The following is a 50,067-nucleotide window of genomic DNA, read 5'->3' as shown; positions in this document are numbered from 1 at the left end:
ATCAATAAAGAGTTTGCGGTTGTTTTATCCTATAGACCTACGGATTTAAGGTGCAAATCCGCGCTATCGGGATTCTAATTGGTTTAATAATAGTGGAGTACAAAAAATAAAAGATTATAAGAGGTCAATAAATGACATAGAAAGCTCTATCTATGATTTTATAAAAGTAAAATAGTGATGTATAAATTTTTTGATAAAGTTAAAAACATTGACGATTTCTTTCTGATCAAGAGTTTGGTTATAGTTTTTTCAAAGGATGATATAAATAATTTCAAGGATTTAGTAAGAATTCCTTTGAAAGAAGGAAAAAGAAGAATAAATCCAATATGTATTGTTTCTGATGATGAAATTTACTTTAGTGATTATGAAAGTAAACCTTATGTGTTTTCGTTAAAAGAAAATAATTTAAAGAACTTTAAAGAGTTTGATTTTGAAAATTCGTTTTATAATTTGTGTCTAGGTAGTGTTTATGATACTAACGAAAATGCTAATTCAATTTTATTAGATTTAAGAACTGAGGATGTGATTTATGAATCTGAATATGATTTAAAAAAATCATTCATAAGTAATGAATATGTTTTAGGTGTTGTAGGCTTAAATGCGACACAATTCTTTTTCAAAAAATTGAAGGAACCTATAGAGTGGGTTATAGATCTGAAAGTATTACATGTTATTGGAGTTTTTGATGAACAAATCATACTACATCTACCTAATTTTATAATTGTAGGAATAGATATATATTCTGGAAAAGAATTATGGCGTGTAAATAATATATTTGGTAATTTATCTTTAGATGAATATGAAGGATGCAGTTTAAATAAATTACGAAGTCTTAGTTGGAATTTTGATGGAAGAAGAGGTTGTGTATTTCTTTTTTTTAATAATTATTTGTTGAGATTAGATTTAAAGAAAAAAGAAATTTCAGTTGTCAGAGATTTTAATGATTATGAAAATAAAGAAGAATGGTACTTTAGAGAAAGTAATTTATATTATAACAAGTTAACATTTATAGCTTCTAAGCGATTGGGAGCTTTTTCTAATTATTTTGGAGTTATAGATTTAGATACAATGGAAATAATTTGTTGTCAAAGGTCTCAATCTACTGCGTTTTATACAAAAGCACCTCAATTGAAGGAAGATAAATTATATATATTAGATAATAATAAGACTTTATATATTTTTAAAAAAGAAGTTTTACAGTAATGAATTTGTCTGAGCGAAATATATTTTCATTGTTTTTATTGCTTTCTACTTTTGTTGGTATACCCATTTTATTTGGTTGTATTGGTATTTATAACCATTTAGTAAATGAAACCCAATCTTTTTCGGGTTTGCCTAAATATATGTTTTTAAAAAAAAGCTGTGGAAAAGAAATAATACAAACTAATTGCTTGCAATTAGTTTTGGAAAAAGATACGCTTAAAGCATTATTGTCAGATACTGAAGCATTATTTTATACAAAAAATGAAAAAGAACTTTTAAATATAAAAGTTAAGTATACAAACAATAACATTAAAGAACTTATTATAGATAATAATAAAATTATATCACGAAAAAATTCATTATTTACAGGCATTATTTCTCTTTTAATCGGTGTATTCTTTTTGTTATTTTTTAAGTGGATTTGGTCAAGGAAATAATATCTTAATGACGAGGTTTTAAGATGTGGACTGTCTAGCATCTCTTCGAGTGATTTGCGTAATGAAATGAAGCAAATAGTATCGATAATTGTTTTCCGATTCCGATAAACGAGTTCTCGATACATTTTTCCTCCGCTATGCTACGATAAAATACTCAAACTAGTCAGGGTGTTTATTTAAGTCAGATAGTTGGCTTATAGCTCTATGTCAAAAACGGATGCTGATTTAACCCTGTAAATAGAAAAGTGTTATCCCTTACGATAAAAGAGATCTCAATTTAGTATATTTGTACCATTAATGGTACATTTTTGCAATTATGGAAATAATATCTAGTCGTGAATTTAGGGACAATCAAAAGAAATATTTTGATATGGTCGATGATAAAAAACAAGTTATAGTAAAACGTTCTAAAAATAGGGCTTATAAGTTAGTGCCTGTCACAGAAGATGATATGCTTGTTGAAATTCCTTTAGAATACAGGTGTGATCCTTATGAGTTTAGCCCTAGTGGCGATCCATTTTGGGCAGATAAACGTAATGTAGAAATCGTAAAAAAAGCTATGGAGCATAAAGATCAAATTAGCGATAAAATAAGTTCAGCAAAAGATCTTAAAAACTTTTTAGAGAATCTTTGATGTACACCTTAGATATTACGGTTCAAGCCAAAAAAGATATTGCTTTTTTAAAGAAAACTGGCGGTAAAACTAGTATCAATAAAATAGAGCAACTCTTACTAGAACTTATGCAGCATCCTAGAGAAGGAACAGGTCGTGTAGAACAACTCAAAGGTGATCGCCATGGGCAATGGTCTAGACGTATTGACAGAAAGCATCGCTTAATTTATACTATTGATGATGATATAGTTACTGTTACTATTATCGCTGCACGAGGACATTACGACGATAAATAACCAAGTGATACGCCTATCGGCGAGTGTTATTACTAATTCACTTGTTCCTTACAGTCACAGCGGGGCTTATAGTGTTTTCCGATTCCGATAGACGAGTTCTCGATACATTTTCTCACCGCTATGGCTACGATAAAATACTCGAACTAGTCAGCATAATTTTTATTAGTTCCACTATTGGACTTTCTGCACAATCGTATGAATCAAATCAAGGCTGTTATTTAGACTTTTGCCTATTTTGATCTTACCAAAAGCCTATTTTAGTACCTGTAAGCTTCTTTTTAATGCCATTAATCGAAAAGCAGCATGGAAAAAAACACAGCTGTGTTTTGTAATTAGTTTTGTTCGCATTAACAAAACCGAACAAACCACATAATAAATGAAGTACAAACAAATTATTTTCAACACATTTTTTGTTTCCTTGGCTGTAACAACCGGCCTGAAAGCTCAAAATCCCAAAAAAGTAACTATTGATTTAGAGAATAAACGATTTATCGGGAATATTTCGAACTTAGATAGGACACGCTATTTTAATATGCATGAGTCTTATTTCAGTAATGAATTTAACTCTAATAACATTAGTAAAGAAATTTTAGACAACCTCGATGTAGGTAGAGCAAGGGCAGCAAGCGGTCCAGGGAGAAAAACAATACGTAAAAATGGAAAAGTTTCGAGCTATCCTAATGCTTCCGTAGGAAAAACAGGAGGGCAAAGTATTCGAAATGCTTGGATGAATAGGGTAGGAATTGCCGAGTTCAATAAAAGAAAAACTTCAGACGTAATTTTAGTTGATGCTCCAAAAGAGATATTTCTACCTAATGGAGATTATAAAAAAGCGGCAAAGTTTGCTGAAAATTATATAAAGTCAGCTTTTAACGGCGTGATTCCAAAGTATTACGAAATCATGAATGAACCTTTTGTTCATGCAAGAGATTTTGGAAAAAACACCAGTCAGGTAGTTGCCCAAATGTCAGAACTTCACAAAGCAATGGCCGATCATTTGCATAAGGTGTTACCAGAAACATTAGTTGGTGGGTATTCTTCAGCTTTTCCGCAAATGGAAGCAGGTAATCCCATGTTCAGGCACTGGAATGTGAATCAGAAAAAATTTATGGATATTACAAATAATAGCATGGATTTTTACGCAACTCATATTTATGATGGCGCCAATATTGTAGGGAGTGATCAACGTAGGCAAGGGAGTAATATGGAAGCTATACTTGATTTAATTGAAGCCTATAGTCAAGATAAATTTGGTGAAGTAAAACCACATTTAATATCTGAATTTGGTAGAACAGAAAGGCCTTGGATACGAAATAGTCAAGGTGTGGTTTCTCCGTATACGGAATCTAGAGATGGTGAAATTATACAATCCATTAACGCCATGTTAATGCAATTATTCGAAAAACCAGATAGATTGTTAAAAGCAGTACCTTTTATAGTATCCAAATCAAATTGGTTTTATGATGTAAATAATAATCCTAATAATCACCCTTATCCTTGGGCGTTGTTACCAAGACTAAAAAATGGAAATTACACGTATACGCATCTTCGAAAGTTTTATGAATTATGGAAAGATGTTACAGGGCATAGGGTAATTGCAGAAACCAATGATCCAGATATTTTAGCTCAAGTTTTTGTGGATAAATCAAAGGCTTATGTAGCGATTCATAATATGGATGGAGCTAACAGAAGTATTCAATTAGATTTTTTACAAAATACTAATGTATCTTCTGTAACCACTCGATCTTTTTTTACAGATAACAATGGTATTCCAAAATTAAATATCACTAAAGCTAATAGTTTACCTAATAAAATTTCGGTACGAAAGGATGGAACTACGCTTTTGGTATTAAATTTAAATAAAGCGCCTAATAGTAAGTATACTACACGTGAAAATGTATATTATCCTACCAGAAATAAAAATAAATCTAATGTTTTAAGGACAATTAAGGCTAATGAGGAATATACCTATCGTTTTGATAATATATTGACCGATAATGGGAAAGGAATTTCTAAATTAAGAGTTAGTTTTGGAAGAGAAAATAAAGCTTCTAAAAAACCGAAAGTAGTCATCAATGGAACACTTATTGAAACACCTCAGGATTGGAAAGGAGATGATCAAAAAGAAAGAGATCGTTGGTTTGGTATGGTCGAAATACCGTTTAAAAGTGCATTGTTAACTAAAAATAAGAATACCATAAAAGTTTCATTTCCCGATGGAGGAGGAAATATTAGTTCGGTGGTATTGATAGGGCAAAGATCTACAAAAAAAGGAAAAGTAGCAGCCCCTAGTAATGCTTCGCCAGTTGCTAAAGTACCTACACCTGCTGTGTCCAAAAATAATTTAATTATTGAGGCGGAAAACTTTGCAAAAACAACAGGTACATACAATGATACTCCAACAGGAGGTGCTGGTTTTGGAGTGAATAAGACAAAAAATGGAATTAATTACGTAAACGCTGGTGATGCTGCAACGTATAGGCTTTCGGTAGCAGATGCGGGTGTTTATGAAATTACTTATGTGATAGCATCACCATCGAATAATGCCCAAATAAAATTATTTTTAAATAATCGTTTAGTAACTACCGATAATGTTAAAAATAATGGGTCTTGGAGCAAGTTTGTAACGTTGAAATCCAAAGCTAACATTAACTTGACTAAAGGGAATCATGAAATAAAAGTGTTGGCTTCGGGAACAAATTTATGGCAATGGAATTTAGATAAAATTATTTTAAAGAAAGTAGGAGAACTTTCAAACGTTTCAAAAACGGTAAATTTAGCTCCAATTCACGATGCTTATTTACAAGGAGGTACACGATACAATACAGCATCCCTAAGAACTGAATCGAATCGACGTATTACTTATTTAAAGTTTGATTTAAGAAAAGTTAAAGGGAACATTAAAAATGGAAATCTTGAACTTACAGTTCATGGTGATACAGGTAACGGCGTAATCGATGTGTATCAAGGAACAGATAAAGGCTGGATGGAAAATGACCTTAGCAATACTAATGTGCCTAATAACATAAAAAAAGTAGGGAGTGTTAAAGGGAATTTTGGTATAGGTAAAAAAGTGAATATCAAATTATCGGGGATTAATAAAAAGGATTATGTTACTTTTATTCTAAGACAAAATTCTGGTAATGATGTTTCTTTTGCATCCAAAGAAAATACTTTAGCAAATGGACCAAAGTTAAAACTTACGTACACAACAGGAACAACTGGGAATAAAAGTATAATAGAAGGAGAGGATGCTACTAATGCTTTAGTTGTTTATCCTAACCCAGTTACAGATAATTTATTCCTTTTAGGAAATCATTTGGGTAAAGAAATTAAAATAGTTGATTTTTATGGGAAAGTTGTAACGCAAATTGATGCTTATGAAAATACCCCGATTAATGTGAGTAACTTAAGTCAAGGGAGTTATATTATATGTGTTTATGACTTAAATAATAGTAAAATGTTTAAAAGTGAAGTTTTTGTAAAAGAATAGAAACTATAAACAATTAATAAAAGTAAAAAAAGCGATCTAGAATTAATTAGATCGCTTTTTTGTTTGTAAATATTACAAATGCTCTAATAGAAAATTAGTCATTTTAGTATATAAATGTAAACGTGTATTTCCTCCATAAATCCCATGATTTTTATCGGGATAAATTGCCATATCAAATGCCTTATTAGCTTTAGTTAATTCACTAGCCATTTGCAAGGTGTTTTGTAAATGCACATTATCATCTGCAGATCCATGAACAAGTAGCAAATTACCTTTTAATTTGTCGGCATGGCTTAGTGGGGAATTATCATTGTAGCCAGAACTGTTTTCTTGTGGCGTTGTTAAAAAACGTTCGGTGTAAATGGTATCATAATATTTCCAATGCGTTACAGGAGCTACCGAAATGGCAGTTTTAAAAATAGTATTCCCTTTAAGAATCGCATTTAGTGCTGTAAAACCACCAAAACTCCATCCCCAAATACCAATTCTGGAAGCATCAACATAAGGCTGTTTAGCTAAGTGTTTGGCAAAATCAATTTGGTCTTGGGCTTCTAGTTTTCCTAATTGTAATTGGGTAGATTTTTTAAATTTACCACCTTTAAAGCCAGTACCTCTTCCGTCAATACAAGCTACAATATATCCTTTTTGAGTAAGTAGGTGGTGCCATAGATCATTGTAACTATTCCATGAGTTTTTAACCATTTGCGAACCCGGACCCGAATATTGAAATAGTAATACAGGATACTTTTTAGAAGCATCAAAATCTTTGGGTTTGAGTATCCATGAATTTAAGTCTTCTCCATTAAGGGAGATAGTGTTAAATTCCTTTTTGGTAAAATGATAGTCAGTAACAGTGGTGCTTAGTTTTTTGTTGTTCTTTAGAGAAATACTTTTTTTTGAGTCAGTAGTATTTACAACCGAAAATTGATAAGGCGTAGTAGTATTGGAAAAAGTATCAATAAACAACGAATAATCAGCACTAAAATCGGCATTATGTACACCGTTGGAACTGGTAAGCTGTTTTTTATTAGTTCCTTTTTTATTTACAGAAAATATTTGGCGTTCAATGTTATTGTTTTCGGTGCTTTGATAGAAAATCCTTTTTTCAGTACGATCTATGCCATAAAAATGAGTCACATCCCAATTTCCATTGGTAACTTGTTGAATAAGTTTTCCTTTGTTATTGTAATGAAATATATGATTGTAACTTTCCTTTTCACTAGTTAGTAGAAAGCTATTGTCTTTTAAAAAAGTTAAGTTGTTAGTAATATCCACATAAGCCTTATCTGTTTCTGTATAAAGGGTTTTTACTTTTTTGTTTTTTGTGTTTACACTAAGTATTGAAAATTTATTTTGATGCCTATTCAACGTTTGGATACATAGTTGAGTCGGATCATTCGTCCATTGTAATCTTGGGAGGTAATAGGATTCAAAATTAGAAAGATCAATTTTTGCTGTTTTAGTGGTAATACTATTGTAAACATGCGCGCTTAGTTGACTATTGGTTTCACCTGCTTTGGGGTATTTAAAAGTTTCAGTTTCGGGATAGTTATCATTTTTGTAAAGCATCATGCTATATTGTGGTACCTTAGATTCGTCGAATTTAAAATAAGCAAGTTGGTCACTAGTACTATTCCAAGCAAATGCAGTGACTAATTCGAATTCCTCTTCGTACACCCAATCGGACAAACCATTAATAATAGTGTTTTTTTTACCATCTGTGGTCACCTGAATAAGCTTGCCAGAGGCTAGGTGTTTAATGAATAGGTTATTATTAAAAACATAAGCTATTTTATTTCCGTCTGGCGAAAAAACAGGTGAAATAATAGCGTTATCCGAAATGGCTTTTAATGTTTTAGCTTGAAAGTCATAAACATAAAATATCCCCGAACTAGAATAGCGGTAGCGTCTTTTAATTTTGGTGCCAAGAAGTACTTTAGTTTCATTGGGGCTAAATTCATAGCTGTCAAAATCAGAAATTTCAAGCGTTTCGGAAGAAAGAAGCGTATGATGTTGCGTTGGATTTAGGTAATTATAAGCTTCTATTTTTGTTTCGTTGTTGGCACGATCAAAAGTTAAGGTGCTATATTCTTTTCCGTTTTTTAAATGATGTATTTCTTCTAAGTACTCAGCTCTAAACTTACCACCCCATATAGCTTCTAGCGTAAGCTGTTTTTGAGAATGCGCATTAAAAAAAATACTAGATAGTATAAGTACAAAAAGGCGGAGTTTTAACATAAGCTTAAATTATACTTCTAAAGTAATTAAAAAGGATTTTTTAGCCAATTAATAAATAATAACTTATCCATTAGGAATTAATTCTATTTAGAAATAGTAATTTTTTTTAAGCTTAATTTCGGGAGAATAATAGAAGCTAATTAAATGAATGTTAGATTTTATAGCTTTTTTCAGGGGTAATTTTAGAAATTTATTTCACGGAAAATGGGGGTTTTAAAAAAGAGATGTGTTGCTAAATTGCTGATTATTAATTTTTAACATTTTAATTAAGATTATTTATTATGAAAACACACACAAAATTTATGTTTTTAAAAAGGGGCTTTTTAAAATCTTTTCTTTTAGTGATGGGGCTTACACTAGTTGTAGCCTGTACCAAAGAAGATGAAGATATAGAGGTTCCTAAAGTTGAAAGTCAGCAAGAGGTGTTCTTTAATTTTATAGGAAAAACATCAAAAAGTTCGGCTAGAGTGGCTGCTTTTACTGGCGGGGAATGGTTGTCAGTTTTAAACAACTCGGTGGAGTATTTGTATCTTGATGATGGGACAAGTAGCGTGGCTAATAAAAATGCAAGCGGGCGAACCTTGTGTGTTTACGATGTGATTTTTGTAGATACAGATTATGCGTATCTTAATCCAGCTACAACTAATGGGTGTGCAGGTCAAATTATTGCATTACCTATAAAAACTCCAGGCAAAGTGTCTTTTGCAAAAAGATTTGATGCCATTAAAGGAGAACTAGTTCCATGGAAACCTTTGAGGTATAACAATGGAACAACAAATGACCCATGTAGTAGTGATACGGTAGCACCAGAAATCAAATGCGGTATCAGCGGTGCTCGTGTGTTATCGTCGGGATCAGCATTGCCAGACTACAGAAGCTCTTTTAGTGCTACAGATAACTGTACAGAAAGGCTAACATTAAGTCAATCACCTGCCGCAAGAAGTAGTGTTAGAAGTGGGAATCAAGTAATAACAATTACAGCAAAAGATGCAGCAGGAAACACCTCTAAATGCTCGTTTACGGTTATTGGTAATGGATGTTCTGGATCCATAGCCACACCTAAGTTAACTAAAGAAGATAGAAATGGTGGATTTATGGTTTTTGTAAGTGTGCAAACTACTGCAGTGGCTGATGAGTACGAATGGACTTTTTCGGGAAGTGGTAATATAGGTACTTTTACCGCAGGTCCAAATGGACAAGGACTTGATCAGAGAAAAGTAGTTCGATCAAAAGAGAATTCTATTTTAGTAGTTCCAGATTTTGGAAACACGCCAAGTCGACCACAGCGAGCTTCAGGGAGTATTTCGTTAAGAGTGCGACAAGGAGGTTGTTGGTCAAAAAGTACATTATTATCCATATAAGCTTTTACACTAGCTAAACAAAAAACACCTTTAATGCTTTTCAGTCGTTAAAGGTGTTTTGATTGTTACTGTACTGAGATAAAAATTAAACTAATTTTTACTTTTTAAAATGATATTTGATGATCTCAGTTGTATTTTCATTTGAAACTTCTTGTTGATTCCCATTTTCATCAATTGTGATAGTAGAATTACTAGTGGTTTCTTCAAGAACAAAGATCAATTCATTTCCAGAGACACTTACTACGTTTAATTCATCAGTTTCAGGACCTTCATCATCATCATTTGTTTGTTCTTCTAACTCACCATTTATGAAATTTTCGTCTTCAAAGGTTACTAATATAAAATTCTTTTCTTCTTCATCATAAGCCCAGTTTCCTTTGCCTTTATAAGTGAAATTGTCAGTTTTAAAAACTTCGTTACATTGCTCTTTAGATGATTTGTAATCTAGGCTTTTTTCAATTCCATCATTTAGGAAAGATGCAGTTCCATCACTGTTAATAGTAAATTCTAATTTACTTGTTATATCACAATATTGGTTGTTAATAGTAATAGTTTCACCATTGTCACAAGTAATGTTAGAGTTGCTAGAATTTATATCACAATCCTCTTCTCCTAGTAAGACTGTTTTTTTAGTTTCTCCAGTTTCATTTTCATAAACTATTTTTTCTAAATTCCACTTTCCAACTAGTTCATTACTGCCTCCCCAAGCTTCAACTTCAACACAGACTTCTTGAAGTTGGCTAATATTATTATCGGCGTCATAAATGCAAATGGTGTAACAAAATTTACCAGGAGGTATGGTTTCGTTAAAAACAACATCAATTTCTTCGGTGCTGTTGTTGTTCGTAGATTTTTGAGTAACTATTTTTAATCCCTTATTAGAATTATTTAATTGTTTAAAGCCAGACCCAAAAGATTCTTTAGGAATATCAAAGTAGCTTGAAGATTTCTCATTTCCATCTGCGGTTTGGAATTGAATGTAAGCTCCGGCATAATTATCAGGGACATTTATTTCAAAAGAAAATCCATTATTTAAAGTAGCAGATTGGGTGTTTTCAACATTAAAATTAATATTTCCTGTAGGAGTAGGTAAACTTTCTGTGATTTTTTTTGCTCTTGAAATAGAAATGCCTTCGTCTAAATTCTGAAGACTAATACTGTTTTCCTCCTGTGAATTATTGTTAACAGCATTTGGAGTATTTCCATCATCGTTTTTTGAGCAACTAGCCAAAAGTGCAAAAAGACTCAGGCAAGTAATTAAAATAGGTTTTTTCATAATTATTTAGATTTTAGTTGCTTGTAAATTAAGGATTTTAGTGTTATCTAAATGTTAAGTTTGTTAGTAGTGAATAAGTTAGTTTCTTGTTTTGTGTATTAAGAAATGGAAGTGCTAAGGTTGGGATACCACATGGCTATTTAATCAACATACCTTTTAAGGAATGTATCTTAAAAGGTATGTTGATTATTATATAATTAACGAATCAATTAATAATTTGGATTTTGTATAAGAGTTGGATTCAATAAAATTTCTTTTTCGGGTATTGGCCATATTGATTCATGAGTATCAAAGTCTCTTTTTTCTGTTTTTTGTAGGTTTACTTTTTCAATAACAGAAGCTAAAAGATTAGTCCTAATAAGGTCGTCTCTTCGATGACCTTCATAGCATAATTCTTTTCTACGCTCTTCAATAACTTCTAAAAGAAATTCATCTTTAGTTATAGTATTACTAATATTATTACTTGAATCTCCATAAGCTCGGGTTCGAACTTCATTAATTGCATCTTTTGCAATTTGAGTAGGACCATTAATTGCATTTTCAGCTTCGGCAATCATTAATAGAACATCGGCATACCTTAAGTAAGGAAAATCAACCCCTTTGGCTAAATTACCGTTTTCTGCTAAAGTTTGAGGTAAATATTTATTAGGTCTCCAATCTCTAATAAAACTGGATTCTTTTATACCATTTGAGTAGGTATACGTAGCAATATTTTGTGCAAAACGGGAATCCTTTATTGTTATTGGAGTAGTAATTTCGGAATCTATTGAGACTTCTATGTTTAAAAATGAACTAATAAATGAAGGTTCAGTAAAAGTAATATTTATATCAACTAAGCCTTTCGGTCCTATGAATTTATTGCCAAAAAAGCTTTCCGTAGTACCGGTTGATTTATCATAACTTATAGAAAAAATAGTTTCTGTATTAGATTGTTCATTGGTAGGGGCAAATACATCGGCATAATTTTTTTCTAAATTATATTTACCTTTTAGTTTGTTTAATTCATTTAACGCAAGTTGATAGTTTTCCGATTTGTTTAAAGGGAATCCAGCACTCTGTAAATATACTTTACCCAGTATAGCGGTTGCGGCATCAATACTTAGATTAGGCTTGCGAGTACTTGGTGCTATGTTTTTTTGTGCAAATATTAAATCTTCAATAATTAATTCGTAAACGTCACTAGTGCTGCTATTGGTTTTAGGCTTCTCAAGTTCATCTATTGTTGTAATATTATTAGTTATAAGTATTGGATTGCCATATAGCTTGACCAAGTTAAAATGAGCAATGGCCCTTAAAGCATGTAATTCACCAAGAATATTATTTTTTTCATCTGTTTCAGTAGTTTCAACTTTATTAGCTAATTCAATGTAATGTTGAGTAGTCCATAATGATTTATAATGTAAATCCCAAATATCTTCAATAGTGGTATTTTTTGAAGTCATTTTGTAATTATCAATATCGGATTGGCTATTTTGTAGAAAACCATAGTGTATAATATCTGAGCCTACATCGTTTAATATAGGAAGGTAATGTGTGTTATAAATTTCTTCAAATGTGGAGTAAGCGAATTTGTAATTTTTTTTTAACCGTTCAAGCGTATTAGCTATTGGAGAAATAGGGTTCTCTTTAGGCGCACTGTCATATGTTACACTACTTTTTTCGTCTTTTTTTACTAAAACCTCTATGGTTTTAAATATCTCATTATTTAAATCTAATAGATTTAAAGTGTATTTACCTATTGGAATATTATCAAATAGAGCAATTCCCTCTTCGTTTGTTTTTAATTTTAGATCTGTAGGTGTTAATAATACCGATTGATCAGGTATGGGGATTATTGTTTCTATGTTTTTGAAGAAAGTATAAAATTCTATGGATCCTGTTTCTTTTAAAGATGTTTCAGATTCGTCATCAGTACACTGAGTAAACAAAACTAAAATTAAAAATGGTAAAAGGGCTTTTTTGAAAAGACAACTAAAATTCATTGGTAAAGTGCTATAATTGAAAGGAGCAAATATAGATTATTACCTAAATTTTTCTAGTGTTGAGTTGATTATTTTGTGTTAAACTCTCAGTTAAGGAAATAATAGTCTTAATGGAAACTATATTCTTATAAACGCTGCCTCACTGCTTCGTACAAAAATACACCGGCAGCAACAGATACATTTAAGGAGCTAATTTCGCCAAACATAGGTAATTTTGCCTTGTGGTCTACTAATTTTAAAATTCCCGGGGATACGCCTTTGCCTTCGGATCCCATAATAATAGCCGTAGGAATTTTAAAATCAACTTGATAAATACTATCCTGGGTTTTTTCGGTTGCTGCTACGGTTTGAATTCCGCTTGCTTGAAGTAGAAAAAGAGCGTCTTTTAAATGATCCACTTTACAAATGGGCATATTAAAAACAGCACCTGCCGAGGTTTTAACCGTATCGGCAGAAACGGGAGCAGCTCCTGTTTTGGCAATAACAATTCCATGGGCTCCAACACATTCCGCGGTTCTTATAATGGCACCAAAATTTCTGGCATCGGTAAGCTGATCCAATAGGATAAGTAATGGGGTTTCTCCAGCTTCTTGTGTGCTAATAATAACTTCTTCCAAATCATGGAAATCTACAGGAGCTACAAAAGCAACCACACCTTGATGATTTTTATGAGTAAGCTTGTTTAATTTTTCAACGGGAACTGTATTTGGAGTGATTTTGTGTTCACGTAAAAGCAGAATTAATTCCTTGGATAAACTACCCTGTAGTCCTTTCTGTAAAAAGATTTTATCAATAGTTTTTCCAGATTTAATCGCTTCCATGACCGCATGGATACCAAAAAGTTGTGATTCGTTACTCATGCCGCAAAGGTAATGTGTTAATTGTGAATTAGGAATTTTATTTTTAGTTGAGAGTTGTCTATTGTCAGTTGAGGGCTTGGTTAAAGGTAGAAGCAAAAAAGCCTTAAAAAAAAGCAGTTAAACTGAGATGTATTTTTGAGTTTCCAAATTCAAAAGGAATATCATCACTGGTGCCATTGGCATAGTTTAATTTAAATAAACCTGCTTTAGTGAGCATTCCAAGTCCAACTCCAAAACTAGTGAGTTGATTTTGACCTATCGGTTCGGGGTTAGCGCTTGACTGTGCCGATTGATTGTCAATAAAAGCAAAGTCAATGATGCTGTGTGCGTAAATAGTTTCATTAAGTTGAAAGCGATATTCGGTATTAAGGACATTAAAAATAGAGGCTCTTAAACTATTTTCTTCAAAACCACGGATGGATAAAATTCCGCCCAAGCGATACAGTTCATTATTAAGATAGGTGTCCGAATTAAAAAATTGAGCATTATTCGCTATGTAAATACTATTCCGTTTATTCAATTGAAAAATATGACTTAATTGCAGGCCTAATTTTAATTGTTGAGTATTCTTGTCTTTTTGGGAACGCGAACCCATTTCGGTACTTAAAATAGCACTAGTTTTTACAGGAAATAGGAGTCGATTTTGTTTTTTTATATAGCGTGCTTCAATATGTAAAAAACGGGCATCAAAATCCTCAGTAATACCTCCTGCAACAAATTCACTATCACTTAAATCAGCGGATTCATATTTTTTATAACCAAGTAGGGCTTCAATTTTTGGGGTAAACACATAATTGAGTCCTATTTTTTGTTCTGTGGTCGAAAATACTTCTTTTTGCCTAAAATTATAAAGTCCAGCCTCAAGACCCAAGGGTAATTTGAACAAATAAGGTAATTTGGCAAGTATCTTAAACTGTTGTTGTTCTTCGGAATCACTTTTGTAGGATAGGTTCAATTCCTCACCATAATTTAAATTGTTTCGTAAGCTTAAATTTAAATAGCCATCTAATACTAAATCTCCAGTTTCTTCGTCGGTCGAAAATCCTAAAAAGCCATCAAAATTATTAGCGTTTTTCTTTTTTAAATACACATATAACTGAGTGGATTTAGGATTAAAAAGAACCTCTGCAGGTTTTATGGTGTTAACAAAAGGAAGGTTATTGAGTTGTTGTGTTTTTTCTTGTATTTTCTTATTTTGGTATAGACTTCTTTTTTTTATACCAATATAATGAGTTAAAAAACCACGAGGGAATTTAGGATAGCCTTTTACAATAATACTATCTAGTTTACGCGTTTCTATACCTTCAAAATGTAAATTAGCGTAAAGCGTATCGTTGCGGTTATAAATGTTTTTTAATTGCAGGCTATTAAACGGATTACCTTCATTAGAGAGTAAAAAGTTCCAATGGGCTATTTTTTTTTGAAGTGATACAATAGGTATCACGTTGCTTTTCTTTAGACCTGCATTTTTTTTAATGATCAAAGGCAATTGTTTCCAATTTTGAATAACGACCTGTTGAATCAATTCTTTTTTGAAAAGTTTAGTTACATAGGTACTGTCGTTTTTTTTAACAGGTTTTTGGTAAAAAGCAGTTAAATAACCTTGTTGATGTAATTGGTTAGCCAAACTATCAATATGTATTTGCAATTGGTTGTAATTACCAAAGGAGAGTTGCTTTTGTATGCTATCAGCTTGCTTTATGTGTAAATGTAGTTTGTTGTCAGGTGTTTGGCTTACGCCAGAAGTATAGCATCCCAAACAGATAAATAAACATAAAAATAAAGATGATTTTAAACGAAGCATACAGCATAAAAAGCGTTAACAAAAAGTATCTAATACGATTTACTGATAATGATTTCGTATAAATATGTTGAATTATTTTTTGCTAGTCTAAGGCAAAAAAATCAGCCATAGCCTTAGCTACGGTTGCTTTTTTTAACGCTAGAATAGTGAAAAAGTAACAGCATATATGCGAAATTTTTGTTAGTAAATCGTATAATACAACATGCATTTTGTAAAACGAAATGTAACTATTTTTTATGCATTTTTAAGCTTAGATAATCAAAAAGACAAGAATTAGAGTTTTAGAGATCATTTTTTATATTCACTAAAGCAGACTTCATATATTATTTAAAGACTATGATTTATCATCGATATTAGGCGTTAGCATAAGCAATTAATGAAGCTTTTGCTAGTGAATTACCATTAAGTACAAAATTAATTAATGCCGCACTAGCATCAATGGCCACTTCAATAGGTTGTTTTAAAGCATATACGGTTATCATATAAGTATGTTGCGTATTAGGTTGGGGGCAAGGACCTAAATAACCGTCAATGCGAGCATCATTATATCCGTTAATTGCACCATGTGGGAGTTTTTTTCGGTAGCTATACCAGCCCCAGCATCTAAATGAGTACAATTTTCGGGGATGTTGTAAGCAACCCAATGCCAAAACCACCTAAATCATACATAGAAACCGCAAAAGCCTTCGTGTTTTTTGGAGCATTTTTCCAACTTAATTGGGGTGAAATATTTTGTCCATGACATCCAAAAGCATTCCCTAATTGTTTATTGGTTACCTGTCCAGGTAAGTCTGCACTAGTTAGTGTAAAATAATTGGAATTGTCCATAGGGCTATTTATGCTTTATAATGTTTGACTTTGTTTTTATAGGGGTAAAATGATCGTAAAATTAGAAAGTCTAATATACCAATTTAATTCTATTAATAGGTGTTGTTATTGATGTAACTAATTGATTATTAATTGTTTGTTAAATATTTGCTTTCATGTTGTGAGCAAGTGAAGTTCTCTTTAGCTTTAAGGTAAATTAACCAACTATAGTTATTTATGCGTCATTTAAAAAGAGTAGTGACTCATCAAACAGTATTGGAAAAAGAATATGATGTTGTGGTGGTGGGCTCAGGAATTAGTGGTTCAATTATAGCAAGTGAGTTAAGTCAAAAGGGCTATAAAATTCTCATTCTCGAGGCAGGTCCAGGTAAGGATTTAACATTAGCGGGTTATGAAAAATATCTGAATCATTTTTACACAGCGACTTCTAAAGATAACAATGCACCCTATAAACGTAATCCAAATGCGCCTATGCCGCGTAGTGTTGATGTTAAAAAAAAGGAACCCGGAAAACCCAATACGGATAGTTATTTAGTGCAAAATGGACCTTTTATAAGTGATTTTACGTATTCACGCGTAGTTGGGGGGACAACCATGCATTTTGAATCCAAGTTACCTCGAATGCTACCAGAAGATTTTAATATATTAAGTACCTATGGCCATGGACTGGATTGGCCTATACAGTATAAGGATTTGATGCCATATTACCGTAAAGCAGAGTTTGAAATGGGGGTTTCGGGAGATGTGTCTACGCAAACTTTTTCTAAACAAAAAGCATACGCTGATGATTATGTGTTTCCAATGCAAGAAATGCCTCCTTCATATTTAGATAAATGTGTAGCAAAAGATGTTGATGGCGCAGAAGTAAAATTAGCCGGTGAGACCTATGCTTTAAAAATAAGAACCTTCCCTCAAGGGAGAAATGGAATCCCTAATAAAAACTATAAAAAGTTTAACAATGGAGAATTGTTTACACCAGTTGGAGCGGTAAGTGAGCATCAAGTAGAAGAAGGTGAACGTTGTCAAGGAAATAATAATTGTACTCCAATTTGTCCGGTACAAGCCAAATATGATGGACGGAAAACTCTAGCTAAAGCCTTGGGAACAGGAAATGTTGATATTTTACCTCAAACAGTGGCATCAAGAGTGGTAATAGATCCAAATACCGGCAAAGTTGATCAAATTATTTATAAATCATATCAGGAATTAGATTCCGAGGAACATACCACTGGAACTATAAAAGCTAAATTATTTGTCTTAGCAGCAAATGCAGTTGAAAATGCAAGGCTAATGTTAGCCTCTGGTTTAAATAGTTCGAGTGACCAAATGGGAAGAAATTTAATGGATCACCCCTATATATTGACCTGGGCATTATTGCCTGAAATTGCAGGAACCACCAGAGGAACTATATGTACATCGGGAATTAGCGATTTACGGAATGGTGATTTTAGAAGTAAACAAGCGGCCTTTGCTGTTGATATCCACAATGATGGTTGGGGTTGGGCAACTGGTGGAGCCGAAACCAATCTGTTAAATATTGTAGACAATCAAAATAAGTTTGGTAAGGACTTGAGGAACGAGTTAGTGCATCAAATATCAAAACAATTACTACTAGCTAATATGGTTGAAATGATGCCGGATCCAAAAAACAGAATCACCGTAGATCCTAAATATGTGGATCGTTTAGGGAATCCAAGACCTATAGTAACTATGGAAATTCCAGAATATACCATGGAAGGAATTTCATTTGCACGTCAACTGTCAAAATCTATTTTTCAAAGGTTAGGAGCCGAAGATCATTCTAAGTATGATCCTATGGATTATGGATATCTAGAATATAAAGGAGAAGGCTATGCCATTCGAGGAGGAAATCACCTCGCAGGGACGCACATAATGGGAACCAATGCGGATAACTCGGTAGTTGATCGGAATCAAAAATCATGGGACCATAAAAACTTGTATTTAGTAGGAGCAGGTAGTATGCCTACTATTGGGACATCTAACACTACATTGACTTTAGCAGCATTGTGCTTTATGAGTGTGGACGAGATGGTCAAGGATTTAGAAGCTTAATTCATGAAAACAACAACAAAACAATAAGATGCATTTACACCCTATTGAAACAGTTAAAGATTTATATAACTATTTATACATAGCTATACAATTAGAGCATGCTACTATTCCTCCTTATTTGACAGCATTATATTCTATTCACCCAGGAACAAACTTGGATGCTTATAATTTAATTAGGGTTGTAGCAGTAGAAGAGATGTTGCATTTAACTTTAGCGGCCAATATGCTGAATGCCGTTGGAGGTACCCCAGATTTAACAGGCGAGGGTTTTGTGCCTTTGTATCCTACGTATTTGCCCGATGGAGAAACTGATTTTAAAGTTGGGCTTGAAAAGTTTTCAATAGCGGCTATAGATACTTTTTTAAATATTGAAAGACCCGCAGAAATAGATAACAGTAAAGGAAGAGCAACGGGTTTATTAAAAGTGAATAGAAAGAATACATCTATTTTACCTTCTTTTAAAACTAGCGATGGTGAGGAGCTTCATTTTCATAGTATTGGAGAGTTTTATAGTGCTATAGCCAAAGGTTTGGAAAAACTAACTAAAGAACTAGGTGAAAAAACTGTTTTTTGTGGAGATTATAACAAACAAGTTACTCCCGAATATTATTATTCTGGAGGAGGTGATATTATACCAGTTCATGATTTAGAGTCGGCGTTAGCAGCTATTCGATTAATATCTGAACAAGGCGAAGGTTATGAAGGTGGAATTTATGATTATGAAGGAGAGTTATCTCATTATTACCGATTCCAACAAATAAAATTAGGTAAATATTACCATAAGGATGATACACCGGGTAAACCTTCCGGAGAAGATTTATCCATTGATTGGAACGCAGTATATCCAATTCAAAGCAATCCGCGTTTGGAAGATTATCCTAAAGATTCCGAATTATACAAAGAAGCCTTAGTATTTAATGAGTTTTATAAAACTTTTTTAAAGCAATTAACAACAGCATTTAATGGGCAACCTAGTGTATTACTACCCGCAGTGGGAGGGATGTTTAAAATAAAGGAAATGTCCTATAAATTAATGAGAAACCCGATTCCGGATAAAGAGCATGTGAATGGAGCACCCACTTTTCAAGTAGACTCAATTTAAAAATGTAAAAGAAGATTGATTATGGATATGAATAAGGAACAATTGAATGTGTTTTTAGAAATGTCAACAGTGTTAACAGCATTTTCGGAATATGAGTTAAAAGGTACAGGTCAGTTAGAAGCCTATTTTAATACTGTCGTGGAAATTGTTGGTCAAGGAATAATGGACGAGCTTTTAAATGCTTTTGCAGAAGTTAAAAAGATAGCAAACAATAATGAAGCAATATTGAATAAACAATTAAGATTTCAATTATTAAGCAATGACAAGTTAGGGCCAATTACCAGAAACATTATTAAAATGTGGTTCATCGGTAGTTGGTATCAATTACCAAATGCGTGGAGAGAAAATTATGGCGAATCTCAAAAAGATATCACGTTTGTTGTATCTGCCAATTCGTTTATCGAAGGATTACTTTGGCCAAGCATTGATTCTCATCCGCCTGGTGCCAAAGCGCCAGGTTATGGAACCTGGACTAATAAACCACAAATTACAGAATTGTAAATTCCTAATAAAGGTATAAGGCTCCAACAATATGGGGTAAAAAATAGAAATCATGAATAATCAACCAAAAGATGTATTAAGCTATTTAAATGATGGCGAAATTAAAATCCCTTTTTTTACAAAAGTCACACTAGCAGATAAGCAGGATGATGGATATTGGATTGAAGCCGTAGACGTAAATGGAAATGGGAAGTTAGATATTGTAACCTCTGGTTTAGCAGTAGGTAAAGTAGTTTGGTATGAAAATCCAGATTGGAAAAAACGTGAGATAGCCCACTTTCCACTACCGGTGGCAATTGAAATAGGTGATGTTACAGGTAATGGAACCAATGATTTGGTAATTTCTCATAATTATGGGAATTGTATGTTTTGGTGTAGGCCCGAAGATGGGAAAATTTCATGGTTAGAAAACCCAGGAACTTATGCGGATGATAAGCATTGGAAGTCTCACTTTATAACAGATCTAATGGCTGCGCATCGCTTGCAAGTGGGACATTTTACCAAAACAGATAAGTTACAATTAATGGCATTACCAGTAGTGGGGTGTAGGCCTTATGGGGAAGGAGTTCATGAGCCTGTTTCCATGACACTTTTTGATTTTCCAGAAAATGCCACGGAACTGAAAGAATGGAGTGGTGAAATTATAAATAATGCTGATTTTAGAGTGATTCACGGGGTGGTGAAAAATAAATTTGGAGGCTATTCTGGCGATGAATTACAATCGGTACTTTTAGCAAGTGAAGAGGGTATCAATTGGTTTTATTTTGATACAGCAACAGGCGAATGGAAAATTGTACCTATAGGTGAAGGAGACCAAACAGGCCAAGCAGGACAGTTTAAAGGAAGTGGTAATGTAGCATATGGGAGAGTGGGTGATGATCCATACGCTTACATAGCTACAATTGATCCTTTTCATGGAAATTTAGTAACAGTATATACACGTAAACCAGGAACAAACTTGACAGATCATCCATGGAAACGTACTGTTTTAGATGTATTTGGTGAATTTGATTCGGAAACCCATGGGCCAGGGCATCATATTATAACTGGTGATTTTGATGGTGATGGGAATGATGAGTTTTTGGTGGCACTCAAAGGACCGTTACCACATCAGGGAGTGTATTATTATAAAGCAATAGATTTAGAATCCGGTTTGTTTGAAAGATGGCGCGTATCAACAGCTTCCGCAGCACGTATAGTTGTTGGTGATTTTAATGGTGATGGGCGTTTAGATTTTGCTACAACAGGCTATTATACTCCGGGGTATTATTTATGTGACAATTCTCAAGTAAATGTATATCATAACAGCTTTGCTTAAATCTCTTAACTATGGAAAATATACATTTTGGAAGAGAAACCACAGGAAATCTACAAATAGCAGAAAAAAAAGAATGGATCATAACCAATGGTATTGGTGGTTATGGTTCGGGGACAATAGCAGGTTCAATAACTAGGGGCTATCATGGTTTATTGGTGGCATCATTGCACCCTCCAATTGATCGTAAGATTATGTTGGTAAAGTTGGATGAAAGCTTAGTGTACAGAGGTAATGTGTATGATCTTACCACGAATAGATGGGTTTCAGGAGATGTGTCACCTAAAGGCTTTGTGAATATAGAGCGCTTTTCACTGGAGGGCACTACCCCTGTATGGCGCTATGCCTGTGCTGATGCTATTTTAGAAAAACGAATTTGGATGAAGCAAGGAGAAAATACCACTTACATATCCTATACTTTAGTTAGTGCTTCCGATACTGTTGAAATTAAAGCTAGTGCTATAGTGGATAATCGTGTTTTTCATAACACGGGTCAGGTTTCGTGGCCAGTGGACATCAAAGCAATTTCAGATGGGATTAAAATTACCGCTAATGGGGATAATATGCTGCCGTTAGTTTTAAAAATGCAGAAAGCAGATGTAGCAATTAAAAATGAGTTGTACACTAATTTTTACCTTCCAGCGGAAGCGGATCGAGGTTTAAATAGCGATGATACTCATGTACATGCAGCAGATTTTAAAGTGTCGTTAGCTGTTGGTGAAACCATTGTTTTTTTAGCAAGCAGTATTGAAGGAGCTAATTTTGTGACTAAGGCTTATCAAAAAAAGAAAGATCAAGAAGCACAATTACTTAAAACTTGGTTAAAGCAACGGAAAAATAAAAAAGAAAGTGATCATCCAAATTGGATTAAGCAGTTGGTATTAGCTGCGGATCAATTTGTGGTCAATCGAGATTCAGTAAATGGTGAGTCAGGTAAAAGTGTTATTGCAGGTTATCATTGGTTTGGCGATTGGGGACGTGATACGATGATTAGTCTTACAGGGCTTACCATTACAACTGGAAGAACGGAAGTGGCAGGGCCTATTTTAGAAACATTTTCGGAATATATTAGTGAGGGGATGCTGCCCAATAGGTTCCCTAACTCTAATGAGGAGCCAGAATATAATACGATAGATGCTACACTGTGGTTTTTTCAAGCCATTCTTTCTTATTATAAAGTAACAAATGATAAAAAATTACTGGCAAAATTATTTCCTAAACTTCAGGAAATTATTGAATGGCATATAAAAGGAACGCGGTATAATATTCACGTTGACCCATCCGATGGTTTATTGTGGGGTGGACAAGATGGTGTGCAGTTAACATGGATGGATGCAAAGGTGGGAGACAAGGTAATTACGCCTCGTATTGGTAAACCTATTGAGGTAAATGCCTTGTGGTATAATGCCTTAAAAGCAATGCTTGTATTTGCAAAAGCGCTAGGTAAAGATGCAAGCGATTATAAAACTAGAGCAGCTACTGTAAAGCAGAGTTTTGCAAAATTTTGGAATGATGAAAAAGGATATTGTTTTGATGTGTTAGATGGACCACATGGAAATGAAACTTTATTACGTCCCAATCAATTGTTTGCTATAGCACTTCCCGAAAGTCCTTTTGAGACAAGTAAGCAAAAGCAAATTATAGAAGCCTGCGCCGAAAATTTATTAACCTCACATGGGCTAAGGTCATTAGCAAAATTCGAATCAGAATATATTGGTATTTATACAGGTGATCAATATCATAGGGATAGCGCCTATCATCAAGGGACTGTTTGGGGGTGGTTAATTGGACCTTTTGTAAGTGCGCATTTAAAAGTATACAAGAATGTAGATAAGGTAAATCACTTTTTAGCGCCTTTTGCTGACCATTTAAGTGGGGTAGGCGTAGGAACAGTGAGTGAAATTTTTGACGGTGATGCGCCATTTACTCCTAAAGGCTGTATAGCGCAAGCTTGGAGTGTAGCGCAAATTTTAGAGGTATATAGTGAGATTGAGAAAAGCTAGAAAATGGGTTAAATGGACTGAATAATATTCAAATGTAAAAAAAATGAGTCAAAATAAAGAAACTATCCGAATGGGTAAATTATATTCAGAGGATTCAGATACTTATGAAGATTGGTTGTATTGGGGACCTTACCTTTCGGAAAGGCAATGGGGAACAGTCCGAGAAGATTATAGTCAGGGAGGAAATGCGTGGGATTATTTTTCTCATGACCAAGCTAGGTCAAGAGCATATCGTTGGGGAGAGGATGGTTTAGGGGGGATTTCTGATCCTGAACAAAAACTATGTTTTGCAATTGCACTTTGGAATGGGAATGATGCCATTATTAAAGAACGCTTATTTGGATTAACAAATAGTGAAGGAAATCATGGAGAGGATGTAAAAGAATACTATTACTATGTGGATAATACGCCAACGCATAGTTATATGAAATGGTTATATAAATATCCGCAAAGGGCTTTTCCATATGCAGATTTAGTGAATGAAAATGCACGCAGAAAGTCGGATCCACATTCATTTGAGTATGAGTTGATGGATACTGGTGTTTTTAATGATGATACCTATTTTGATGTCCAGGTGGAATATGCAAAATCGGCAACACACGAGATTTTAATAAAAATAAAAGTAATTAATCACGGAGCAGATACAGCAGCATTGCATGTATTGCCAACTTTGTGGTTTAGGAATACCTGGTCTTGGTTTGTTGATGCCGAAAAGCCTCAATTAAATGGAATAAAATCTAGAGGAGGGCAAAATTTTGCATGTATACGAGCAACGCCTACATCGAGTAGTAATGCTAAGGAAATGATGCTGTATTGCGAATCCCCAGAGGAATTGGTTTTTGTGGAAAATGAAACAAATAATGAAAAGTTATGGGGGAACGAAAATAATACCCCATATCCAAAAGACGGGATTAATGATTATATAATTGGAGGAAAACATTCGATAAACCCTACGTTGGTAGGGACAAAATCAAGTGCTGTTTATAAACTGAGTCTGTCTTCCAAAGAAACCAAAGAAATACGCTTAAGATTCTCCTCTAATACATCAATATTAGAGCCTTTTGCAGATGATTTTGATGCCGTATTTGATAAAAGAATCGCAGAGGCAGATGAGTTCTATGAGTCATTAGCACCTTCAACACTTAATGAAGAGCAAAAATCAATTCAAAGGCAAGCTTATGCAGGAATGTTATGGGGGAAACAATATTATAATTATGTAGTAGCCGATTGGTTGGATGGAGATCCAGTAGGGCCACCACCTCCATCGGGTCGTGGTCGTAATAACGAATGGCGGCATATGTATGCAAGTACCATTATTTCGATGCCCGATGCATGGGAATATCCATGGTTTGCGGCCTGGGATCTGTGTTTTCAAACGGTAGTGTTTGCTAGACTTGATTTACAGTTTGCTAAAAATCAGTTATTAGCATTGTCGCATGAATGGTATATGGCGCCTAATGGAGCTATACCTGCCTATGAGTGGGCATTTAGTGATGTAAATCCACCGCTGCATGCATGGGCGGCATTGCAAATTTTTGAGATTGAAAAGGAGATGGGGCTTGAGAGTGATTTTAAGTTTTTAGCTGATATTTTTCAGCATTGCTTATTAAATTTTACTTGGTGGACAAACCAACAAGATGGGGATAACACAAATTTGTTTGAAGGTGGTTTTCTTGGTTTGGATAACATATCGGTTATTAACCGCAGTAATCTTGAGGATTTTGAAAAGCAAATTGGTCATAGCGTAACCATGAAACAATCCGATGGAACAAGTTGGATGGGCATGTATTGTATTAACATGATGCAGTTGGCAATAAAGTTAACTGTTTTTGATCACAAGATTTATTCGCATTTTGTAAGTAAATTTTTTCAGCACTTTGTGTTTATAGCTGATGCTTTAAATAGTGTTGATCAGGCTTCGAATGGAGCAGTTAAACTATGGGATGATCAAGATGGGTTTTATTATGATTTCTTGGAAATTTATGCCAATCCAACGCAGTATATTTCTGTAAAGTTGAGGTCTTTAGTGGGGATTATTCCATTATTTCCTGTAGCTAAAATTAATTTAACGGAATTGGAGCCTAAAGTGTCTAAGGAGTTAAAGGAGCGTTTAGATTGGTTTTTTAATAGGCATCCAGAACTTATAGGCCAAGTGCAAACTTTAAAGTCGGGCAATAATAGATTTATGGAAGGGATGGATGACGAAATTTTATTATCCTTTGTGAAACCTGAGCGTTTGGTTACCATCTTGGAGCGAGTTTTGGATGAGAATGAATTTTTAAGTCCACACGGTATTCGAGGAATTTCTAAAGCCTATCAGAACGATCCATATCGTTTGACTGTGGATAATGTGACCTTAACTGAGCGTTATGAACCTGCGGAATCTGCCGATGGATCTTTTGGGGGAAATTCTAATTGGAGAGGACCGGTGTGGTTTCCCATAAATTTTTTGTTGATTAATACACTTCAAAGTTACAGTGAGTTTTTGGACAAATATTTTACAGTAGAATATCCTTCGCATTCTGGAAATAAAAAGTCATTAAAACAGGTGGCTAATGACTTGTCAAAGCGAATGATTCAAATTTTTGAACGTGATGCTAATGGAAATCGGCCAGTGTATGGAGGAAATGAAACTATGCAAAATGATGCAGCCTGGAAGGATCTGATTTTGTTTTTTGAATATTTTCATGGAGATAATGGTGCAGGTTTAGGCGCATCACATCAAACAGGTTGGACGGGTCTAGTAGCCGAGTTATTGTTTAGGTATAAGGATGAATAGATAAAAATAGTAAGAAGTGTTTTGCGTGAAGGATTGAAGCGGCATCCTTTTTATTTGGAGTAACGAAGTGGAGTAAAATAAAAAGATATAGCGGAAAGCCTGACCTGTAAGGGCACGCCCAAAATAAATAAAACGATTTACAGGTAAGAATTTTATATACAATATTCAATCATAAAAATCGATCACATGAGCAATAAAAAATTCAATAAGGATAAAGTGTTTTTTGGAATAACGCCAACATCATGGTGGAATGATGATTTTTTGGATATAGATATAGGTATTCCCTTTGAGCAATGTGTAAGCGAAATGGCATTGGCGGGTTTTGAAGGCTGTAGTGTCGGACACAAATACCCAACAGATATTAATACATTAAAAAAAGCATTGGATATAAGAGGTCTGCGTGTTTCTGAACCTTGGACGAGTACGTATTTTTCTATAAATAACATGTATGATAAAACGCTAGCTGATTTTAAGAAATCCTTAGCGTTTATCAAAGAAATGGGAGGCACAGATATTGTGGTGGCAGAATTAGGAGGTTCTTCGCATCAACAGCCCATTGCATTAAAAGCCAATCGTCCCATTTTTTCGGATGCAACTTGGGATAAAGTAGTTAATGGATTAACCGAATTAGGTAAAATCGCAAATAGCGAGGGTATGCGCTTATGTTATCACCATCATATGGGAACAGGTATTGAGACCAGGGCTGATGTAGATCGATTAATGGAGGCAACAGATCCTGAATTGGTGCATTTACTTTTTGATACAGGGCATTTGGCTTTTGCAGGTGATGATCCGTTACAATTGGCTAAGGATTATGCATCGCGTATTAAGCACGTGCATTTAAAAAATATCCGAAAACCAATTATGGAACTGTCAGATGCCAATCAATTATCATTTAAAGAATCCATTGAGGCAGGTATTTTTACTGTACCAGGGGATTCGGCAGGTTTTATTGACTTTGATGCTATTTTGCAAACATTAGCTAGTGCTAATTTTGAAGGCTGGTTAATTGTTGAAGCAGAGCAAAACCCGGCTAATGCGACGCCTTTGGTGTATGCAAAAATGGCTAGAGAATATTTGAAAAAAGCTACGGGATATTAATAAAGCTTAGTTTTGTTTTAGGTGCTGTAGGTCTTTGTCGATTTCCTTTATTTCCTCTGCAGTTTCGTTGATTAAAATAGCTTCGGCACCTTCTAAAATATAAACTAAAGATTTACCAATATGTACTATTCCAAGTATAATCAAGCCGTGGTGTGTTTTCAGATAGGCTTCAAAATCAGGTATAATAGTTTCTAGCAGTTCGGATACGCCTGTAATTATTAATAGAATACCGATTATTAGAGTAAAAGCATAGCTTTTAAATATTTTGGCTAGTCGGTTGATGATTTTGCTTTTCATTAATAGTAGGCTAATAACCAAATAAAAATACTGAATTATAATTTTAAAATACTTCAAATCAATAATTTAACAAAAAAAAATAATATGTATCCTTTAATTTCAACATGGACTATAGTGTCTGGTAAAAAAGATGAAGCCATATCGGTTTTAAAAAAATTAGCATTAAAAGTAGAAAAAGAAGAAGAAAACACATGGATGTATACGGTTCATGTGCCGGATTTAGAGCAAAAAAATTTACCAACACCTCCTGTAAATCAAGTTATTTTTTATGAAGTATATAAAGATGAAGCAGCATTTAAATCACATGTATCGGGAAAAATATTTACTGATTTTGTGAATGCGTATAAAGACTTGTTTTTGTGTAACGAAGGGAAACCTTATGTTACATTATTAGTAATGGATCGAAAGGCAGGTTTTATAAGAGAAGCATTAAAGTGAATGAATAAGTATTTACAATATTTTTTTTGAAAATTTAAAGTAAAAAAAACTTGCTTTTTAAAATTAATACGTTATTGTTTGAATTACTGATAATTATTCATACTTTTGCAAGCCCTTAGAATGGGGATTAAAACAAATTTAATAATTAGTGTTAAGCAATTATGCCAACAATTTCACAATTAGTACGAAAAGGTAGAGCCAAAATAACCAAGAAGAGTAAATCGGCTGCCTTAGATTCATGTCCACAAAGACGCGGCGTATGTACACGTGTTTACACAACTACACCAAAAAAACCAAACTCAGCTATGCGTAAAGTAGCTCGTGTTAGGTTGACAAATGGTAAGGAAGTGAATGCATACATAGGTGGTGAAGGACACAATCTTCAGGAGCACTCGATAGTATTGGTTAGAGGTGGAAGGGTAAAAGATTTGCCAGGAGTTAGATATCACATCGTTCGTGGAGCACTTGATACCGCAGGGGTAGCAGGTAGAACACAACGTAGATCTAAGTATGGAGCAAAACGCCCTAAAAAGTAATTAAAAAGTTAGAAGATTGAAGCATGTGTGATTTGCAGCTTCGGACGAAAAACTAAAAAACTTAAAAACAAGACATGAGAAAAAGAAAGGCAAAAAAAAGACCGATACTTCCAGATCCTCGTTTTAACGATCAGTTAGTAACTCGTTTCGTGAACATGATGATGTGGGACGGAAAGAAATCGGTAGCTTTTAAAATCTTTTATGATGCAATTGATATCGTAGAAGAAAAGAAAACTGATGATGAAAAATCAGCTTTGGAGCTTTGGAAAGAAGCATTGTCTAATGTAATGCCACACGTAGAGGTTCGTAGCCGTCGTGTAGGTGGGGCAACATTTCAAATTCCAAACCCAATACGCCCAGATCGTAAAATTTCAACTGCTATGAAGTGGTTAATTTTATTTGCTCGTAAGCGTAATGAAAAATCTATGGCATTAAAATTAGCTTCTGAGATTTTAGCTGCAGCTAAAGAAGAAGGAGCGGCTGTTAAGAAAAGAGTGGATACGCACAAAATGGCCGAGGCAAATAAGGCATTCTCACACTTTAGATTCTAATCGTATATAAAATGGCAAGAGATTTAAAATTTACTAGAAATATTGGTATTGCAGCGCATATTGATGCTGGAAAAACCACTACGACTGAACGTATACTTTATTATACGGGTGTAAGTCATAAAATTGGAGAAGTACATGATGGTGCTGCTACAATGGATTGGATGGAGCAGGAGCAGGAAAGAGGTATTACAATTACTTCTGCAGCGACTACTTGTGAGTGGAAATTCCCTTTAGATAACGGAAAAGTACTTCCAGAAACAAAAGGATATCACTTTAATATTATTGATACTCCAGGTCACGTTGATTTTACTGTTGAGGTAAATAGATCGTTACGTGTATTGGATGGTTTGGTATTTTTATTTAGTGCAGTTGATGGTGTAGAGCCACAATCTGAAACTAACTGGAGATTAGCAGATAACTACAAAGTGCCACGTATCGGTTTTGTAAACAAAATGGACCGTCAGGGATCTAACTTTTTGGCTGTATGTCAACAGGTTAAGGATATGTTGAAGTCAAATGCAGTGCCAATTGTATTGAATATTGGTGATGAGGCTGACTTTAAAGGAGTGGTTGATTTGGTAAAAAACCGTGCTATTATATGGCATGATGAAACACAGGGGGCGACTTTTGATATTGTTGATATTCCTGAGGATATGAAGGAAGAGGCTCGTAAATATCGTGCACTGCTTATTGAAGAGGTGGCAAGTTATGATGAGAATCTTTTGGAGAAATTTATGGAAGATGAGGATTCTATTACAGAAGAAGAAGTGCATGCTGCACTTAGAGCTGCTGTAATGGATATGGCTATTATTCCTATGATATGTGGTTCAGCCTTTAAAAATAAAGGGGTGCAGTTTTTATTAGATGCTGTATGTCGTTATTTGCCTTCTCCTACTGATAAAGAAGGTATTAGAGGAGTTGATCCAAGAACTGATGAAGAGGTATTGCGTAAGCCAGATGTTAAGGAGCCATTTGCGGCTTTGGCATTTAAAATTGCGACTGATCCTTTTGTAGGTCGTTTAGCGTTTTTCCGTGCATATTCTGGTCGATTAGACGCGGGTTCTTATATTTTGAACAACCGTTCAGGTAAAAAAGAGCGTATTTCTCGTATATACCAAATGCACTCAAATAAGCAGAATGCTATCGATTTTATCGAAGCAGGAGATATTGGAGCGGCAGTTGGTTTTAAGGATATCAAGACTGGTGATACTATGTCTGATGAAAAAAATCCTATTGTTTTAGAATCTATGGACTTCCCAGATCCAGTAATTGGTATTGCGGTGGAGCCTAAGACTAAGGCAGATGTTGATAAAATGGGTATGGCTTTGGCTAAATTGTCTGAAGAAGATCCAACATTTACAGCAAGAACAGATGAGGCTTCTGGTCAAACAATTATATCTGGTATGGGTGAGCTTCACTTGGATATTATTGTAGATCGTTTAAAGCGTGAATTTAAAGTAGAAGTAAATCAAGGTCAGCCTCAGGTTGAGTACAAGGAAGCTATTACTCAGCTTGCTGAGCATAGAGAGGTGTACAAAAAGCAATCAGGTGGACGTGGAAAATTTGCGGATATTGTATTTACATTAGAGCCAGCTGAAGAAGGAAAAGTAGGTTTAGAATTTATTTCTAACATTAAAGGAGGTAATGTACCTAAAGAATTTGTTCCTTCTGTAGAGAAAGGTTTCAAAATGGCAATGGTTGCAGGTCCTTTGGCAGGATATGAAGTTGATGCTATGAAAGTAACATTAACCGATGGGTCTTATCATGATGTGGATTCGGATCAATTATCATTCGAATTGGCGGCTAAGTTAGGATTCAAAAATGCTGCAAAAGCTGCAAAAGCGGTTATTATGGAGCCTATTATGAAGTTGGAGGTAATTACTCCAGAGGAAAATATGGGTGATATTGTAGGTGACTTGAACCGTCGTAGAGGTCAGGTTAGTGATATGGGGGATAGAGCAGGTGCAAAAACTGTAAAGGCAACTGTGCCACTTTCTGAAATGTTTGGTTATGTAACTACATTAAGAACATTATCTTCAGGTAGAGCAACATCTACAATGGAATTTTCACATTATGCAGAAACTCCGTCGAACATTTCGGAAGAAGTGATTAAGGCAGCTAAAGGAGAACAAGCTTAAAACCTACTAAAATGAGTCAAAAAATTAGAATTAAATTAAAATCTTACGATCACAATTTAGTAGATAAATCTGCTGAGAAGATTGTAAAAACTGTAAAAAGTACAGGTGCAGTAGTAACGGGACCTATTCCATTGCCAACGCACAAAAAAATATTTACTGTATTACGTTCACCGCACGTTAATAAAAAGTCGCGTGAGCAATTTCAGTTAAGTTCATATAAGAGATTGCTTGATATTTATAGCTCTTCATCAAAAACGATTGATGCGTTAATGAAGTTAGAGTTGCCAAGTGGTGTTGAAGTGGAGATTAAAGTGTAATTACACTTTTTGATTCAATATCTTTAAAAGTATAAAAACGAATTGAAGCTCCTGATTTTTTGAAATTTGGGAGTTTCAATTATATTTCATACTTTTGCAATCGCTAAAAATCTTAGTGGGTCTAAGATTTTACATGTCCTAAGCTTCGGGCGAGGGAAAAACGGTAAAAAATACATTCAAGGTCGGAGGTATTTTCGACCTTGAGTTTTTTTAAATAAATAGTAATAATTAAATAATTAAGAATGTCTGGGTTAATTGGTAAGAAAATTGGCATGACTAGCATCTTTGACGAGAATGGGAAGAATATTCCTTGTACAGTTTTAGAGGTTGGGCCATGTGTTGTTACCCAAGTCAGAACTGAAGAGGTTGATGGTTATAATGCTGTTCAATTAGGTTTCGATGACAAGGCTGATAAAAATGCTAGTAAAGCGGCTCAAGGTCACTTTAAAAAAGCTGGTACTGCTGTCAAGCGTCAAGTTGTCGAATTCAAAGGTTTTGAAGAGGAGTACAAGTTAGGTGATGTAATCACTGTAGAGCATTTTGTTGAAGGTGAATTTGTGGATGTGTCTGCAACTTCAAAGGGTAAAGGTTTTCAGGGAGTTGTAAAACGTCACGGTTTTGGTGGTGTTGGTCAAGCAACTCACGGTCAACATAACCGATTAAGAGCTCCAGGTTCTATTGGTGCTGCTTCATATCCTGCACGTGTATTCAAAGGAATGCGTATGGCAGGTCAAATGGGTGGCGATAAAGTAAAAGTTCAAAACTTACGTGTTTTAAAAGTAGTTTCTGATAAGAATTTACTTGTGATTAAAGGATGTGTTCCTGGTCATAAAAACGCATATGTAACTATTCAGAAATAATGAAAGTAGCAGTTTTAGATATCAACGGAAAAGAAACAGGTAGAGAGGCAAACCTTTCTGATGCTGTTTTTGCTATTGAGCCAAACGATCATGCTGTTTACTTAGATGTAAAGCAATACTTGGCAAATCAACGTCAAGGAACGCATAAGGCTAAAGAGAGAGCTGAGATTACTGGTAGTACAAGAAAAATTAAAAAACAAAAGGGAACAGGTACAGCTCGTGCGGGTAGTATCAAGTCTGGTGTTTTTAAAGGTGGAGGTCGTATTTTTGGACCTAGACCAAGAAATTATTCTTTTAAATTAAATAAAGGTGTGAAGCGTTTAGCGCGTAAATCTGCATTAAGTTTAAAAGTAAAAGAGAGTTCTTTAACAGTGCTTGAAGATTTTAATTTTGAAGAAATAAAGACTAAAAACTTTGTAAATGTTTTAAAAACATTAGGCTTAGATGCTAAGAAGTCTTTATTTGTTTTAGGAGAAGCAAATGAGAATGTTTATTTGTCTTCAAGAAATCTTAAAAATACTGAAGTAATTTTAGCTTCAGAATTGAGTACTTATAGAATATTACATGCAAATAATGTAGTGTTGTTAGAGGGTTCTTTAGAAGGAATTGAAACGAATTTAAGTAAATAGAACACGCCATGAGTATCTTAATTAAACCTATCATTACGGAAAAAGCTACTGCTGCAAGTGAATTAAGAAATTGCTTCAGTTTTGTAGTAAATAAGAAGGCGAACAAGGTAGAAATCAAAAAAGCAGTTGAAGCTGCTTATGGTGTTTCTGTGGATAAAGTTCGAACAATAAACGTCCGCCCAGATCGTAATACACGTTATACAAAAACGGGTATTGTAACTGGTAAAACAAGCGCTTATAAAAAAGCTATTGTACAGGTGGCGGAAGGTGATACAATTGATTTATACAGTAATCTTTAAGACTAAAAAATGTCAGTAAGAAAATTAAAACCAATCACCCCAGGACAGCGATTTAGAGTAGTAAATGGGTTTGACGCCATAACTACTGATAAGCCGGAGAAGAGTTTATTAGCTCCGAAAAAACGTACTGGAGGTCGAAACAGTCAAGGAAAAATGACTATGCGCTACAAAGGTGGTGGTCATAAAAGACGTTATCGTATTATAGATTTCAAACGTGACAAGCAAGGAGTGCCTGCTACGGTTGCATCTATTCAATATGATCCGAACAGAACAGCATTTATTGCGCTTTTAAATTATCAAGATGGTGAGAAACGTTACGTGATCGCTCAGAATGGTTTAGAAGTGGGGCAAAACATTGTTTCGGGTGCTGATGTAGCTCCGGAAATTGGAAATGCAATGCCTTTAAGTGCTATTCCATTAGGTACAATTATTTCATGTATTGAATTACACCCAGGTCAAGGAGCTGTTATGGCTCGTAGTGCTGGTTCTTTTGCTCAGTTAATGGCGAGAGATGGTAAGTTTGCTACAGTTAAATTGCCTTCTGGTGAAGTTAGATTAATTCTAGTTACTTGTATGGCTACAATTGGTGCTGTTTCAAACAGTGATCATCAATTGTTAGTTGGAGGTAAAGCGGGTAGAACGCGTTGGTTAGGTCGTAGACCAAGAACAAGACCAGTAGCAATGAACCCGGTTGATCATCCAATGGGTGGTGGTGAAGGACGTTCGTCTGGAGGACACCCTCGTTCAAGAAAAGGTTTACCGGCTAAAGGATTTAGAACGCGTTCTAAAACTAAGGCGAGTAATAAGTATATTGTAGAACGTAGAAAGAAATAAGATATGGCTCGTTCATTAAAAAAAGGACCTTATATTCACTATAAGTTAGAGAAAAAGGTCGCAGCAAATGTAGAAGCTGGTAAAAAGACAGTGATTAAAACTTGGTCAAGAGCATCAATGATTAGTCCTGATTTTGTTGGTCAAACAATAGCTGTTCACAATGGTCGTCAGTTTGTTCCTGTTTATGTAACTGAGAACATGGTAGGTCACAAATTAGGAGAGTTTTCGCCAACACGTTCTTATAGAGGACATGGTACGGATAAGAAAAATAAAGGTAAAAGATAAGTAAGCTATGGGAGTTCGTAAAAAACAAATGGCTGACAGAATTAAGGAAGAGAAAAAGCAAATTGCTTTTGCAAAGCTTAATAACTGTCCTACTTCGCCAAGAAAAATGCGCTTAGTAGCGGATTTAGTACGTGGTAAAAAAGTGGAAAATGCACTGCAGATACTTAGATTTAGCCCAAAAGAGGCGTCACGTCGTTTAGAGAAATTGTTGTTGTCTGCATTGGCAAACTGGCAAGCTAAAAACGAAGATGCTAGCATTGAAGATGCTGATCTTATCGTTTCTGAAATCCGTGTTGATGGTGGAGCAATGTTGAAAAGATTGCGTCCAGCACCACAAGGAAGAGCACACAGAATTAGAAAGCGTTCTAACCACGTTACAATCGTAGTTGGATCTAATAATAATACACAAAGCTAAGATAGAGATATGGGACAAAAGACAAATCCAATCGGAAATCGCCTTGGTATCATCAGAGGATGGGAATCTAACTGGTACGGAGGTAACGACTATGGAGATAAACTTGCTGAAGACGATAAAATCAGAAAGTATATCCATGCACGTTTATCAAAAGCTAGTGTATCGAGAGTGATTATTGAGCGTACGCTTAAACTTGTAACCGTTACTATCACTACGGCACGTCCAGGTATCATTATTGGTAAAGGAGGTCAAGAGGTAGACAAGTTGAAAGAAGAGCTTAAAAAAATTACAAACAAAGAGGTTCAATTGAACATCTTCGAAATTAAAAGACCTGAGCTTGATGCATTTTTAGTAGGATCAAGTATTGCACGCCAAATTGAGAATCGTATCTCTTACCGTCGTGCAATCAAGATGGCAATTGCGGCTGCAATGCGTATGAATGCTGAAGGTATTAAGGTGTTAATTTCTGGACGTTTGAATGGTGCTGAAATGGCACGTTCAGAGTCGTACAAAGACGGTCGTATTCCGTTGTCTACATTCAGAGCCGATATTGATTATGCGTTAGTTGAAGCACATACTACTTATGGTAGAATGGGTATCAAAGTATGGATCATGAAGGGTGAAGTATATGGTAAAAGAGAGCTTTCTCCTTTGGTAGGTTTATCAAAGAAGCAAGGTAAATCTGACAGAGGACAAGCAAGAGGTGGAAATAAACCTCGCCGTAGAAAGTAATTTTATAAAGAAATTTTAGACAATGTTACAGCCTAAAAGAACAAAATTCCGTAAACAACAAAAAGGACGTATGAAAGGTCTTGCTCAACGTGGGCATACTTTATCAAACGGTACTTTCGGAATCAAATCGTTAGATTCGAATTTTGTGACTGCAAGACAAATTGAAGCTGCGCGTATTGCTGCAACTCGTTATATGAAAAGAGAGGGTTCGTTATGGATTATGATTTTTCCAGACAAACCAATTACAAAAAAGCCTCTTGAAGTACGTATGGGTAAAGGTAAGGGTGCTGTTGAGTATTGGGCAGCAGTTGTTAAACCAGGAAGAATTTTATTTGAAATAGCAGGAGTGCCATTTGACACTGCAAAAGAAGCATTACGCTTAGCTGCTCAAAAATTACCTGTTAAAACTAAGTTTATCGTAGCTAGAGATTATCAAGCTTAATATTTGAATTATGAAACAATCAGAAATTAAAGGTCTGTCTGTGGCTGAATTACAAGAAGAACTTGGTAAATCAAAACAAGCGTATTCTGAATTAAAAATGGCTCACGCACTTTCTCCATTAGAGAATCCGTTACAAATCCGTAGCGTAAGAAAATCTATTGCAAGAATAGCAACTGAGTTAACAAAACGTGAATTAAACGCTTAATTCTGCTGAAAAGATGGAAAAAAGAAATTTAAGAAAAGAACGTATCGGTGTAGTTACAAGTAACAAAATGGAGAAATCTATTGTTGTTTCTGAGGTAAAAAAAGTAAAACACCCTATGTACGGAAAGTTCGTGTTGAAAACTAAAAAATACGTTGCACACGACGAAACAAATGACTGTAACATAGGCGATACTGTAAGGATCATGGAAACACGTCCTTTAAGTAAGTCAAAATGTTGGAGATTAGTTGAAGTAATAGAAAGAGCGAAATAAGATGGTACAACAAGAGTCTAGATTAAGAGTAGCTGATAATACAGGTGGTAAGGAAGTACTTACGATTCGTGTATTAGGTGGTACGAAAAAAAGATACGCCTCTGTAGGTGACAAGATCGTTGTCAGTATTAAGGAGGCTGCTCCAAACGGAAGCGTTAAAAAAGGAGCGGTTTCAACTGCAGTTGTAGTTCGTACCAAAAAAGAAGTGCGTAGAGCCGATGGATCGTATATCCGTTTCGATGATAACGCTTGTGTCCTTTTAGGAGCAAACGGAGAAATGAGAGGAACACGTGTATTTGGCCCTGTTGCAAGAGAACTTCGTGATAAGCAGTTCATGAAGATTGTTTCACTAGCACCTGAAGTGCTTTAATCATTTAAAAAAATGGCAAAATTAAAGATCAAAACAGGCGACTTAGTAAAAGTAGTAGCTGGTGATGACAAAGGTCAGGAAGGAAAAGTACAAAAGGTACTTATTGAAAAGAACAAAGCCATCGTTGAAGGTGTGAACTTAGTTTCTAAGCATAATAAGCCTAGCGCGGCTAGCCCTCAAGGTGGAATAGTTAAAAAGGAAGCGCCAATTCATATTTCGAATTTAGCTTTAGTTGATCCTAAGTCTGGTGATGCAACTCGTGTGGGTTACCGTATTGAAGGTGATAAAAAAGTGCGTTTTTCTAAAAAATCTAATGAAGTAATATAGTTATGTCTTATAAAGTTAGACTTAAGGAAGAGTATAAGGATCGAGTGATCGCTGCTCTTAGAGAAGAATACAGCTATAGTAACATTATGCAAGTGCCAAAACTTACAAAAATAGTTTTGAGTAGAGGTGTAGGTGGTGCTGTTGCAGACAAAAAATTGATTGATTACGCAGTAGATGAATTTACAACTATCACGGGTCAAAAAGCAGTTTCTACCATTTCTAAAAAGGATGTTGCATCTTTTAAATTAAGAAAAGGTATGCCAATTGGAGCAAAAGTAACTTTACGTGGGGATCGTATGTACGAATTCTTGGATCGTTTAGTAACGGTAGCTTTACCACGTGTACGTGATTTTCAAGGGATTAAAGCTACAGGTTTTGATGGAAGAGGAAATTATTCAATGGGTGTTACAGAGCAAATAATTTTTCCAGAGATTGATATCGATAAGGTAAATAAAATTTCGGGATTAGATATAACATTTGTAACTTCCGCACCGACAGATAGCGAAGCTAAATCATTATTAACTCAATTAGGGTTACCTTTTAAAAAGAAATAATTATGGCTAAAGAATCAATGAAAGCCCGTGAGGTGAAGAGAGCAAAAACGGTTGCTAAATATGCTGAAAAAAGAAAGGCTTTGAAAGAAGCTGGAGATTATGAAGCATTACAAAAGTTACCAAAAAACGCTTCACCAATTCGTATGCATAACCGTTGTAAATTAACGGGAAGACCAAAAGGTTATATGCGTCAGTTTGGTATTTCACGTGTAACATTCCGTGAAATGGCAAACCAAGGATTAATTCCTGGGGTAACTAAAGCAAGTTGGTAAATACTATTAATTGGTAAAAGGTTTGGCTATTGTCGAAAACCATTACCGCAAATAAATACAAATGAATACAGATCCTATTGCAGATTTTTTAACAAGAATCAGAAATGCAAATGCAGCAAAACACAGAGTTGTTGAAATTCCTGCTTCAAAAGTTAAAAAAGAGATCACTAAAATATTATTCGATCAAGGATATATTTTAAGTTATAAATTCGAAGATACTACAGCTCAAGGTAGTATTAAGATTGCATTAAAGTATGACAAGTTCACTAAAGAGCCTGTAATTCAAGAATTACAGCGTATTAGTAAGCCAGGTTTACGTAAGTATGCTGGTTCAAGTGAAATTCCACGTATATTGAACGGTTTAGGTATTGCTATTGTTTCTACTTCTCATGGAGTAATGACAGGTAAGCAAGCTAAACGTGATAATGTTGGTGGTGAAGTACTTTGTTACGTTTATTAACAGTAAAAAGACACAGAAATGTCAAGAATAGGAAAAAATCCAGTAACTATACCGTCTGGTGTCACAGTAGATGTGAAAGGGAATAATGTTACTGTTAAAGGAAAATTAGGAGAATTATCACAAGAAATTGGTGATATTTCTGCTGTTGTTGAGGGTGATAAAATCACTTTAGATAGACCTTCTGAAACAAAAAGTCATAAAGCACAACACGGTTTATACCGTTCTTTATTGTCAAATATGGTTCAAGGGGTATCTGAAGGGTTTACCAAAGAATTGGAATTGGTTGGTGTAGGTTATAGAGCATCAAACCAAGGTCAAAAATTGGACTTAGCATTAGGTTTTTCACACAATATAGTGATTGATTTAGCACCAGAGATCAAAGTTGAAACGATTTCTGAAAAAGGTAAAAACCCAATTATTAAGCTTTCATCATTTGATAAGCAATTAGTAGGTGAGGTTGCTGCTAAAATTAGATCATTCCGTAAGCCTGAACCTTACAAAGGAAAAGGAATTAAGTTTGTTGGTGAAGAATTAAGAAGAAAAGCAGGTAAATCTGCATAATAACTAAGTTATGGCATTCTCAAAAGAATCAAGAAGATTAAAGATAAGAAAGCGTATACGTGGTGCTGTAAGTGGTACGGCGGAACGTCCAAGACTTTCTGTATACAGAAGTAACAAAGAGATTTATGCTCAGATTGTTAATGATGTTGATGGAAAGACTTTAGTAGCTGCATCGTCTCGTGACAAAGCAATTGCTGATGCAACAGGAACTAAAATTGAAATTGCAAATCTAGTAGGAAAAGCAATCGCTGAAAAAGCTGTAAAAGCTGGATTAGAAGTCGTTGCTTTCGATAGAGGTGGTTACCTTTACCACGGTAGAATAAAATCATTAGCTGAAGGAGCTAGAGAAGCAGGACTTAAATTCTAAGAAAGATGTATCAAAAATATAAAAACGCAGAATTAGTAAAGCCTAGTGGTCTTGATTTAAAAGATCGTTTAGTAGGAGTTCAACGTGTTACTAAAGTAACAAAGGGTGGACGTGCTTTTGGATTTTCGGCTATTGTTGTAGTTGGTGATGAAAATGGTGTTGTTGGTCAAGGTTTAGGTAAATCAAAAGAAGTAGCGGAGGCTATCGCAAAAGCGGTTGAAGATGCTAAGAAGAATTTGGTGCGTATTCCATTGAATAAAGGAACGCTACCTCATGAGCAAAAAGGTAAGTATGGTGGAGCTAGAGTGTTATTATTACCAGCATCTAAGGGTACTGGAGTAATAGCAGGTGGAGCGATACGTGCGGTATTGGAAGCAGTTGGTGTACATGATGTAATGTCAAAAAACCAAGGATCTTCTAACCCACATAACGTAGTTAAGGCAACATTTGATGCTTTATTGCGTTTACGTTCTGCTCAGCAAGTAGCAAAACAAAGAGGTGTATCATTAGATAAAGTGTTTAACGGTTAATATAAAAATTATGGCGACAATAAAAGTAACTAAGGTGAAAAGTGCTATAAACCGTACAGCAAACCAAAAGAAAACTTTAGAGGCTTTAGGGCTTAAAAAGATTGGTCAAACTGTAGAGCACACAGATACTCCAAGCATACTTGGAATGGTAAATAAAGTTCAACATTTAGTTTCTGTTGAAACGATTTAAAACGAATAAAGATGAATTTAAGTAACTTAAAGCCTGCATCAGGCTCAGTTAAAAGTCAAGGAAAGCGTTTAGGTCGTGGACAAGGTTCTGGTAAAGGTGGTACCGCTGCACGTGGTCACAAAGGAGCTAAGTCTCGTTCTGGTTATTCTAGAAAAATAGGTTTTGAAGGTGGTCAAATGCCATTACAAAGACGTGTACCTAAGTTTGGATTTACAAACATTAATAGGAAAGAATATCAGGGAGTGAACTTAGACACTTTACAAGCATATGTTGATGCTGGAAGGTTTTCTGATGTAGTTGATTTTGACACTTTAGTTGCGTCAAGATTAGCAGGAAAAAACGAATTAGTAAAGATACTTGGAAGAGGAGAGTTAAAGGCAAAGTTGAAAGTATCAGCTCACAAATTTACTGCTTCTGCTAAGCAAGCCATTGAGGCTGCTGGTGGAGAAGCAATAACTCTTTAATAATAACTTTATGAAGTTTATTGAAACTATTAAAAATATCTGGAAAATAGATGAGTTACGTAACCGTATCGGTTTAACTCTTGGTTTATTACTTGTGTACCGTTTTGGTGCTCAAGTAGTGCTTCCAGGTATCGATGCAGCGCAATTAGCTCAGTTAGGAACACAAACTCAAGATGGTTTGTTGGGTCTATTGAATGCCTTTACAGGTGGTGCTTTTGCAAATGCATCGGTTTTTGCGTTGGGTATTATGCCTTACATTTCGGCATCTATTGTAGTACAGTTAATGGGGATAGCAATTCCTTATTTGCAAAAACTACAAAAAGAAGGTGAAAGTGGACGTAAAAAAATTAATCAGATTACACGTTGGTTGACAATTGCAATTACTTTGGTTCAAGGACCAGGATACATTTACAATTTGTTTAATACGTTGCCTGAATCTGCATTTGTAATGGGTAGCTCAGTAGCGTTTGTTGTTTCTTCAGTTATCATTATTACTACAGGTTGTATATTTGCAATGTGGTTAGGAGAGCGTATTACAGAAAAGGGAATTGGAAATGGTATTTCATTATTAATAATGGTGGGTATTATTGCTACGTTACCTCAAGTGTTTATCCAAAATTTAATTTCTCGTGTAAGCGGTGAAGAAGGTGGAGGAATGATAATGGTTTTAATTGAACTTGTAATATGGTTTGTCATCATTTTAGCATCGGTTTTACTTGTAATGGCGGTACGTCAAGTGCCTGTACAATATGCACGTAGAACAGCTGATGGTGGATATGAGAAAAATATTTTTGGTTCACGCCAATACATCCCATTAAAGTTAAATGCATCAGGTGTAATGCCAATCATATTTGCTCAAGCAATTATGTTTATCCCAGCAGCAGTGGCAGGTTTGTCACAAACAGAAACTGCGCAAGGGATAACGGCTGCTTTTAGTAATATGTTTGGATTTTGGTATAACTTGGTGTTTGGTTTGTTAATCATTGTTTTTACGTATTTTTACACGGCAATTACAGTACCTACAAATAAAATGGCAGATGATTTAAAAAGAAGTGGTGGATTTGTACCTGGGTTTAGACCTGGTACTGAAACATCAGAGTATTTAGATAAGATCATGTCTCAAATTACATTCCCTGGATCTATATTCCTTGCAATCATAGCTATATTTCCTGCAATTGCAGTAAGTTTACTAGGTGTGCAACAAGGTTGGGCATTGTTCTTTGGAGGAACGTCATTATTAATTATGGTAGGTGTGGCAATTGATACGGTACAGCAAGTAAATTCATACTTGTTAAATCGTCACTACGATGGTTTAATGAAAACAGGTAGTAAAAGAAAAGCGGTAGCATAATGGCAAAACAACCAGCAATTGAACAAGACGGGAGTATAATTGAAGCATTATCAAATGCGATGTTCCGTGTTGAATTAGAAAATGGTCACGTTGTGACCGCTCATATCTCAGGAAAGATGCGTATGCATTACATTAAGTTGCTTCCTGGTGATAAAGTTAAATTAGAAATGAGTCCTTACGACTTATCGAAGGCAAGAATAACCTATAGATACTAATTATGAAAGTTAGAGCATCATTAAAGAAAAGAAGTGCTGACTGCAAGATTGTACGCAGAAAAGGACGTCTTTACGTAATTAATAAAAAGAATCCTAGATTTAAACAAAGACAAGGGTAATTATGGCAAGAATTGCAGGGGTAGATGTACCTAAACAAAAGCGAGGAGTTATAGCATTAACCTATATCTTCGGTATTGGTAGTAGTAGAGCAAAAGAAATTTTAGCAGCTGCCAAAGTAGACGAGAACATCAAAGTTTCTGATTGGAATGATGATCAAATCGGTAGCATTCGTGAAGCCGTTAGTCAGTATACTATTGAAGGAGAGTTACGTTCTGAAACTCAATTAAACATTAAGCGTTTAATGGATATCGGATGTTATAGAGGAATACGTCATAGAGCTGGTTTGCCTTTAAGAGGTCAGCGTACTAAGAATAACTCTAGAACAAGAAAAGGTAAAAGAAAAACAGTTGCTAATAAGAAAAAGGTAACTAAGTAATAATTAGAATACGGTATTGGTGCCAATGCTTAGTGCATTAATTTCAATACCAAATTCTAAACAATCAAAGTATGGCAAAGTCAACAGCAAAAAAACGTAAAGTAATTGTTGAAGCAGTAGGTGAAGCTCACGTAACTGCATCATTTAATAACATTATCGTTTCTTTAACAAACAAAAAAGGTGATGTGATTTCATGGTCATCTGCAGGTAAAATGGGCTTTAGAGGTTCAAAAAAGAATACTCCTTATGCGGCTCAATTAGCTGCTGAAGATGCTGCTAAAGTAGCTTCTGAAGCAGGACTAAAAAAAGTTAAAGTATATGTAAAAGGACCTGGTAACGGACGTGAGTCTGCAATTAGAACTTTACATAATTCAGGAATTGAAGTATCAGAAATTATTGACGTTACTCCAATGCCGCATAATGGATGTCGTCCTCCAAAAAGACGAAGAGTATAATAATTTTATTTTTAGTATCTTTGGGGCTTTTGTTTATCGAAGGACAGTGACCTTAATTCATAAACACCCAAATAATTTTTAATCTATTTTATAGTAATGGCAAGATATACTGGTCCAAAAACTAAAATTGCCCGTAAATTCGGACAAGCTATTTTCGGAGATGATAAGTCTTTTGAAAAAAGAAATTACCCTCCAGGACAGCACGGTAATAACCGTCGTAGAGGAAAGAAGAGTGAATATGCTATCCAGTTAATGGAAAAGCAAAAAGCAAAATATACTTATGGAATTCTTGAAAAGCAATTCCGTAATATGTTTGATAGAGCAACTCGTGCTACAGGGATTACAGGTGAAGTTTTACTTCAATTATGTGAGTCACGTTTAGATAATGTTGCCTACAGAATGGGATTGTCTACATCGCGTAGTGGTGCACGTCAATTAGTATCTCACCGTCACATTACAGTTAATGGGGAAATAGTAAATATTCCTTCTTACCAGATTAAGCCAGGTGATGTTGTTGGTGTTAGAGAAAAGTCTAAATCTTTAGAAGTAATCAATAATTCACTTAGCGCAAGCAGCGAAGTATATGAGTGGATTACTTGGAACAGTGAAACTAAAGAAGGTACTTTCGTTTCTGTGCCACAGCGTATTCAGATTCCTGAAACTATCAATGAGCAGTTCATCGTCGAGCTTTACTCAAAATAATAAATTAATAAAACTGTATTGGTATTTGGCCAAAGGAATTATTTGACTTCTTCAAACTTATAGTTCGCGCAACCAAATAACAATTAAAACGAAGAAAATATGGCAATATTAAATTTTCAAAAGCCCGATAAAGTAATCATGATTGATTCAACTGAATTCGAGGGTAAATTTGAATTCAGACCTTTAGAGCCAGGCTACGGTTTAACTATTGGAAATGCTTTGCGAAGAGTGTTGCTTTCTTCATTAGAAGGATTTGCAATAACTTCAATAAGAATTGAAGGTGTTGATCACGAGTTTTCTACATTGGCAGGGGTTGTTGAAGATGTAACTGAAATCATTTTGAACTTAAAGCAAGCGCGTTTTAAGCGTCAAATTGAAGATGTTGATAATGAAACAGTATCAATCTCTATATCTGGTCAAGATCAGTTAACTGCTGGTGATTTCCAGAAATTTGTTTCTGGTTTTCAAGTATTAAATCCAGATTTAGTAATCTGTAACCTTGATAAGTCAGTAAGTTTCGATATGGAAATTACTATTGAAAAGGGAAGAGGTTATGTGCCTGCTGAAGAAAATAAAAAAGCTAATGTTCCAGTAGGAACGATTTTTACTGATTCTATTTATACACCAATTAAAAATGTTAAGTATAGCATTGAAAATTACCGTGTAGAGCAGAAAACAGATTATGAAAAATTAGTTTTTGAAATAGTTTCTGATGGTTCTATTCATCCTAAAGATGCATTAACCGAAGCAGCTAAGATTTTGATTCATCACTTTATGTTATTCTCTGACGAGCGTATTACGCTTGAAGCAGATGAAATAGCACAAACTGAAACTTATGATGAAGAATCATTACATATGCGTCAGTTGTTAAAAACAAAATTAATTGATATGGATCTTTCGGTTCGTGCATTAAACTGTTTGAAAGCTGCTGAAGTAGATACATTAGGTGATCTAGTATCATTCAACAAAAATGACCTTATGAAGTTCCGTAACTTCGGTAAAAAATCACTTACTGAATTAGAGGAATTAGTAAATGTTAAGGGATTAAGTTTTGGTATGGATTTATCTAAATACAAATTAGATAAAGATTAATTACATCATATTTTGCTCCTCAGAGAGAGTTGAGCAAGATGGTGTTAAAATAAAAATGTCATGAGACACGGAAAAAAAATAAATCACTTAGGAAGAAAGACAGCGCATAGATCTGCTATGTTAGCAAATATGGCTTCTTCTTTAATTGAGCATAAAAGAATCAACACAACGCTTGCAAAAGCAAAAGCTTTAAAGCAATTTGTTGAGCCTTTAGTAACTAAGTCTAAATCGGACACTACACATAACAGACGTTTAGTTTTTGCTAAACTAAGACAAAAAGATGCAGTGACTGAGCTTTTTAGAGAACTTGCACCGAAAGTAGGTGATAGACCAGGTGGTTATACACGTATTATTAAGTTAGGAAATCGTTTAGGAGATAATGCTGAAATGGCAATGATCGAATTAGTTGATTTCAATGAGCTTTATACTGCTGGTAAAGCTGTAGCTAAAAAATCTACTCGTAGAGGTAGATCAAAAAAAGCTGCTGAGCCAGTTGTTGAAACTCCAGCAACAAACGAAGAAGAGTAGGATGTTAGTTATAACATTTATAAAAGGACAATCAATTATGATTGTCCTTTTTTTATGTGTAAAGTTTAAAAAAATATGTGTTAGGAGTTTAAAAAATTAATTATTTGCTGTACTTTTGCTCAGATTTATTCATACGGAAATAGGTCAGCCAAAATAAGGAGAGTTACATTAAAGTGTAGTTGTTTTACACCCCAAAAAGGATGAATATATGAAATACCAGTCTAAACAAAAAGCAGTTATTTTACTATCAGATGGAACCATTTTTCATGGTAAAGCTGTAGGGAAATCCGGAAGTGCTTTTGGTGAAGTTTGTTTTAATACAGGAACTACTGGATATCAAGAAATTTTTACAGACCCGTCATACTCAGGTCAAATAATGGTTGCAACCAATGCCCATATTGGAAATTATGGTGCTATGGAAGAAGAAGTGGAATCTGATTCTATTAAAATAGCAGGTTTGGTTGTTAAGAATTTCAGTTATGAATATTCAAGACCTGGAAGTAAGTCGCTTCAGTCATTTTTAGAAGAAAATAATTTATTGGCCATATCTGATGTGGATACACGTGCTTTAGTAAGTTATATTCGTGATAATGGGGCAATGAATGCTGTTATTTCAACTGAAGTAGATGATATTGAAAACCTAAAAAAGCAATTAGCGGCTACCCCAGACATGAAAGGTTTAGAGTTGGCATCAAAAGTATCAACTAAAGAACCTTACTTTTTTGGTGATGAAAAAGCGAGCTATAAAATTGCAGCATTAGATTTAGGGATCAAAAGAAATATCCTAAGAAATTTAGCTAAAAGAGATGCTTACATAAAAGTGTTCCCTTATAATACGCCTCTTTCTGAAATGAAGGCATGGAATCCTAATGGTTATTTTTTATCAAACGGACCTGGTGACCCAGAGCCTTTAGAAAATGCGATTTCTGTTGCAAAACAATTAGTTGATGAAAATCTACCCACATTTGGTATATGTTTAGGGCATCAGGTGATAGCCATTTCTCAAGGAGTTAAAACATTTAAAATGTTTAATGGTCATAGAGGGATCAATCATCCTGTAAAAAACCTTTTAACTGGAAAAGGTGAAATATCATCTCAAAACCATGGTTTTGCAGTGGATAGAGAAAGTGCAGATGCTAATACAAATGTAGAGGTGACTCACGAGCATTTAAATGATGGTACTGTAGCAGGAATTAGAATAAAAGATAAGAATTGTTTCTCTGTACAATATCACCCAGAGGCTAGTCCAGGACCAAATGATGGGACCTACTTATTTGATCAGTTTATTGCTAATTTGAAATAAGTAAAATATATAACAATAAAGCAATATTAAATACTTAAGTAATCATTATATTGCACAAAGTATAATAAAAAACTAAAATTTAACATAATGAGTATTATCACTAATATTCACGCAAGACAAATTCTTGATTCACGTGGAAACCCAACAGTAGAAGTAGACGTTGTAACTGATAATGGAGTACTAGGTAGAGCAGCAGTTCCATCTGGAGCTTCAACAGGAGAGCATGAAGCTGTAGAGCTTCGTGATGGAGGAAAAGACTACATGGGTAAAGGTGTTCTTAAAGCAGTTTCTAATGTAAATGAAATTATTGCTGAAGAATTAATTGGTTACTCAATTTTTGATCAAAATTTAATTGATCAGTTAATGATTGATTTAGATGGTACGCCAAATAAATCAAAATTAGGTGCAAATGCTATTTTAGGTGTTTCTTTAGCAGTAGCTAAGGCGGCGGCTAATGAATTAAATATGCCATTGTATCGTTACGTAGGAGGAGTAAGTGCAAATACACTTCCTGTACCAATGATGAATATTATTAATGGAGGTTCTCACTCCGATGCGCCTATTGCTTTTCAGGAGTTTATGGTAATGCCAGTAAAGGCTAAAAACTTTACGCATGCTATGCAAATGGGAACTGAAATATTTCATCACCTAAAGAAAGTGTTGCATGATCGTGGTTTAAGTACTGCTGTAGGTGACGAAGGTGGTTTTGCACCTAACTTAGAAGGTGGAACTGAAGATGCTTTAGATTCTATCAAATTGGCAGTAACAAATGCGGGTTATACTTTTGGTGATGATGTTATGGTAGCTTTAGATTGTGCTGCTGCAGAATTTTTTGTTGATGGTAAATACGACTACAAAAAATTTGAAGGAGATTCTGGAGTAATAAGAACTAGCGAAGAGCAAGCTGATTACTTAGCTGAATTAGCGGCTAAATATCCAATTATTTCTATTGAAGATGGAATGGATGAAAATGACTGGGCTGGTTGGAAATACCTAACAGACAAAATTGGTGATAAAGTTCAATTAGTTGGTGATGATTTATTTGTAACTAATGTAGAGCGTTTATCTCGTGGTATTAAGGAAAATATTGCGAATTCAATTTTAATTAAAGTAAACCAGATTGGTACTTTAACAGAAACAATTGCTGCAGTAAATATGGCTCACAATGCCGGGTATACATCAGTAATGTCTCACAGATCTGGAGAAACAGAAGATAATACAATTGCAGATTTAGCAGTGGCACTAAATACAGGGCAAATTAAAACAGGTTCGGCTTCACGTTCTGATCGTATGGCCAAATACAACCAGTTGTTACGTATAGAAGAAGAATTAGGGAATGTAGCTTATTTTCCTCAAGAAAATGCTTTTAAAGTAAAATAAGGAATCATATTCTTGTTAGTTAAACCCGAATTATGCATTGAAATTTTGTCATGAGGCTGTGATATACAATAAATACTAGTGTTTTCTTAATTTCAGCATAGCACCGTTATGGTTAAATTAAAAAACACAGTTTACGATAGTATTTGAAGTAGATCGCAGACGTAATAGATTTTTAATGCATAATTCGGGTTAAAAGAGGCTGTCTATTTTAGACAGCCTCTTTTTTATGGTCTAAAATGTAATTTTTTTGAAATACGTTGACTTAGTAACTATGAGAAGCTAACTTTAAGAAATAATCAAAAAGTTTTCTTAATTTTTAAACTTATGTTAATACTTAAGTAATTGAATTATTTGGTTGCTCGATTATACTTATTTTTAGAGTTTAATTTGTAAATTAGCGCTTCTTCGATAATAATATAAAAAACAGCATTAAGCTTATGTCAGAAATAGCATCTTTAGAAATAGACGGAAAAAAGTTTGAATTCCCTATAATTAAAGGTTCTGAGAATGAGGTTGCCATTGACGTTAAAGCACTGAGAGGTGCCACCAATGGAATCATTACTTTAGATCCAGGTTTTAAAAATACAGGTAGTTGTCAAAGTGCCATTACTTACTTAGATGGTGAGCAAGGAATTTTACGTTATCGAGGATATGCTATTGAAGATTTAGCACATAATGCAGATTTTTTAGAAACTGCGTACTTGTTAATATTTGGAGAGCTTCCAAGTAAAGAAGTATTAGCTAAGTTTGAAAAGGATATAAAAGCACAATCTCATGTGGATGAGGAAGTAAAAAAAATATTGGATGGTTTTCCAAAGTCGGCACATCCAATGGGAGTGTTGGCATCATTAACAAGTGCATTAATTGCTTTTAATCCAGAGTCTGAAGACGTGGATTCGGAGGAAGATATGTACAATGCTATAGTTACATTAATGGGGAAATTCCCTGTATTAGTTTCTTGGGCATTACGTAAAAAACAAGGTTTACCATTAGATTATGGTGATGATTCTTTAGGTTATGTGGAAAACATTGCAAAATTACTTTTCAAAAAACCAAATTCGGAATACAAGCAAAACGATATTGTAATTGATGCCTTAGATAAGTTATTGATTTTACATGCAGATCACGAGCAAAACTGTTCTACTTCAACAGTAAGAATTGTAGGTTCGTCACATGCAGGTTTGTTTGCTTCAATATCTGCAGGAATATCTGCTTTGTGGGGGCCACTACATGGAGGTGCCAATCAAGCGGTGTTAGAAATGCTTGAGGCAATTAAAGAAGATGGTGGAGATACTAAAAAATACATGGGTAAAGCCAAGGATAAAGAAGATCCTTTCCGTTTAATGGGATTCGGTCACCGTGTATACAAGAATTTTGATCCTCGCGCAAAAATTATCAAAGTAGCTGCCGATGAAGTATTAGCCGATTTAGGGGTGAATGATCCAATTTTAGAAATTGCCAAAGGATTAGAGCAAGAAGCTTTGAATGACGATTACTTTGTGAAAAGAAAATTATATCCAAATGTGGATTTCTATTCAGGGATTATTTATCGTGCATTAGGGATACCAACAGATATGTTTACAGTAATGTTTGCCCTTGGACGTTTACCAGGTTGGATAGCGCAATGGAGAGAAATGCGTTTAAACAAAGAACCAATAGGTAGACCAAGACAGATTTATACTGGTGAAAACTTAAGAGAGTTTAAAAAAGTAGAAAACAGATAATACATAGAACATCATATATAAAAGGTTACTTTAAAAAAGTAGCCTTTTTTTATATAGGTTAGTTGAGTATACAAGATTACCAAACAAAAAATGTATCAAAATTAGTGTCATTGATTTTAAATGTTATTTGACTTAGCTAAAGAGAGATGTTTATATTTTTTGAATAAATAAGAATGATATAGGTTGCTTAGTTCATAAAAATCAAACAAATT

Annotated in this window: 57 protein-coding genes; 49 read left to right on the top strand and 8 right to left on the bottom strand. The window is 34.6% G+C overall.

What is annotated here, in order from left to right; all coding sequences use genetic code 11:
- The first annotated feature begins 177 nt into the window (after positions 1–177).
- From KQA_RS0213560 to KQA_RS0213540, 5 genes are all read left to right on the top strand, one after another.
- Positions 178–1,203: a hypothetical protein gene (locus KQA_RS0213560; RefSeq protein ID WP_010181957.1), complete on the top strand. Its 1,026-nt coding sequence runs from the start codon at positions 178–180 to the stop codon at positions 1,201–1,203.
- Between the two features lie 140 nt (positions 1,204–1,343).
- Positions 1,344–1,640: a hypothetical protein gene (locus tag KQA_RS0213555; protein ID WP_157366706.1), complete on the top strand. Its 297-nt coding sequence runs from the start codon at positions 1,344–1,346 to the stop codon at positions 1,638–1,640.
- 316 nt (positions 1,641–1,956) lie between these two features.
- Entirely contained in the window at positions 1,957–2,274 is a 318-nt protein-coding gene (locus KQA_RS20340) for a hypothetical protein (protein WP_010181955.1), read from the top strand.
- Positions 2,274–2,549 carry a Txe/YoeB family addiction module toxin gene (locus tag KQA_RS0213545; RefSeq protein ID WP_010181954.1) on the top strand — a complete coding sequence of 92 codons (276 nt, stop codon included), beginning with the start codon at positions 2,274–2,276 and terminating at the stop codon, positions 2,547–2,549. The genes KQA_RS20340 and KQA_RS0213545 overlap by 1 nt, the downstream gene beginning before the upstream one ends.
- A gap of 376 nt (positions 2,550–2,925) precedes the next feature.
- Positions 2,926–6,042, top strand: coding sequence for a carbohydrate-binding protein (locus KQA_RS0213540; protein ID WP_010181953.1), 3,117 nt, complete (start codon positions 2,926–2,928; stop codon positions 6,040–6,042).
- A gap of 72 nt (positions 6,043–6,114) precedes the next feature.
- Here the strand turns inward: KQA_RS0213540 and KQA_RS0213535 are convergent, their stop codons facing one another.
- A complete protein-coding gene (locus KQA_RS0213535; RefSeq protein ID WP_010181952.1) occupies positions 6,115–8,280 on the bottom strand; it encodes a S9 family peptidase in 2,166 nt (721 codons plus the stop codon).
- Between the two features lie 281 nt (positions 8,281–8,561).
- Between KQA_RS0213535 and KQA_RS0213530 the strand changes: the two genes are divergently transcribed.
- Complete coding sequence (locus KQA_RS0213530; protein WP_029209598.1) at positions 8,562–9,641, top strand: HYR domain-containing protein; 1,080 nt, start codon at positions 8,562–8,564, stop codon at positions 9,639–9,641.
- Positions 9,642–9,738: 97 nt separating this feature from the next.
- Here KQA_RS0213530 and KQA_RS0213525 read toward each other — a convergent pair whose 3' ends face one another.
- The 6 genes from KQA_RS0213525 to KQA_RS20895 all read right to left on the bottom strand — a co-directional run bounded on the left by KQA_RS0213525 (position 9,739) and on the right by KQA_RS20895 (position 16,391).
- Complete coding sequence (locus KQA_RS0213525) at positions 9,739–10,917, bottom strand: hypothetical protein (protein ID WP_010181949.1); 1,179 nt, start codon at positions 10,915–10,917, stop codon at positions 9,739–9,741.
- 209 nt (positions 10,918–11,126) lie between these two features.
- A complete protein-coding gene (locus tag KQA_RS0213520) occupies positions 11,127–12,899 on the bottom strand; it encodes a RagB/SusD family nutrient uptake outer membrane protein (protein WP_010181948.1) in 1,773 nt (590 codons plus the stop codon).
- 125 nt (positions 12,900–13,024) lie between these two features.
- Complete coding sequence (gene rlmB, locus KQA_RS0213515; protein WP_010181947.1) at positions 13,025–13,759, bottom strand: 23S rRNA (guanosine(2251)-2'-O)-methyltransferase RlmB; 735 nt, start codon at positions 13,757–13,759, stop codon at positions 13,025–13,027.
- A 103-nt stretch (positions 13,760–13,862) separates the two neighbouring features.
- Positions 13,863–15,563 carry a BamA/TamA family outer membrane protein gene (locus KQA_RS0213510; protein ID WP_010181946.1) on the bottom strand — a complete coding sequence of 567 codons (1,701 nt, stop codon included), beginning with the start codon at positions 15,561–15,563 and terminating at the stop codon, positions 13,863–13,865.
- Between the two features lie 353 nt (positions 15,564–15,916).
- A complete protein-coding gene (locus KQA_RS20900; RefSeq protein WP_010181945.1) occupies positions 15,917–16,180 on the bottom strand; it encodes a Raf kinase inhibitor-like protein, YbhB/YbcL family in 264 nt (87 codons plus the stop codon).
- Positions 16,167–16,391 carry a hypothetical protein gene (locus KQA_RS20895; RefSeq protein ID WP_010181944.1) on the bottom strand — a complete coding sequence of 75 codons (225 nt, stop codon included), beginning with the start codon at positions 16,389–16,391 and terminating at the stop codon, positions 16,167–16,169. The genes KQA_RS20900 and KQA_RS20895 overlap by 14 nt, the downstream gene beginning before the upstream one ends.
- 216 nt (positions 16,392–16,607) lie before the next feature.
- Here KQA_RS20895 and KQA_RS0213500 point away from each other — a divergent pair, with 216 nt between their 5' ends.
- The 7 genes from KQA_RS0213500 to iolE all read left to right on the top strand — a co-directional run bounded on the left by KQA_RS0213500 (position 16,608) and on the right by iolE (position 27,265).
- Positions 16,608–18,464: a GMC family oxidoreductase gene (locus KQA_RS0213500; RefSeq protein ID WP_010181943.1), complete on the top strand. Its 1,857-nt coding sequence runs from the start codon at positions 16,608–16,610 to the stop codon at positions 18,462–18,464.
- A 28-nt stretch (positions 18,465–18,492) separates the two neighbouring features.
- Positions 18,493–19,566 carry a ferritin-like domain-containing protein gene (locus KQA_RS0213495; RefSeq protein ID WP_010181942.1) on the top strand — a complete coding sequence of 358 codons (1,074 nt, stop codon included), beginning with the start codon at positions 18,493–18,495 and terminating at the stop codon, positions 19,564–19,566.
- Between the two features lie 21 nt (positions 19,567–19,587).
- Positions 19,588–20,067, top strand: a complete 480-nt coding sequence (locus KQA_RS0213490; protein WP_010181941.1) for a hypothetical protein — start codon at positions 19,588–19,590, stop codon at positions 20,065–20,067.
- A gap of 52 nt (positions 20,068–20,119) precedes the next feature.
- A complete protein-coding gene (locus KQA_RS0213485; RefSeq protein ID WP_010181940.1) occupies positions 20,120–21,385 on the top strand; it encodes an FG-GAP repeat domain-containing protein in 1,266 nt (421 codons plus the stop codon).
- Positions 21,386–21,396: 11 nt separating this feature from the next.
- Positions 21,397–23,385 carry an amylo-alpha-1,6-glucosidase gene (locus tag KQA_RS0213480; RefSeq protein ID WP_010181939.1) on the top strand — a complete coding sequence of 663 codons (1,989 nt, stop codon included), beginning with the start codon at positions 21,397–21,399 and terminating at the stop codon, positions 23,383–23,385.
- A gap of 43 nt (positions 23,386–23,428) precedes the next feature.
- The gene (locus KQA_RS0213475) at positions 23,429–26,164 is read left to right on the top strand and encodes an MGH1-like glycoside hydrolase domain-containing protein (RefSeq protein ID WP_010181938.1); all 2,736 of its coding nucleotides are present in this window, start codon (positions 23,429–23,431) and stop codon (positions 26,162–26,164) included.
- 186 nt (positions 26,165–26,350) lie between these two features.
- Positions 26,351–27,265 carry a myo-inosose-2 dehydratase gene (iolE, locus tag KQA_RS0213470; protein WP_010181937.1) on the top strand — a complete coding sequence of 305 codons (915 nt, stop codon included), beginning with the start codon at positions 26,351–26,353 and terminating at the stop codon, positions 27,263–27,265.
- A gap of 6 nt (positions 27,266–27,271) precedes the next feature.
- On the opposite strand, the gene KQA_RS0213465 is transcribed toward iolE, so the two are convergent.
- Positions 27,272–27,562, bottom strand: a complete 291-nt coding sequence (locus KQA_RS0213465; protein ID WP_010181936.1) for a hypothetical protein — start codon at positions 27,560–27,562, stop codon at positions 27,272–27,274.
- A gap of 84 nt (positions 27,563–27,646) precedes the next feature.
- On the opposite strand from KQA_RS0213465, the gene KQA_RS0213460 reads away from it, so the two are divergent.
- The 36 genes from KQA_RS0213460 (at position 27,647) to KQA_RS0213285 (ending at position 49,855) form a co-directional block, all read left to right on the top strand.
- Positions 27,647–28,000 (top strand): putative quinol monooxygenase, encoded by a 354-nt coding sequence (locus tag KQA_RS0213460; RefSeq protein ID WP_010181935.1) that lies wholly within the window; start codon positions 27,647–27,649, stop codon positions 27,998–28,000.
- 161 nt (positions 28,001–28,161) lie between these two features.
- On the top strand, positions 28,162–28,536 hold the full coding sequence (gene rpsL, locus KQA_RS0213455) for a 30S ribosomal protein S12 (RefSeq protein ID WP_010181934.1): 375 nt from the start codon (positions 28,162–28,164) through the stop codon (positions 28,534–28,536).
- Positions 28,537–28,610: 74 nt separating this feature from the next.
- Positions 28,611–29,087 carry a 30S ribosomal protein S7 gene (rpsG, locus tag KQA_RS0213450; RefSeq protein WP_010181933.1) on the top strand — a complete coding sequence of 159 codons (477 nt, stop codon included), beginning with the start codon at positions 28,611–28,613 and terminating at the stop codon, positions 29,085–29,087.
- A gap of 11 nt (positions 29,088–29,098) precedes the next feature.
- Complete coding sequence (fusA, locus tag KQA_RS0213445; protein WP_010181932.1) at positions 29,099–31,225, top strand: elongation factor G; 2,127 nt, start codon at positions 29,099–29,101, stop codon at positions 31,223–31,225.
- Positions 31,226–31,236: 11 nt separating this feature from the next.
- Positions 31,237–31,542 carry a 30S ribosomal protein S10 gene (rpsJ, locus tag KQA_RS0213440; RefSeq protein ID WP_010181931.1) on the top strand — a complete coding sequence of 102 codons (306 nt, stop codon included), beginning with the start codon at positions 31,237–31,239 and terminating at the stop codon, positions 31,540–31,542.
- A 242-nt stretch (positions 31,543–31,784) separates the two neighbouring features.
- Complete coding sequence (gene rplC / locus KQA_RS0213430) at positions 31,785–32,402, top strand: 50S ribosomal protein L3 (protein ID WP_010181930.1); 618 nt, start codon at positions 31,785–31,787, stop codon at positions 32,400–32,402.
- Positions 32,402–33,031, top strand: coding sequence for a 50S ribosomal protein L4 (gene rplD / locus KQA_RS0213425; protein ID WP_010181929.1), 630 nt, complete (start codon positions 32,402–32,404; stop codon positions 33,029–33,031). Before rplC ends, rplD begins: the two co-directional genes overlap by 1 nt.
- Before the next feature lie 8 nt (positions 33,032–33,039).
- Positions 33,040–33,330 (top strand): 50S ribosomal protein L23, encoded by a 291-nt coding sequence (gene rplW / locus KQA_RS0213420; RefSeq protein WP_010181928.1) that lies wholly within the window; start codon positions 33,040–33,042, stop codon positions 33,328–33,330.
- A gap of 9 nt (positions 33,331–33,339) precedes the next feature.
- Entirely contained in the window at positions 33,340–34,164 is an 825-nt protein-coding gene (gene rplB / locus KQA_RS0213415; RefSeq protein ID WP_010181927.1) for a 50S ribosomal protein L2, read from the top strand.
- Between the two features lie 3 nt (positions 34,165–34,167).
- Positions 34,168–34,449 (top strand): 30S ribosomal protein S19, encoded by a 282-nt coding sequence (gene rpsS, locus KQA_RS0213410; protein ID WP_010181926.1) that lies wholly within the window; start codon positions 34,168–34,170, stop codon positions 34,447–34,449.
- 7 nt (positions 34,450–34,456) lie between these two features.
- A complete protein-coding gene (rplV, locus tag KQA_RS0213405; RefSeq protein WP_010181925.1) occupies positions 34,457–34,864 on the top strand; it encodes a 50S ribosomal protein L22 in 408 nt (135 codons plus the stop codon).
- A 9-nt stretch (positions 34,865–34,873) separates the two neighbouring features.
- A complete protein-coding gene (rpsC, locus tag KQA_RS0213400) occupies positions 34,874–35,596 on the top strand; it encodes a 30S ribosomal protein S3 (RefSeq protein ID WP_010181924.1) in 723 nt (240 codons plus the stop codon).
- Between the two features lie 22 nt (positions 35,597–35,618).
- Positions 35,619–36,038, top strand: a complete 420-nt coding sequence (gene rplP, locus KQA_RS0213395) for a 50S ribosomal protein L16 (RefSeq protein WP_010181923.1) — start codon at positions 35,619–35,621, stop codon at positions 36,036–36,038.
- 10 nt (positions 36,039–36,048) lie between these two features.
- Positions 36,049–36,243 carry a 50S ribosomal protein L29 gene (gene rpmC / locus KQA_RS0213390; protein WP_010181922.1) on the top strand — a complete coding sequence of 65 codons (195 nt, stop codon included), beginning with the start codon at positions 36,049–36,051 and terminating at the stop codon, positions 36,241–36,243.
- A 13-nt stretch (positions 36,244–36,256) separates the two neighbouring features.
- The gene (gene rpsQ, locus KQA_RS0213385) at positions 36,257–36,514 is read left to right on the top strand and encodes a 30S ribosomal protein S17 (RefSeq protein WP_010181921.1); all 258 of its coding nucleotides are present in this window, start codon (positions 36,257–36,259) and stop codon (positions 36,512–36,514) included.
- Between the two features lies 1 nt (position 36,515).
- Positions 36,516–36,884, top strand: a complete 369-nt coding sequence (gene rplN, locus KQA_RS0213380; protein ID WP_010181920.1) for a 50S ribosomal protein L14 — start codon at positions 36,516–36,518, stop codon at positions 36,882–36,884.
- A gap of 12 nt (positions 36,885–36,896) precedes the next feature.
- The gene (gene rplX, locus KQA_RS0213375; RefSeq protein ID WP_010181919.1) at positions 36,897–37,211 is read left to right on the top strand and encodes a 50S ribosomal protein L24; all 315 of its coding nucleotides are present in this window, start codon (positions 36,897–36,899) and stop codon (positions 37,209–37,211) included.
- Positions 37,212–37,213: 2 nt separating this feature from the next.
- Positions 37,214–37,765, top strand: coding sequence for a 50S ribosomal protein L5 (gene rplE / locus KQA_RS0213370; protein WP_010181918.1), 552 nt, complete (start codon positions 37,214–37,216; stop codon positions 37,763–37,765).
- Between the two features lie 2 nt (positions 37,766–37,767).
- Positions 37,768–38,037 (top strand): 30S ribosomal protein S14, encoded by a 270-nt coding sequence (gene rpsN / locus KQA_RS0213365; protein ID WP_010181917.1) that lies wholly within the window; start codon positions 37,768–37,770, stop codon positions 38,035–38,037.
- 61 nt (positions 38,038–38,098) lie between these two features.
- Complete coding sequence (gene rpsH / locus KQA_RS0213360) at positions 38,099–38,497, top strand: 30S ribosomal protein S8 (RefSeq protein WP_010181916.1); 399 nt, start codon at positions 38,099–38,101, stop codon at positions 38,495–38,497.
- A gap of 18 nt (positions 38,498–38,515) precedes the next feature.
- Positions 38,516–39,058 (top strand): 50S ribosomal protein L6, encoded by a 543-nt coding sequence (rplF, locus tag KQA_RS0213355; RefSeq protein WP_010181915.1) that lies wholly within the window; start codon positions 38,516–38,518, stop codon positions 39,056–39,058.
- A 10-nt stretch (positions 39,059–39,068) separates the two neighbouring features.
- On the top strand, positions 39,069–39,425 hold the full coding sequence (rplR, locus tag KQA_RS0213350) for a 50S ribosomal protein L18 (RefSeq protein WP_010181914.1): 357 nt from the start codon (positions 39,069–39,071) through the stop codon (positions 39,423–39,425).
- 5 nt (positions 39,426–39,430) lie between these two features.
- Complete coding sequence (gene rpsE, locus KQA_RS0213345; RefSeq protein WP_010181913.1) at positions 39,431–39,955, top strand: 30S ribosomal protein S5; 525 nt, start codon at positions 39,431–39,433, stop codon at positions 39,953–39,955.
- A gap of 10 nt (positions 39,956–39,965) precedes the next feature.
- Positions 39,966–40,145, top strand: coding sequence for a 50S ribosomal protein L30 (rpmD, locus tag KQA_RS0213340; protein WP_010181912.1), 180 nt, complete (start codon positions 39,966–39,968; stop codon positions 40,143–40,145).
- Positions 40,146–40,156: 11 nt separating this feature from the next.
- Positions 40,157–40,609 carry a 50S ribosomal protein L15 gene (gene rplO, locus KQA_RS0213335; RefSeq protein ID WP_010181911.1) on the top strand — a complete coding sequence of 151 codons (453 nt, stop codon included), beginning with the start codon at positions 40,157–40,159 and terminating at the stop codon, positions 40,607–40,609.
- A gap of 10 nt (positions 40,610–40,619) precedes the next feature.
- A complete protein-coding gene (gene secY / locus KQA_RS0213330; protein WP_010181910.1) occupies positions 40,620–41,960 on the top strand; it encodes a preprotein translocase subunit SecY in 1,341 nt (446 codons plus the stop codon).
- Entirely contained in the window at positions 41,960–42,175 is a 216-nt protein-coding gene (gene infA / locus KQA_RS0213325; RefSeq protein WP_010181908.1) for a translation initiation factor IF-1, read from the top strand. The genes secY and infA overlap by 1 nt, the downstream gene beginning before the upstream one ends.
- A gap of 2 nt (positions 42,176–42,177) precedes the next feature.
- Positions 42,178–42,294, top strand: coding sequence for a type B 50S ribosomal protein L36 (ykgO, locus tag KQA_RS19950; protein WP_010181906.1), 117 nt, complete (start codon positions 42,178–42,180; stop codon positions 42,292–42,294).
- 2 nt (positions 42,295–42,296) lie between these two features.
- Entirely contained in the window at positions 42,297–42,671 is a 375-nt protein-coding gene (rpsM, locus tag KQA_RS0213320; protein ID WP_010181905.1) for a 30S ribosomal protein S13, read from the top strand.
- A 71-nt stretch (positions 42,672–42,742) separates the two neighbouring features.
- Positions 42,743–43,126 carry a 30S ribosomal protein S11 gene (gene rpsK, locus KQA_RS0213315; protein WP_010181904.1) on the top strand — a complete coding sequence of 128 codons (384 nt, stop codon included), beginning with the start codon at positions 42,743–42,745 and terminating at the stop codon, positions 43,124–43,126.
- A 96-nt stretch (positions 43,127–43,222) separates the two neighbouring features.
- Positions 43,223–43,828 (top strand): 30S ribosomal protein S4, encoded by a 606-nt coding sequence (rpsD, locus tag KQA_RS0213310; RefSeq protein ID WP_010181903.1) that lies wholly within the window; start codon positions 43,223–43,225, stop codon positions 43,826–43,828.
- A 99-nt stretch (positions 43,829–43,927) separates the two neighbouring features.
- Positions 43,928–44,920: a DNA-directed RNA polymerase subunit alpha gene (locus KQA_RS0213305; protein ID WP_010181901.1), complete on the top strand. Its 993-nt coding sequence runs from the start codon at positions 43,928–43,930 to the stop codon at positions 44,918–44,920.
- 60 nt (positions 44,921–44,980) lie between these two features.
- On the top strand, positions 44,981–45,448 hold the full coding sequence (gene rplQ / locus KQA_RS0213300; RefSeq protein WP_010181900.1) for a 50S ribosomal protein L17: 468 nt from the start codon (positions 44,981–44,983) through the stop codon (positions 45,446–45,448).
- A 208-nt stretch (positions 45,449–45,656) separates the two neighbouring features.
- Positions 45,657–46,751, top strand: coding sequence for a glutamine-hydrolyzing carbamoyl-phosphate synthase small subunit (carA, locus tag KQA_RS0213295; protein WP_010181899.1), 1,095 nt, complete (start codon positions 45,657–45,659; stop codon positions 46,749–46,751).
- Positions 46,752–46,838: 87 nt separating this feature from the next.
- Positions 46,839–48,131, top strand: a complete 1,293-nt coding sequence (gene eno, locus KQA_RS0213290; RefSeq protein WP_010181897.1) for a phosphopyruvate hydratase — start codon at positions 46,839–46,841, stop codon at positions 48,129–48,131.
- Positions 48,132–48,568: 437 nt separating this feature from the next.
- Positions 48,569–49,855 (top strand): citrate synthase, encoded by a 1,287-nt coding sequence (locus tag KQA_RS0213285; RefSeq protein WP_010181895.1) that lies wholly within the window; start codon positions 48,569–48,571, stop codon positions 49,853–49,855.
- The last annotated feature ends 212 nt before the right edge of the window (positions 49,856–50,067 follow it).

The sequence above is a fragment of the Aquimarina agarilytica ZC1 genome (assembly GCF_000255455.1).
In the GTDB taxonomy this organism is placed as follows: domain Bacteria; phylum Bacteroidota; class Bacteroidia; order Flavobacteriales; family Flavobacteriaceae; genus Aquimarina; species Aquimarina agarilytica.
Note: the sequence above shows the minus strand (reverse complement) of the source record. Positions and strands in the feature narration are given on the sequence as shown.

What these genes read in the sequence shown, in the direction of transcription:
- carA (WP_010181899.1), top strand. Translation starts at nt 45,657, where the DNA reads ATGAAATACCAGTCTAAACAAAAAGCAGTTATTTTACTATCAGATGGA.
- KQA_RS0213560 (WP_010181957.1), top strand. Translation starts at nt 178, where the DNA reads ATGTATAAATTTTTTGATAAAGTTAAAAACATTGACGATTTCTTTCTG.
- rpsJ (WP_010181931.1), top strand. Translation starts at nt 31,237, where the DNA reads ATGAGTCAAAAAATTAGAATTAAATTAAAATCTTACGATCACAATTTA.
- rlmB (WP_010181947.1), bottom strand. Translation starts at nt 13,759, where the DNA reads ATGAGTAACGAATCACAACTTTTTGGTATCCATGCGGTCATGGAAGCG.
- rplX (WP_010181919.1), top strand. Translation starts at nt 36,897, where the DNA reads ATGGCAAAATTAAAGATCAAAACAGGCGACTTAGTAAAAGTAGTAGCT.
- KQA_RS0213510 (WP_010181946.1), bottom strand. Translation starts at nt 15,563, where the DNA reads ATGCTTCGTTTAAAATCATCTTTATTTTTATGTTTATTTATCTGTTTG.
- KQA_RS20340 (WP_010181955.1), top strand. Translation starts at nt 1,957, where the DNA reads ATGGAAATAATATCTAGTCGTGAATTTAGGGACAATCAAAAGAAATAT.
- rplE (WP_010181918.1), top strand. Translation starts at nt 37,214, where the DNA reads ATGTCTTATAAAGTTAGACTTAAGGAAGAGTATAAGGATCGAGTGATC.
- KQA_RS0213305 (WP_010181901.1), top strand. Translation starts at nt 43,928, where the DNA reads ATGGCAATATTAAATTTTCAAAAGCCCGATAAAGTAATCATGATTGAT.
- rpsM (WP_010181905.1), top strand. Translation starts at nt 42,297, where the DNA reads ATGGCAAGAATTGCAGGGGTAGATGTACCTAAACAAAAGCGAGGAGTT.
- rplQ (WP_010181900.1), top strand. Translation starts at nt 44,981, where the DNA reads ATGAGACACGGAAAAAAAATAAATCACTTAGGAAGAAAGACAGCGCAT.
- rpsG (WP_010181933.1), top strand. Translation starts at nt 28,611, where the DNA reads ATGAGAAAAAGAAAGGCAAAAAAAAGACCGATACTTCCAGATCCTCGT.
- KQA_RS0213490 (WP_010181941.1), top strand. Translation starts at nt 19,588, where the DNA reads ATGGATATGAATAAGGAACAATTGAATGTGTTTTTAGAAATGTCAACA.
- KQA_RS0213285 (WP_010181895.1), top strand. Translation starts at nt 48,569, where the DNA reads ATGTCAGAAATAGCATCTTTAGAAATAGACGGAAAAAAGTTTGAATTC.
- KQA_RS0213530 (WP_029209598.1), top strand. Translation starts at nt 8,562, where the DNA reads ATGAAAACACACACAAAATTTATGTTTTTAAAAAGGGGCTTTTTAAAA.
- rplN (WP_010181920.1), top strand. Translation starts at nt 36,516, where the DNA reads ATGGTACAACAAGAGTCTAGATTAAGAGTAGCTGATAATACAGGTGGT.
- eno (WP_010181897.1), top strand. Translation starts at nt 46,839, where the DNA reads ATGAGTATTATCACTAATATTCACGCAAGACAAATTCTTGATTCACGT.
- KQA_RS0213460 (WP_010181935.1), top strand. Translation starts at nt 27,647, where the DNA reads ATGTATCCTTTAATTTCAACATGGACTATAGTGTCTGGTAAAAAAGAT.
- KQA_RS0213480 (WP_010181939.1), top strand. Translation starts at nt 21,397, where the DNA reads ATGGAAAATATACATTTTGGAAGAGAAACCACAGGAAATCTACAAATA.
- KQA_RS0213500 (WP_010181943.1), top strand. Translation starts at nt 16,608, where the DNA reads ATGCGTCATTTAAAAAGAGTAGTGACTCATCAAACAGTATTGGAAAAA.
- rplO (WP_010181911.1), top strand. Translation starts at nt 40,157, where the DNA reads ATGAATTTAAGTAACTTAAAGCCTGCATCAGGCTCAGTTAAAAGTCAA.
- KQA_RS0213555 (WP_157366706.1), top strand. Translation starts at nt 1,344, where the DNA reads ATGTTTTTAAAAAAAAGCTGTGGAAAAGAAATAATACAAACTAATTGC.
- KQA_RS0213485 (WP_010181940.1), top strand. Translation starts at nt 20,120, where the DNA reads ATGAATAATCAACCAAAAGATGTATTAAGCTATTTAAATGATGGCGAA.
- rplC (WP_010181930.1), top strand. Translation starts at nt 31,785, where the DNA reads ATGTCTGGGTTAATTGGTAAGAAAATTGGCATGACTAGCATCTTTGAC.
- rpmD (WP_010181912.1), top strand. Translation starts at nt 39,966, where the DNA reads ATGGCGACAATAAAAGTAACTAAGGTGAAAAGTGCTATAAACCGTACA.
- rplP (WP_010181923.1), top strand. Translation starts at nt 35,619, where the DNA reads ATGTTACAGCCTAAAAGAACAAAATTCCGTAAACAACAAAAAGGACGT.
- KQA_RS0213545 (WP_010181954.1), top strand. Translation starts at nt 2,274, where the DNA reads ATGTACACCTTAGATATTACGGTTCAAGCCAAAAAAGATATTGCTTTT.
- rpsS (WP_010181926.1), top strand. Translation starts at nt 34,168, where the DNA reads ATGGCTCGTTCATTAAAAAAAGGACCTTATATTCACTATAAGTTAGAG.
- rplD (WP_010181929.1), top strand. Translation starts at nt 32,402, where the DNA reads ATGAAAGTAGCAGTTTTAGATATCAACGGAAAAGAAACAGGTAGAGAG.
- rplW (WP_010181928.1), top strand. Translation starts at nt 33,040, where the DNA reads ATGAGTATCTTAATTAAACCTATCATTACGGAAAAAGCTACTGCTGCA.
- KQA_RS0213475 (WP_010181938.1), top strand. Translation starts at nt 23,429, where the DNA reads ATGAGTCAAAATAAAGAAACTATCCGAATGGGTAAATTATATTCAGAG.
- iolE (WP_010181937.1), top strand. Translation starts at nt 26,351, where the DNA reads ATGAGCAATAAAAAATTCAATAAGGATAAAGTGTTTTTTGGAATAACG.
- KQA_RS0213525 (WP_010181949.1), bottom strand. Translation starts at nt 10,917, where the DNA reads ATGAAAAAACCTATTTTAATTACTTGCCTGAGTCTTTTTGCACTTTTG.
- KQA_RS0213495 (WP_010181942.1), top strand. Translation starts at nt 18,493, where the DNA reads ATGCATTTACACCCTATTGAAACAGTTAAAGATTTATATAACTATTTA.
- rplF (WP_010181915.1), top strand. Translation starts at nt 38,516, where the DNA reads ATGTCAAGAATAGGAAAAAATCCAGTAACTATACCGTCTGGTGTCACA.
- infA (WP_010181908.1), top strand. Translation starts at nt 41,960, where the DNA reads ATGGCAAAACAACCAGCAATTGAACAAGACGGGAGTATAATTGAAGCA.
- rpsN (WP_010181917.1), top strand. Translation starts at nt 37,768, where the DNA reads ATGGCTAAAGAATCAATGAAAGCCCGTGAGGTGAAGAGAGCAAAAACG.
- fusA (WP_010181932.1), top strand. Translation starts at nt 29,099, where the DNA reads ATGGCAAGAGATTTAAAATTTACTAGAAATATTGGTATTGCAGCGCAT.
- rplB (WP_010181927.1), top strand. Translation starts at nt 33,340, where the DNA reads ATGTCAGTAAGAAAATTAAAACCAATCACCCCAGGACAGCGATTTAGA.
- KQA_RS0213540 (WP_010181953.1), top strand. Translation starts at nt 2,926, where the DNA reads ATGAAGTACAAACAAATTATTTTCAACACATTTTTTGTTTCCTTGGCT.
- KQA_RS0213535 (WP_010181952.1), bottom strand. Translation starts at nt 8,280, where the DNA reads ATGTTAAAACTCCGCCTTTTTGTACTTATACTATCTAGTATTTTTTTT.
- rplV (WP_010181925.1), top strand. Translation starts at nt 34,457, where the DNA reads ATGGGAGTTCGTAAAAAACAAATGGCTGACAGAATTAAGGAAGAGAAA.
- rpsQ (WP_010181921.1), top strand. Translation starts at nt 36,257, where the DNA reads ATGGAAAAAAGAAATTTAAGAAAAGAACGTATCGGTGTAGTTACAAGT.
- rpsK (WP_010181904.1), top strand. Translation starts at nt 42,743, where the DNA reads ATGGCAAAGTCAACAGCAAAAAAACGTAAAGTAATTGTTGAAGCAGTA.
- KQA_RS0213465 (WP_010181936.1), bottom strand. Translation starts at nt 27,562, where the DNA reads ATGAAAAGCAAAATCATCAACCGACTAGCCAAAATATTTAAAAGCTAT.
- secY (WP_010181910.1), top strand. Translation starts at nt 40,620, where the DNA reads ATGAAGTTTATTGAAACTATTAAAAATATCTGGAAAATAGATGAGTTA.
- rpmC (WP_010181922.1), top strand. Translation starts at nt 36,049, where the DNA reads ATGAAACAATCAGAAATTAAAGGTCTGTCTGTGGCTGAATTACAAGAA.
- rpsL (WP_010181934.1), top strand. Translation starts at nt 28,162, where the DNA reads ATGCCAACAATTTCACAATTAGTACGAAAAGGTAGAGCCAAAATAACC.
- rpsC (WP_010181924.1), top strand. Translation starts at nt 34,874, where the DNA reads ATGGGACAAAAGACAAATCCAATCGGAAATCGCCTTGGTATCATCAGA.
- rpsH (WP_010181916.1), top strand. Translation starts at nt 38,099, where the DNA reads ATGAATACAGATCCTATTGCAGATTTTTTAACAAGAATCAGAAATGCA.
- rplR (WP_010181914.1), top strand. Translation starts at nt 39,069, where the DNA reads ATGGCATTCTCAAAAGAATCAAGAAGATTAAAGATAAGAAAGCGTATA.
- ykgO (WP_010181906.1), top strand. Translation starts at nt 42,178, where the DNA reads ATGAAAGTTAGAGCATCATTAAAGAAAAGAAGTGCTGACTGCAAGATT.
- rpsD (WP_010181903.1), top strand. Translation starts at nt 43,223, where the DNA reads ATGGCAAGATATACTGGTCCAAAAACTAAAATTGCCCGTAAATTCGGA.
- KQA_RS0213520 (WP_010181948.1), bottom strand. Translation starts at nt 12,899, where the DNA reads ATGAATTTTAGTTGTCTTTTCAAAAAAGCCCTTTTACCATTTTTAATT.
- KQA_RS20895 (WP_010181944.1), bottom strand. Translation starts at nt 16,391, where the DNA reads ATGGACAATTCCAATTATTTTACACTAACTAGTGCAGACTTACCTGGA.
- rpsE (WP_010181913.1), top strand. Translation starts at nt 39,431, where the DNA reads ATGTATCAAAAATATAAAAACGCAGAATTAGTAAAGCCTAGTGGTCTT.